The 57,443-nt window shown below is 70.6% G+C and carries 56 protein-coding genes (1 of these 56 running past the window's edge); 28 read left to right on the top strand and 28 right to left on the bottom strand.

Annotated features, from left to right (window positions below):
• Positions 1–362: MarR family winged helix-turn-helix transcriptional regulator (locus BLT23_RS36790; protein WP_090059579.1), on the bottom strand; the 362-nt coding region annotated here is incomplete at its 3' end.
• Between the two features lie 173 nt (positions 363–535).
• On the opposite strand from BLT23_RS36790, the gene BLT23_RS36795 reads away from it, so the two are divergent.
• The 4 genes from BLT23_RS36795 (at position 536) to ypfJ (ending at position 5,194) form a co-directional block, all read left to right on the top strand.
• Positions 536–2,251, top strand: coding sequence for a bifunctional metallophosphatase/5'-nucleotidase (locus tag BLT23_RS36795; protein WP_090059372.1), 1,716 nt, complete (start codon positions 536–538; stop codon positions 2,249–2,251).
• Positions 2,252–2,348: 97 nt separating this feature from the next.
• Positions 2,349–2,912 (top strand): hypothetical protein, encoded by a 564-nt coding sequence (locus tag BLT23_RS36800; RefSeq protein WP_090059374.1) that lies wholly within the window; start codon positions 2,349–2,351, stop codon positions 2,910–2,912.
• A 61-nt stretch (positions 2,913–2,973) separates the two neighbouring features.
• Positions 2,974–3,711: a hypothetical protein gene (locus BLT23_RS36805; RefSeq protein ID WP_090059377.1), complete on the top strand. Its 738-nt coding sequence runs from the start codon at positions 2,974–2,976 to the stop codon at positions 3,709–3,711.
• 586 nt (positions 3,712–4,297) lie between these two features.
• On the top strand, positions 4,298–5,194 hold the full coding sequence (gene ypfJ, locus BLT23_RS36810) for a KPN_02809 family neutral zinc metallopeptidase (RefSeq protein WP_090059380.1): 897 nt from the start codon (positions 4,298–4,300) through the stop codon (positions 5,192–5,194).
• Positions 5,195–5,515: 321 nt separating this feature from the next.
• Here the strand turns inward: ypfJ and BLT23_RS36815 are convergent, their stop codons facing one another.
• Both BLT23_RS36815 and BLT23_RS36820 read right to left on the bottom strand, forming a co-directional pair.
• A complete protein-coding gene (locus BLT23_RS36815; RefSeq protein ID WP_090059383.1) occupies positions 5,516–7,024 on the bottom strand; it encodes a M28 family metallopeptidase in 1,509 nt (502 codons plus the stop codon).
• Between the two features lie 79 nt (positions 7,025–7,103).
• A complete protein-coding gene (locus BLT23_RS36820; RefSeq protein WP_090059386.1) occupies positions 7,104–7,736 on the bottom strand; it encodes a GNAT family N-acetyltransferase in 633 nt (210 codons plus the stop codon).
• Positions 7,737–7,781: 45 nt separating this feature from the next.
• Between BLT23_RS36820 and BLT23_RS36825 the strand changes: the two genes are divergently transcribed.
• Complete coding sequence (locus BLT23_RS36825; RefSeq protein ID WP_090059582.1) at positions 7,782–8,747, top strand: NAD(P)H-quinone oxidoreductase; 966 nt, start codon at positions 7,782–7,784, stop codon at positions 8,745–8,747.
• Here the strand turns inward: BLT23_RS36825 and BLT23_RS36830 are convergent.
• Both BLT23_RS36830 and BLT23_RS36835 read right to left on the bottom strand, forming a co-directional pair.
• Positions 8,731–9,375, bottom strand: a complete 645-nt coding sequence (locus BLT23_RS36830; RefSeq protein WP_090059389.1) for a class I SAM-dependent methyltransferase — start codon at positions 9,373–9,375, stop codon at positions 8,731–8,733. The genes BLT23_RS36825 and BLT23_RS36830 overlap by 17 nt on opposite strands.
• A gap of 20 nt (positions 9,376–9,395) precedes the next feature.
• Positions 9,396–10,595, bottom strand: a complete 1,200-nt coding sequence (locus BLT23_RS36835; protein ID WP_090059391.1) for a cysteine desulfurase-like protein — start codon at positions 10,593–10,595, stop codon at positions 9,396–9,398.
• A 90-nt stretch (positions 10,596–10,685) separates the two neighbouring features.
• Between BLT23_RS36835 and BLT23_RS36840 the strand changes: the two genes are divergently transcribed.
• The 8 genes from BLT23_RS36840 (at position 10,686) to BLT23_RS36875 (ending at position 17,770) form a co-directional block, all read left to right on the top strand.
• Entirely contained in the window at positions 10,686–11,159 is a 474-nt protein-coding gene (locus BLT23_RS36840) for a bacterial proteasome activator family protein (protein WP_218133991.1), read from the top strand.
• A 57-nt stretch (positions 11,160–11,216) separates the two neighbouring features.
• Entirely contained in the window at positions 11,217–12,068 is an 852-nt protein-coding gene (locus tag BLT23_RS36845; RefSeq protein WP_090059395.1) for a class I SAM-dependent methyltransferase, read from the top strand.
• Between the two features lie 59 nt (positions 12,069–12,127).
• The gene (gene wzm / locus BLT23_RS36850; RefSeq protein WP_090059398.1) at positions 12,128–13,039 is read left to right on the top strand and encodes a galactan export ABC transporter permease subunit Wzm/RfbD; all 912 of its coding nucleotides are present in this window, start codon (positions 12,128–12,130) and stop codon (positions 13,037–13,039) included.
• Between the two features lie 16 nt (positions 13,040–13,055).
• Positions 13,056–13,874, top strand: coding sequence for a galactan export ABC transporter ATP-binding subunit Wzt/RfbE (gene wzt / locus BLT23_RS36855; protein WP_090059401.1), 819 nt, complete (start codon positions 13,056–13,058; stop codon positions 13,872–13,874).
• 3 nt (positions 13,875–13,877) lie between these two features.
• Entirely contained in the window at positions 13,878–14,780 is a 903-nt protein-coding gene (gene glfT1, locus BLT23_RS36860; RefSeq protein ID WP_090059404.1) for a galactofuranosyltransferase GlfT1, read from the top strand.
• A gap of 76 nt (positions 14,781–14,856) precedes the next feature.
• Entirely contained in the window at positions 14,857–16,086 is a 1,230-nt protein-coding gene (locus BLT23_RS36865) for an ABC transporter substrate-binding protein (protein WP_090059408.1), read from the top strand.
• Positions 16,083–16,961, top strand: a complete 879-nt coding sequence (locus tag BLT23_RS36870; protein ID WP_090059410.1) for a carbohydrate ABC transporter permease — start codon at positions 16,083–16,085, stop codon at positions 16,959–16,961. The genes BLT23_RS36865 and BLT23_RS36870 overlap by 4 nt, the downstream gene beginning before the upstream one ends.
• A 26-nt stretch (positions 16,962–16,987) precedes the next feature.
• Positions 16,988–17,770 carry a carbohydrate ABC transporter permease gene (locus BLT23_RS36875; RefSeq protein WP_090059585.1) on the top strand — a complete coding sequence of 261 codons (783 nt, stop codon included), beginning with the start codon at positions 16,988–16,990 and terminating at the stop codon, positions 17,768–17,770.
• 54 nt (positions 17,771–17,824) lie between these two features.
• Here the strand turns inward: BLT23_RS36875 and glf are convergent, their stop codons facing one another.
• The 3 genes from glf to BLT23_RS36890 form a co-directional block, all read right to left on the bottom strand.
• Complete coding sequence (gene glf / locus BLT23_RS36880; protein WP_090059413.1) at positions 17,825–19,015, bottom strand: UDP-galactopyranose mutase; 1,191 nt, start codon at positions 19,013–19,015, stop codon at positions 17,825–17,827.
• A gap of 67 nt (positions 19,016–19,082) precedes the next feature.
• Positions 19,083–19,982, bottom strand: a complete 900-nt coding sequence (locus BLT23_RS36885) for a glycosyltransferase family 2 protein (protein ID WP_090059416.1) — start codon at positions 19,980–19,982, stop codon at positions 19,083–19,085.
• Positions 19,979–21,613: a glycosyltransferase gene (locus BLT23_RS36890; RefSeq protein WP_245744556.1), complete on the bottom strand. Its 1,635-nt coding sequence runs from the start codon at positions 21,611–21,613 to the stop codon at positions 19,979–19,981. Before BLT23_RS36890 ends, BLT23_RS36885 begins: the two co-directional genes overlap by 4 nt.
• Before the next feature lie 303 nt (positions 21,614–21,916).
• On the opposite strand from BLT23_RS36890, the gene BLT23_RS36895 reads away from it, so the two are divergent.
• From BLT23_RS36895 to BLT23_RS36905, 3 genes are all read left to right on the top strand, one after another.
• The gene (locus tag BLT23_RS36895; RefSeq protein WP_090059419.1) at positions 21,917–23,038 is read left to right on the top strand and encodes an acyltransferase family protein; all 1,122 of its coding nucleotides are present in this window, start codon (positions 21,917–21,919) and stop codon (positions 23,036–23,038) included.
• 24 nt (positions 23,039–23,062) lie between these two features.
• A complete protein-coding gene (locus BLT23_RS36900) occupies positions 23,063–24,295 on the top strand; it encodes an acyltransferase family protein (protein WP_090059422.1) in 1,233 nt (410 codons plus the stop codon).
• Between the two features lie 65 nt (positions 24,296–24,360).
• Positions 24,361–26,289, top strand: a complete 1,929-nt coding sequence (locus tag BLT23_RS36905; RefSeq protein ID WP_143036174.1) for a DUF6541 family protein — start codon at positions 24,361–24,363, stop codon at positions 26,287–26,289.
• Positions 26,290–26,343: 54 nt separating this feature from the next.
• On the opposite strand, the gene BLT23_RS36910 is transcribed toward BLT23_RS36905, so the two are convergent.
• A complete protein-coding gene (locus BLT23_RS36910) occupies positions 26,344–27,114 on the bottom strand; it encodes a glycosyltransferase (RefSeq protein WP_176947100.1) in 771 nt (256 codons plus the stop codon).
• Positions 27,115–27,166: 52 nt separating this feature from the next.
• Between BLT23_RS36910 and BLT23_RS36915 the strand changes: the two genes are divergently transcribed.
• From BLT23_RS36915 to BLT23_RS36930, 4 genes are read left to right on the top strand one after another with little or no spacing between them, the layout of a single operon-like run.
• A complete protein-coding gene (locus tag BLT23_RS36915) occupies positions 27,167–28,441 on the top strand; it encodes an MATE family efflux transporter (RefSeq protein WP_090059429.1) in 1,275 nt (424 codons plus the stop codon).
• A gap of 22 nt (positions 28,442–28,463) precedes the next feature.
• Positions 28,464–29,600, top strand: coding sequence for a glycosyltransferase family 4 protein (locus BLT23_RS36920; RefSeq protein WP_090059432.1), 1,137 nt, complete (start codon positions 28,464–28,466; stop codon positions 29,598–29,600).
• A gap of 45 nt (positions 29,601–29,645) precedes the next feature.
• Positions 29,646–30,335: a glycosyltransferase family 2 protein gene (locus tag BLT23_RS36925; protein WP_090059434.1), complete on the top strand. Its 690-nt coding sequence runs from the start codon at positions 29,646–29,648 to the stop codon at positions 30,333–30,335.
• Positions 30,336–30,337: 2 nt separating this feature from the next.
• Positions 30,338–30,697: a DUF2304 domain-containing protein gene (locus BLT23_RS36930; RefSeq protein WP_090059437.1), complete on the top strand. Its 360-nt coding sequence runs from the start codon at positions 30,338–30,340 to the stop codon at positions 30,695–30,697.
• A 19-nt stretch (positions 30,698–30,716) separates the two neighbouring features.
• On the opposite strand, the gene BLT23_RS36935 is transcribed toward BLT23_RS36930, so the two are convergent.
• A complete protein-coding gene (locus BLT23_RS36935; protein ID WP_090059440.1) occupies positions 30,717–31,652 on the bottom strand; it encodes an NAD-dependent epimerase/dehydratase family protein in 936 nt (311 codons plus the stop codon).
• Between the two features lie 53 nt (positions 31,653–31,705).
• Positions 31,706–32,509: an HAD family hydrolase gene (locus tag BLT23_RS36940; protein ID WP_176947101.1), complete on the bottom strand. Its 804-nt coding sequence runs from the start codon at positions 32,507–32,509 to the stop codon at positions 31,706–31,708.
• A gap of 71 nt (positions 32,510–32,580) precedes the next feature.
• Here BLT23_RS36940 and BLT23_RS36945 point away from each other — a divergent pair, with 71 nt between their 5' ends.
• Together BLT23_RS36945 and lhgO are read left to right on the top strand one after the other, a co-directional pair.
• On the top strand, positions 32,581–33,462 hold the full coding sequence (locus tag BLT23_RS36945) for an LLM class flavin-dependent oxidoreductase (RefSeq protein ID WP_090059443.1): 882 nt from the start codon (positions 32,581–32,583) through the stop codon (positions 33,460–33,462).
• Between the two features lie 30 nt (positions 33,463–33,492).
• Positions 33,493–34,668 carry an L-2-hydroxyglutarate oxidase gene (lhgO, locus tag BLT23_RS36950; protein WP_090059446.1) on the top strand — a complete coding sequence of 392 codons (1,176 nt, stop codon included), beginning with the start codon at positions 33,493–33,495 and terminating at the stop codon, positions 34,666–34,668.
• Here the strand turns inward: lhgO and serS are convergent.
• The 4 genes from serS to BLT23_RS36970 form a co-directional block, all read right to left on the bottom strand.
• Positions 34,655–35,905 carry a serine--tRNA ligase gene (gene serS, locus BLT23_RS36955; RefSeq protein WP_090059449.1) on the bottom strand — a complete coding sequence of 417 codons (1,251 nt, stop codon included), beginning with the start codon at positions 35,903–35,905 and terminating at the stop codon, positions 34,655–34,657. The genes lhgO and serS overlap by 14 nt on opposite strands.
• Before the next feature lie 135 nt (positions 35,906–36,040).
• Positions 36,041–36,490: a DUF350 domain-containing protein gene (locus tag BLT23_RS36960; RefSeq protein WP_090059452.1), complete on the bottom strand. Its 450-nt coding sequence runs from the start codon at positions 36,488–36,490 to the stop codon at positions 36,041–36,043.
• Between the two features lie 21 nt (positions 36,491–36,511).
• Positions 36,512–37,675 (bottom strand): glutathionylspermidine synthase family protein, encoded by a 1,164-nt coding sequence (locus tag BLT23_RS36965; RefSeq protein ID WP_090059454.1) that lies wholly within the window; start codon positions 37,673–37,675, stop codon positions 36,512–36,514.
• A 6-nt stretch (positions 37,676–37,681) separates the two neighbouring features.
• The gene (locus tag BLT23_RS36970; protein WP_245744557.1) at positions 37,682–38,299 is read right to left on the bottom strand and encodes a hypothetical protein; all 618 of its coding nucleotides are present in this window, start codon (positions 38,297–38,299) and stop codon (positions 37,682–37,684) included.
• Positions 38,300–38,454: 155 nt separating this feature from the next.
• Here BLT23_RS36970 and BLT23_RS36975 point away from each other — a divergent pair, with 155 nt between their 5' ends.
• Both BLT23_RS36975 and BLT23_RS36980 read left to right on the top strand, forming a co-directional pair.
• Positions 38,455–39,510, top strand: a complete 1,056-nt coding sequence (locus BLT23_RS36975) for a septum formation family protein (protein ID WP_245744558.1) — start codon at positions 38,455–38,457, stop codon at positions 39,508–39,510.
• Complete coding sequence (locus BLT23_RS36980) at positions 39,507–39,857, top strand: metallopeptidase family protein (RefSeq protein ID WP_090059463.1); 351 nt, start codon at positions 39,507–39,509, stop codon at positions 39,855–39,857. The genes BLT23_RS36975 and BLT23_RS36980 overlap by 4 nt, the downstream gene beginning before the upstream one ends.
• A 7-nt stretch (positions 39,858–39,864) precedes the next feature.
• On the opposite strand, the gene BLT23_RS36985 is transcribed toward BLT23_RS36980, so the two are convergent.
• Complete coding sequence (locus BLT23_RS36985) at positions 39,865–40,467, bottom strand: histidine phosphatase family protein (protein WP_090059465.1); 603 nt, start codon at positions 40,465–40,467, stop codon at positions 39,865–39,867.
• Complete coding sequence (gene pheA, locus BLT23_RS36990) at positions 40,464–41,354, bottom strand: prephenate dehydratase (protein ID WP_090059468.1); 891 nt, start codon at positions 41,352–41,354, stop codon at positions 40,464–40,466. The genes BLT23_RS36985 and pheA overlap by 4 nt, the downstream gene beginning before the upstream one ends.
• Before the next feature lie 77 nt (positions 41,355–41,431).
• Here pheA and BLT23_RS36995 point away from each other — a divergent pair, with 77 nt between their 5' ends.
• On the top strand, positions 41,432–42,010 hold the full coding sequence (locus tag BLT23_RS36995) for a macro domain-containing protein (RefSeq protein ID WP_090059470.1): 579 nt from the start codon (positions 41,432–41,434) through the stop codon (positions 42,008–42,010).
• A gap of 44 nt (positions 42,011–42,054) precedes the next feature.
• Here the strand turns inward: BLT23_RS36995 and BLT23_RS37000 are convergent, their stop codons facing one another.
• Positions 42,055–42,492, bottom strand: a complete 438-nt coding sequence (locus tag BLT23_RS37000; RefSeq protein WP_245744559.1) for a GNAT family N-acetyltransferase — start codon at positions 42,490–42,492, stop codon at positions 42,055–42,057.
• A gap of 118 nt (positions 42,493–42,610) precedes the next feature.
• On the opposite strand from BLT23_RS37000, the gene BLT23_RS37005 reads away from it, so the two are divergent.
• Complete coding sequence (locus BLT23_RS37005) at positions 42,611–43,228, top strand: response regulator (protein ID WP_176947102.1); 618 nt, start codon at positions 42,611–42,613, stop codon at positions 43,226–43,228.
• On the opposite strand, the gene BLT23_RS37010 is transcribed toward BLT23_RS37005, so the two are convergent.
• Genes BLT23_RS37010 through BLT23_RS37025 form a run of 4 tightly spaced genes read right to left on the bottom strand, consistent with a single transcriptional unit; the run spans position 43,206 to position 49,787 of the window.
• Positions 43,206–44,312 carry a GAF domain-containing sensor histidine kinase gene (locus tag BLT23_RS37010; RefSeq protein WP_090059478.1) on the bottom strand — a complete coding sequence of 369 codons (1,107 nt, stop codon included), beginning with the start codon at positions 44,310–44,312 and terminating at the stop codon, positions 43,206–43,208. The genes BLT23_RS37005 and BLT23_RS37010 overlap by 23 nt on opposite strands.
• 5 nt (positions 44,313–44,317) lie before the next feature.
• Complete coding sequence (cydD, locus tag BLT23_RS37015) at positions 44,318–47,347, bottom strand: thiol reductant ABC exporter subunit CydD (protein ID WP_090059481.1); 3,030 nt, start codon at positions 47,345–47,347, stop codon at positions 44,318–44,320.
• Positions 47,347–48,318, bottom strand: coding sequence for a cytochrome d ubiquinol oxidase subunit II (gene cydB, locus BLT23_RS37020; protein ID WP_090059484.1), 972 nt, complete (start codon positions 48,316–48,318; stop codon positions 47,347–47,349). Before cydB ends, cydD begins: the two co-directional genes overlap by 1 nt.
• 14 nt (positions 48,319–48,332) lie before the next feature.
• On the bottom strand, positions 48,333–49,787 hold the full coding sequence (locus BLT23_RS37025) for a cytochrome ubiquinol oxidase subunit I (RefSeq protein WP_090059487.1): 1,455 nt from the start codon (positions 49,785–49,787) through the stop codon (positions 48,333–48,335).
• 329 nt (positions 49,788–50,116) lie between these two features.
• On the opposite strand from BLT23_RS37025, the gene BLT23_RS37030 reads away from it, so the two are divergent.
• Complete coding sequence (locus BLT23_RS37030; RefSeq protein WP_090059593.1) at positions 50,117–50,695, top strand: TMEM165/GDT1 family protein; 579 nt, start codon at positions 50,117–50,119, stop codon at positions 50,693–50,695.
• Between the two features lie 3 nt (positions 50,696–50,698).
• Here the strand turns inward: BLT23_RS37030 and BLT23_RS37035 are convergent, their stop codons facing one another.
• Complete coding sequence (locus BLT23_RS37035; protein ID WP_245744560.1) at positions 50,699–51,169, bottom strand: MarR family winged helix-turn-helix transcriptional regulator; 471 nt, start codon at positions 51,167–51,169, stop codon at positions 50,699–50,701.
• Between the two features lie 56 nt (positions 51,170–51,225).
• Between BLT23_RS37035 and BLT23_RS37040 the strand changes: the two genes are divergently transcribed.
• Entirely contained in the window at positions 51,226–51,576 is a 351-nt protein-coding gene (locus tag BLT23_RS37040; protein ID WP_090059493.1) for a cupin domain-containing protein, read from the top strand.
• On the opposite strand, the gene BLT23_RS41155 is transcribed toward BLT23_RS37040, so the two are convergent.
• The 5 genes in view from BLT23_RS41155 to BLT23_RS37060 are tightly spaced (at most 35 nt apart) and all read right to left on the bottom strand, a layout consistent with a single transcriptional unit that may run on beyond the window.
• Positions 51,577–51,735 carry a hypothetical protein gene (locus BLT23_RS41155; RefSeq protein ID WP_176947103.1) on the bottom strand — a complete coding sequence of 53 codons (159 nt, stop codon included), beginning with the start codon at positions 51,733–51,735 and terminating at the stop codon, positions 51,577–51,579.
• Between the two features lie 35 nt (positions 51,736–51,770).
• Positions 51,771–53,897, bottom strand: coding sequence for a DUF5682 family protein (locus tag BLT23_RS37045; protein WP_090059496.1), 2,127 nt, complete (start codon positions 53,895–53,897; stop codon positions 51,771–51,773).
• On the bottom strand, positions 53,890–54,975 hold the full coding sequence (locus BLT23_RS37050) for an ATP-binding protein (RefSeq protein WP_090059498.1): 1,086 nt from the start codon (positions 54,973–54,975) through the stop codon (positions 53,890–53,892). Before BLT23_RS37050 ends, BLT23_RS37045 begins: the two co-directional genes overlap by 8 nt.
• Positions 54,972–56,444 (bottom strand): DUF5691 domain-containing protein, encoded by a 1,473-nt coding sequence (locus BLT23_RS37055; protein ID WP_090059501.1) that lies wholly within the window; start codon positions 56,442–56,444, stop codon positions 54,972–54,974. Before BLT23_RS37055 ends, BLT23_RS37050 begins: the two co-directional genes overlap by 4 nt.
• Positions 56,441–57,443 carry the 3' portion of an SWIM zinc finger family protein gene (locus tag BLT23_RS37060; RefSeq protein ID WP_090059503.1) on the bottom strand. It continues 161 nt past the right edge of the window, so only the last 1,003 of its 1,164 coding nucleotides appear in the window; its start codon lies off the right edge, out of view; its stop codon occupies positions 56,441–56,443. Before BLT23_RS37060 ends, BLT23_RS37055 begins: the two co-directional genes overlap by 4 nt.

Raw genomic sequence — 57,443 nt, forward strand, 5'->3', positions numbered from 1 at the left:
GGGGACAGCAGGTCGACGATGTGGGCGCGGACTCCTCGCAGGTGGGTGGGGGCCGCCGCCTCCAGCTGGGCCATGCCCTTCTCGGTCAGTTCGGCGAGGACGCCGCGGCCGTCCTCGGTGCACTCGCGGCGGGTCACCAGGCCCGCCTTCTCCATGCGGGCCACCTGGTGGGAGACGCGGGACTTCGAGGAGGCCACGTCCTCGGCCAGCTGGGTCATGCGCATGCGGCGGTGCGGCTGTTCGGAGAGGCGGACCAGGATCTCGTAGTCCGCGAGGGACACGCCGTGGGTGTCCTGGAGCTCGCGGTGGAGGCGGTCCATGAGCATGGAGGACCCGCTCACGTAGGTGCGCCACGCGCGCATCTCGCCCGCGTTCAGCCAGCGCGGCTCCTTCTCGCTTGGTGTCACGGGAACAAGGCTAGACGGCCGGATGACGATCCAGTCATGCCTCTGGAAAACGGCGGCTCCGGGAGGCAGACTCCTCCGCCGTACACGCGCGTTAACCCACGACGACGCCTTCGAAAGGCTCTACACCCATGAGTTCGTTCAGACGGCTATCCGTTCTGGCGATCACCGCCGCCGCGGCCTCTGTCATCAGCGCCACCGGGCCTGCCCAGGCCGATGTCCAGTCACTGCGCGGTCAGGGCACGGTCGACGTGCGCCTGATCGGCATCAACGACCTGCACGGCAACATCGAGCCTCCCAGCGGGTCGTCGGGGCGCGTCATCCTGCCCGACGGCTCCACGGTCGACGCCGGTGGCGCCGCGTACAACGCCACGCACATCAAGAACCTCCGCAAGGAGGTCAAGAACTCCATCATCGTCGGGCAGGGCGACATGATCGGCGCTTCGCCGATCGTGTCGGCGTTGTTCCACGACGAGCCGACGATCGAGGTGCTCAACAAGGTCGGGATGGACGCGACCGCGGCGGGCAACCACGAGTTCGACGAGGGGTACCGGGAGCTGCTGCGCATGCAGCACGGTGGCTGCCACCCCGTCGACGGCTGCCAGTTCGGCAAGAAGTACAAGGGTGCCGACTTCCCGATTCTCGGGGCGAACGTCACGCACGCCAAGACGGGCCTGCCCGCTCTGCCGCCGTTCTGGGTGGAGATCCGCGACGGGATCCCGATCGGCTTCATCGGCATGCCGCTGAAGGACGTGCCGATCCTGGTCGACCCGAACGGCATCAAGGAGATCGCGTTCGGTGACGAGGTCAAGGCGGCCAACAAGTACGCCAACCTCCTCGACGCGCTCGGCGTGAAGTCGATCGTGCTGCTCGTGCACCAGGGGGACCAGGTCACCTCGACCGGTGGCGGCCCCAACGCGTGCAACATCGCCCCGGAGAACCCCGGCAGCTACATCGCGGCGAACGTCAGCCCGAAGATCGACGCGGTCTTCTCCGGCCACAGCCACCAGCACTACAACTGCGTGGTCAAGGACCCGGCCGGCAACCCGCGGCCGTTCATCGAGGGTCTCGCGTTCGGCCGTGAGCTCAGCGTCGTCGACCTGAAGATCGACCGTCGCACGCGCGACGTCATCCGCGGTGAGACGAAGGCCGAGAACAAGATCGTCACCCGCACGGTCACGCCCGACCCGGCCATCCAGGCCGTGATCGACACGGCGAAGACCAAGTCGGCCCCGATCGCCAACAAGCAGGTCGGCACGGTCAGCGCGGACATCCTGAAGCTGCAGAACGCCGCCGGCGAGTCGCAGCTCGGCAACCTGATCGCGGACTCGCAGCTCGCGGCCACCTCGGGCAACGGAGCGGTGCTCGCGCTGATGAACCCCGGCGGCGTCCGCGCGGACCTCACCTACGCCAGCTCGCCCGCGGGCGAGGGCGACGGTGTCGTCACCTACGGCGAGGCGTTCACCGTGCAGCCGTTCGGCAACATCCTGCAGACCGTGACGCTGACCGGCGCGAACATCAAGGCCGTGCTGGAGCAGCAGTTCACCGAGGCCAGGACGTTCGTGCTGCAGCCGTCCTCCGGCCTCAAGTACACGTGGTCGGCGTCCGCGCCGTTCGGTTCGCGGGTCTCGGACGTCGTGCTCAACGGCGCTCCGCTCGACCCGAACGCGAGCTACCGCGTGACGATCAACAGCTTCCTTCAGGGCGGCGGTGACGGCTTCACCGAGTTCACCAAGGGCACGGCCATCACCGGTGGCGGCATCGACCTGGACGCGTTCTCCGCCTACCTGGCGGCGCACCCGAACCAGGCTCCGCCGGCGCTGGACCGCATCACGATGACCCCCTGACCCGATCAGCTCGTGACAAGGCCATCTCGGCGGCTCCGGTCGCCGGGATGGCCTTGTCGCGTGTCCGGTTGCTCCGTTTGATCTAGGGTGAGGGCCGATGTCGTGGTTGCGTCGGCTCCTGCTGCTCGCCGGTCTGGTGACCGGCGCCTGGCTGCTGGGCGGCGCGGGCGTGGCGAACGCCGACGTCAAGGTCGAGATCGACCGGTTCGAGGTCGAGATCCCGTTGCCTGTGCTCGACGTCGGGGTGGCGGTCGAGACGGGTCTCGTGCCGCCGGAGCCGGACGTGACGGTCCCGCCGGAACCGGACCCGCGCACCGAGACGCCCGAACCACCTCCTCCTGCGCCGACACCTGCACCGCCTGTCGTCGAGGCGCCCGTGCACGTCGAGACACCGGCACCGCAGCAGGTCGCGCCACCACCGCCACCGGTCACGACGACTCACCCCGAGGAACCACAGCCACAACCGCAGGCGGAGCAGCCGATCACCGGCACGCTCCCGCAGAGCGGTGCCGGGGCGACCGCGAACAACGCCCCGCTGCCGGTGGGCACGCTGCCGCACGTCCTGCGGCCGCCCACCACCACGACGTCTCTCGTCGGCATCGATCAGCTCGACGCACCGCGCACCGTGCGCGCGGAGGAACCGACGTTCTCCCCCGACTGATCCCGTGCGCGCCGCAGCAGCACAGGGATCCGTCATCTTCACTTCCAGGGAGAACACAGTCATGCGCAAAACCCTCAACCGGACGATGTCCGCCGCCCTGCTGACCGGCGGTCTCATGGCCGCGACCGCGGGGTGGGCCCAGGCCGTGCCGGTCCCGCTCGACGTGGACGAGGAGATCCGCGTCGGCAACCTGCTGAGCGTCCCCGTCAAGGTCTGCGGGAACGCGGTCAACGTGCTCGGCACGAGCGACGCCACCTGCGAGGAGAAGCCCGCCGCACGCACTCAGGCGGACAACGTGCTGATCTCCGCGCCCGTCACGGTGTGCGGGAACTCGGTCGGCGTCGCCGGTGGCGGCACCGGCAGCTGCGGCCAGTCGAAGGCGGAGGAGCCCAACGGCACGGTCGGCGCGCCGGTGACGGTCTGCGGCACCACGGCGGCCGTGCTCGGCACCGCGAGCGGCGACTGCGGCACGACGGGCGACCCCCAGCCGGAAGAGCCGGAGCAGCCCGAGCAGCCGGAAGAGCCCGGGCAGCCGGAGGAGCCCGGGATGCCGCAGCCGGAGGTGCCCGGCGGCCAGAACCCCGGCGGCGACGGTTCCGGCGGCGGCAGCACCGGGGACGACTCGGGCGCGGGTGTCCCGCAGACCGGTGAGAAGGCGGACGAGTCGTCGCGGCAGGTGGTCGCGATCCCGGGTCTCTCGCGGACCGGCGCGGCGCCGCTCGAGTTCCTGCTGGTGGGTCTCGGCCTGATGACCGCGGGCGTGATGGCACGCCGCGGCGCCCGGCGCGCGAACAGCTGAGTCTCGTCTTCCGGACATTTCCGAATCATTTTCAAACAATTCGCCCGGTGAGCACCCGCTCACCGGGCGATTGCTGTCCGCACAGACGATCTCCGCAGGTCACCCGGTTGACTTCACCAATTCAGGTTTGCTGTCAGGTGTTGAGAAATGCGGCGATCAAGCGCATGCTCGATTACGAGCTGGCGACCGGAAGGTGAAGGAACCGGACCACCCGGGAGCCACGCCCAGAAGGGGTAGGTGGTGCTGTGCAGGTATCTCCTAGCTGTGGCGAAACGCGGTCTGCCGCATCCCCGCGAGTGGACTGGACGTGACCGGTCCGGTCGCGACTGCGTAGCGGCGGACACGGGGTTTCGGGTGCCCAGGCGCCGTCCGGCGTCGCTCGGCGCACTTCGACGCTGTTGAGCTCGGCATCGCTGACGTCTCATGGCGCCATCGGCCGAGCACCACGCCAACCTCCGTGGGCCGTAGTCGTCACTACCACATGGGAAAGCTTCGGTGCGGTGCCCAGACGTCGGGCGCCGCACCGAAGCACGTTTCGTGCTTTATCGTTTGCGGCACCCATGGGGTCCTTAACAGGAGGATTGCGGTGCAGTTCAACGAAGGCGCGGAACTCGATCTCTCTCAGGTTTCGGACCAGCGTGGCGTGGGAGGCCGCGCCGCCGGAGTCGGCGGCGGTCTCGGCGTGGTCGGCCTGATCATCTACTTCCTGGTGCAGCAGTTCACCGGGGTCAGCCTGCCCGCGGGCGGCCTGGAGGGCCTCGGCTCGAACACCCAGGTCGAGTCCGGCCAGCTGGCCGAGAAGTGCAAGACCGGAGCCGACGCGAACCGCGACAGCGACTGCCGCGTCGTGGCCACGATCAACTCGATCCAAGCCTTCTGGCAGGACCAGTTCGCCCGCTCCGGCAACACCTACCAGGTCACCAAGACCAACTTCTTCCGCAACAGCGTGAGCACCCGCTGCGGCAACGCGTCCTCCGCCGTGGGCCCGTTCTACTGCCCCGCGGACGCCCAGGTGTACATCGACCTCGACTTCTTCAACGAGCTGCGCACCAAGTTCGGCGCCACCGGCGGCCCGTTCGTGGAGGCGTACGTCCTGGCCCACGAGTACGGCCACCACGTCCAGAACCTGCTGGGCACGTCCGACCGGGTCAGCTCCCGCACCGGCCCCACCTCCGACTCGGTGCGCCTGGAGCTGCAGGCCGACTGCTACGCGGGCGCCTGGGCCAAGGCCGCGACGACGACCCCGTCGGCCAACGGCCAGCCGCTGATCACCGACATCACCCAGGAGGACGTCGCGGCGGCCCTGGACGCGGCGGCGCGCATCGGCGACGACTTCATCCAGCGCGAGCTCGGCGGCGGCCAGGTCGACACGACCAAGTTCAGCCACGGCAGCTCGGCGCAGCGGCAGAAGTGGTTCACGACTGGTCTCCAGACGGGCGACCCGGCCCGCTGCAACACCTTCGACACGAACAACCTGGGCTGAGGCCCACACCAGCCTGACCTGTGGCGAGAGGGCCGGTTCTCCGCACTGCGGAGGCCCGGCCCTTCCGCTGAGCGCCGAAAACTGTCAGACCTGCCTGGGAGAATAAAAGCAGGGGTCCCCTGGGAGGGGACCCCTGCGTCAGCTCGGGGCACGGGCGGCGGGATGGACCTGGCGGGGGACAGACGCGGGGCAAAGCGAACCCGGCCCACCGAACGTGCCGGGAGCCGGCCCCGATCGCTCGCGACGAAGTCGCGGAGCCAACCACCCGCGTCCGACGACGCGGGTGACGCGAACGCCACCCGCGTCCAGGCCACGAACGACCTACGAGACAGCCGCGTGCGAGTGAACGTGAGCGGCAGACTTCATCAGCGTCGCCGACTTGCGGACGTCGGCCCGCTTGGAGCGCGGCGGCACGCCGTTGACGTCCTCGGTGGAGACGCCGTACGAGGCGGTCACAAAGGCGATGGCCCCGGCGTTGCGGCCCAACGCGACCCGGTCGATGTTGCCGAGGTTGTCGCACGCGGAGTGGTAGCACGGGTCGTAGGCGATGCCCGCCGTGCCGCCCCACTTCGCCGCCTGGGCCTCGGTCTTCACACCTTCGGCGCCGGTGAAGAGGCCACCTGCCGGGATGCCCTGCTCGATGAACTCGCCGTAGTCCGAGCGGCCGGAGAAGTCGGTGCCCTCGGTCGGGACGCCCTTCGACGCGAAGTAGTCGGCGAACGCCTTTTCGATCTGGGCCGAGCCGTACGGGCCGGGGCCCGCTCCGACGCCGTCGGAGTTGTCGCCGTCGTAGATGAAGTACGCGGCGTTCGGGGAGCCGACCATGTCGAAGTTCAGGTACAGGGCGATGTCGAGCTGCTGTTCGAACGTCAGCGAGCGGACGTACTCGGTCGAGCCGATCAGGCCGCGCTCTTCGGCGCCCCACCACGCGAAGCGGATCGCGTTGTCGATCTTCGGCTGGGAGCCGAGCTGGAGCGCGGTCTCCAGGAGGGCGGCGGAGCCGGAGCCGTTGTCGTTGATGCCGGCGCCCAGTTCGACGCTGTCGAGGTGCGAGCCGGCCATGACGACGTTGTTCGTGCGGCCCGTGCGGGTCTGCGCGATGACGTTGCGCTGGGTGCGGGTCTCGGTGTGGAAGCGCATGTCGACGGTGATCGCGGAGCCCGCCTTGGTGGCGAGGGTGGTGCCGTCGGCCTGCGAGACGCCGCCGGTCGGGACGACGCCGGGGTTGGTCAGCGTCACGTTGGTCAGCGGGCCCGCGACGTTGTTCGAGATCAGCACGGCGACGGCGCCCGCGGCGGCCGCGTTGAGGTGCTTCTGCTCGAACGTGCAGGCGCCGCGGCGGATGAGGGCGATGGAGCCGGTGAAGTCCTGGCCCGCGAAGTCGCTGGCCTCGCAGCCGGGCGTGCCGTCCTCGGGGACGACGCGCAGCGTGCCGGTGATGCCGCCGACCGGGGTCTGCGGTGACTCGCTCATGATCAGCGCTTGGTAGTCGGCGCCGTCCACGCGGGCGAGCTCGGCGTCGGTGACGGCGACGTCGAAGTCGAACGTCGGTGTCGTGACGATGAAGCCCTGGTCGCGGAGCTTGCCGGCCACGTAGTCGACGCTCGCGTCGTAGCCGGGGGTCAGGGCGGCGCGGTTGCCGCCGTTGCGGTCGGCCAGGCGCTGGAACGCGATCAGGTGCCGGTTGACGCCCTCGACGGTCACCTTCTTGGCGAGGTTCTTGGCGAGAGCGGGACCGGCGGGTCCAGGTGCGGCGGACGCGGTGGCGGTGGGGGCAGCGACTAACGCCGTTACGGCGAGGACAGTCGCCAGCTTGTTTCTGCCGGACATTGAACGTTCCCCTTCGTTCGAGGTTGTTGCACCCAAACAAAGAGGAGACCCGTGCCACAATCCTTCGGTCGGCGGGATGTCAGCTGGTGAGCAGTCGAACACTCTCCGCGAGTCCCTCGACGGCCACGTTCCACTCCGGACGCGCGAAGTCCGCCGCGTCCAGGCGGAGTCGCACGTGCTCAAGGCGTTCGCCGCGGGGTGCGGCGGCGAGCGTTCCGTCGTGGACGTAGCCGAGCTTCTCGCTGACGCGGTTGGACGCGTGGTTGCCCTGCCAAGCCGCCGAACGAGCGATGGCCGCTCCCAGATGGTCGAACGCGAACTGCAGGACGGCGACCCGCATCTCGGTGCCGAAGCCCCTGCCCTGGTGCGCGAGGCCGATCCACGAGCCGGTGTTCACCTCTCGCAGCACGCCGAAGTCGCGTGCGCCGATCTCCTGCACGCCGATCGCGGTGCCCTCGTGCCGGGCGATGAGGCTGATGGCCCAGTCCTTGGCGGCCAGCTTGGCGCGCTGGCCCCAGAAGTGCTGGACCATGCCCATGCCGCCGTCGTCGGCCAGGGTGTCGGTCCACGGGACGTAGAACGGCATCTCCGCCGGGTCGTGCACGCCTGCCTTCGCCAGCTCGGCGAGCTCGAACAGGCCCTCGTCGTCGTCGGGACGCAGTTCGAGGCGCGGGGTGCGGAGGACGAGGTGACGGAGAGGCCAGGCGGTCATGCTCCGATGGTGCCGGGCCTGTCGAACGGTATTACGTTCGGTCTCATGCGTGCCATCACTGTTCGCGAACCCGGCGGCCCCGACGTGCTCGAGTGGACCGAGGTCCCCGACCCGGTCCCCGGTCCCGGCGAGGTGCTGATCGACGTGGCGGCGAGCGCGGTGAACCGCGCGGACCTGTTGCAGCGGCAGGGTTTCTACCCGCCGCCGAAGGGCGCCTCCGACATCATCGGGCTGGAGTGCTCCGGCACGGTCGCGCAGGTCGGCGAGGGCGTCACGGGCTGGAGCGCCGGCGACGAGGTGTGCGCGCTGCTCGCCGGTGGCGGGTACGCGGAGAAGGTCGTGGTCCCGGCGCCGCAGGTGCTGCCGCTGCCGGAGGGCGTGGACCTCGTCACGGCCGCCGCGCTGCCCGAGGTCGCGTGCACGGTGTGGTCGAACGTCGTGATGGACGGACGCCTCACGAGCGGCGAGACGTTCCTCGTGCACGGTGGCGCGGGTGGCATCGGCACGCACGCGATCCAGGTCGCGAAGGCGCTCGGCGCGACGGTCGCGGTCACGGCGGGGTCGGACGAACGGCTCGCGAAGTGCGCGGAGCTGGGCGCGGACATCACGGTCAACTACAAGACGCAGGACTTCGTGGCCGAGGTGAAGAGCGCCGACGTCGTGCTCGACAACATGGGCGCCTCCTACCTGGGCCGCAACGTCGACGTGCTCGCCCAGGACGGCCGGTTGATGATCATCGGCATGCAGGGCGGCGTGAAGGGCGAGCTGCCGATCGGCAAGCTGCTCGCCAAGCGGGCGATGGTGATGGCGACGGGGCTGCGCGGCCGGTCGGTCGAGAGCAAGGGCGCGATCGTCGCGCAGGTCCGCGAGCGGCTGTGGCCGCTGGTCGGCAGCGGTGCGGTGCGGCCGGTCGTCGGCGAGGTCGTGCCCATGTCCGACGCCGCGCGGGCGCACCGGCTGGTCGACGAGGGCTCCGTCTTCGGCAAGGTGCTGCTCAGGCGAGAGCCGTAGCCGTGGCCAGCGCGGTCCGGGGAGTCGTGCGGAACTCCAGCCCGAACTCCTCGGACCACCGCGTCAGCACGGCCTGCTCGTCGGGGCGGTCGGCGTCGTCGGCGAGCACCGTCGCGCCCGGTGCCAGCACGGCGCGCAGCACGGGCAGCGCCGGGTAGCGGGAGTCGCCGAACCCCGGCCCGTCCACCAGCAGCAGGTCCACCAGCCCGAACCGGTCGACGTAGCCGAGCACCTCGTCGTGCACGAGCTGCGGCGCGTACCACTGGCCGTGCCTGGACAAGGCCGCCGGATGCCGCGACAACGGCGCGTGCACCACGCGGGCGACGGCTGCCAGACCTTCGCGGCGTAGTTGTGAGGCGACGAACGCGGCCATGCGCTCGTCGTGCTCGATGGACAGCAGGTGCCCGAAGCCGCGCTGCCGCAACAGCCGGGCGAGCATGACGGACGTGGAGCCGCAGCCCAGTTCCACCAGCACCGTCCGCGCGCCCAGCACGACCTCGTCCATCACCGCGACGAGCGCCGACGGACGCAGGTCGCCGGAGAGGCAGGGCAGGTACTCGGTGTCGAGCGACCCGAGGCGTTGGCGGGCCGAGAGGTCGGCCAGCTCGCGGGCCAGCGCGTCGTCCAAGCACCTTCTCCTCGCATCGCTCAGCCGAGCTCGGCCACCGCCCTGACCAGGTCGTCCATCTCGACCGCGTTCGTGTAGTGCGCGAGCCCGATCCGGATGGCGCCGCCGATCTCGCCGACGCCCAGCACCGAGAACACGCCGTACTGGCCGGGGTCGGCGAACGCGCACACGCCGCGGGACGCGAGGTGCTCGACACCGTCCTCCGCCTTCACCCCGGCGATCGAGAACGCCAGCGCCGGGACACGCCGCATGGCGTCGCCGATCACCATCACGTGCCGCAGCGAACGCAGTTCGTTGATGAGGTTGGCGAGCAGCCCGGCCTGGTAGGCCTTCACGGATCCCAGCGACGTGAGCAGCCGCTCCCGCCGCGTTCCGGACGCCGCGTCGTCCAGGTCGGCCAGGTACTCGACGGATGCAACGAGCCCGGCGAGCATCGGGTACGCGTGCGGGCCGAGCTCGAGCCTCTCCGGGCCGCGGGCAGCCGGGTCCACCGAGACGGACGGCAGCCGTTCGAGCATCTCCGGGTCGCGGAACACCAGCGCGCCGACGGGCGGACCGCCCCACTGGCCGGCGGACAGCGCGATCACGTCGGCGCCCATGCCAACGATGTCGAGCGGCACGAACGGGGCCGCCGCCGACGCGTCGACCACCATCAGCGCGCCGTGCTCGCGGGCGACGGCGGAGATCTTGGCCAGGTCGGGGCGGGTGCCGACGACGCCGGACGCTGCGGTGATGGCAATGAGCTTGGTGCGGTCGGTGACGAGCTCGTCGTACTGCCAGCTGGGCAGCTCGCAGGTCTCGATGTCGATCTCGGCCCACTTGACGGCGCTGCCGGTGCGCTGGGTGGCGCGCAGCCACGGCGCGATGTTCGCCGGGTGGTCGAGCCGGGACACGAGCACCTCGTCGCCCATGAACCAGTCGTCCGTCATGGCGTCGGCGAGCCGTTGCAGCAGCACGGCGGAGGACGGGCCGAGCACGACACCCGCGGGGTCCGCTCCGACGAGGTCCGCGACGGCCCTGCGGGCGGCGTCCACGATGCCCTGGGCGCGTTGGGAGGCGGGGAAGATGCCACCGGGTCCGGAGACCGGGGCGCGCAGCGCGGTGGAGACGGCGGTGGCGACCTGCTCCGGCACCTGCATGCCGGCCGGTGCGTCGAGGTGGACCCAGCCGTCGCCGAGCGCGGGGAAGAGCCCTCGTACCCGTGCGACGTCGAACGCCATGGGTGACACCGTACGTACAAACGCAAACACGGTGTCGGCCAGCCCCCACCCGGCTGGCCGGGGTGTGACGCGAACAACGAGGATGGACACATGAAACAGGAGCAGCCAGTCGTAATCGTCGGCGGCCAGGACGGCGACATCACCGAGATGGTCGAGCAGCCGGCGAAGGTCATGCGGATCGGCACGATGATCAAGCAGCTGCTGGAGGAGGTGCGGGCGGCACCCCTGGACGAGGCGAGCCGCAACCGCCTCAAGGAGATCCACAAGCGGTCGATCGAGGAGCTGGAGGACGGGCTCGCGCCGGAGCTGCGCGACGAGCTGGAGCGGCTGTCGCTGCCGTTCACCGAGGACGGCACGCCGTCCGACGCGGAGCTGCGGATCGCGCAGGCCCAGCTGGTCGGCTGGCTGGAGGGCCTCTTCCACGGCATCCAGACCGCCCTGTTCGCGCAGCAGATGGCGGCACGCTCCCAGCTGGAGCACATGCGCGGTCGCGCGCTGCCCGCGGGCAGTGGCGAGGGCCAGGACGGCGGACCGGGAACCAAAGGAACCGGGCAGTACCTCTAACCCGATCGTGGGCCCTAGCATGCGGCCCACTACCGAAAGTGGTGTGAGGAGTCGAACGTGCTCGACAAAGTTCGCAGGAGTCTGGAACCCGGCTTCTTCCGCAAGGCCCTCCGCGACCGGCTGGTGCGAGCCGTGGAGGACGCGGTCCGCCCCTACCACCAGATCCAGCAGGGGCGCATCGACGACCTCCAGCACCAGCTCAACGAGGCGCTGCGCTACCAGGGTGACCGGATCGCGGAGCTGACGGCGAACTACGAGCACCGCGAGCGCAGGGACCTGCTGTTCGCGGCCGAACGGGACGCGGCTGCGGACAGCGCCCGGTTCGCGCTGGAGCACATGCCCACGGCGCCGAGCTTCCCCGACCCGCACGCCACGCTGCACCACGCGCTGAGCCTGGTGGACGGGGAGGGCATGGTGCTGGAGTTCGGCGTGTACACCGGCACCACGCTGAAGATCATCGCCAGTGCCTCCGAGGGCCGCGAGGTCTACGGGTTCGACTCCTTCACCGGGCTGCCGGAGGACTGGCGCACCGGGTTCTCGGCGGGCGCGTTCGGCGTCGAGCAGCTGCCGGACGTGCCGGGCGCCGAGCTGGTCGCGGGCTGGTTCGACGACACGCTGCCGGGCTTCGTCGCCGAGCACGCGGGCCCCGTCGCGTTCCTGCACGTCGACTGCGACCTCTACTCCTCCACCAAGACGGTGCTGGAGCACGTGGGGCCGCGGCTGCGCGCCGGTTCGGTGGTGCTGTTCGACGAGTACTTCAACTACCAGGGCTGGCGGGACCACGAGTACCGGGCCTGGATGGAGTACGTGGAAGAGACCGGAATCCGGTTCAGCTACGAAGGGTACTCGGCCGACCACGAGCAGGTGATCGTCAAGATCACCGGCGTTCCCGCCGATTCCGGACGTTGACCTCCCCGTGACCGACCGGGGGCGAGGTCTCCGTGAACTCGCCGGTACGCTCAGTCCTCGTGCAAGCCACCAGTACGCTCGACCATCCCGAGGCACCCCCTGCCGCGAACTCCAGGACGTTCGCCCGCGCCTTCGAGGACATCAAGACGGCCTGGCAGCACCGGGAGCTGTGGGGCCATCTGGGCTGGCAGGACATCAAGCAGCGCTACCGCCGGTCGGTCATCGGGCCGCTGTGGATCACCATCTCGATGGGGACCACGGCGCTCGCCCTCGGCCTGCTGTACTCGCAGCTGTTCGGTGAGAGCATCTCGACGTTCCTGCCCTACGTCACCGTCGGTTTCGTCATCTGGGGGTTCATCCTCGGCTGCGTGAACGAGGGCACCGAGGTCTTCATCGCCAACGAGGGCCTCATCAAGCACCTCCCGGCGCCGATCACGGTGCACGTGCTGCGACTGGTGTGGCGGCAGACGCTGTTCTTCCTGCACAACCTCGTCGTCTACTTCGCGGTGCTGGCGATCTTCTTCACGACGCTGAGCCAGCAGTACATGATGGGCAACGACCCGGAGCCCAAGCCCGGTGTCGGCTGGGAGATCCTGCTCGCGGTCCCCGGTTTCGCGCTGCTCGCGATCAACGGCGTCTGGATCGCCCTGCTCTTCGGCATCATCAGCACCAGGTTCCGCGACATCCCGCCGGTCGTGCACAGCTTCATCAACCTGGTGTTCTTCATGACGCCGATCGTCTGGCACGCCGGTGTGCTCAACAAGGTCAGCGGCGGCGACGGTGGCTGGCGCGTCCTCATCGCCGAGCTCAACCCGGTGTACCACTACCTCGAGGTCGTCAGGGCGCCCCTGCTCGGCCACGTCGTCGACTGGCACCACTGGGCGATCGTCGGCGGCCTCACCGTCGTCGGCTGGACGCTCGCGCTCATCGCACTGCGCAACTGGCGCGCTCGCGTCTCTTACTGGGTCTAGAGGAGGTCGGCACCCCATGGTCAGCATCAACGTCTGGAACGCGTCCGTCGACTTCCCGATCTTCGACGCGAAGTCGAGGTCGCTGAAGAAGCTCGCGCTCGGCAAGGTCGGCGGCAAGATCGGCTCCGAGGGCCGCGTCCCGATCATCGAGGCGCTGCACGACATCACGCTGTCGCTCAAGCACGGCGACCGCGTCGGCCTGATCGGGCACAACGGCGCCGGCAAGTCGACGCTGCTGCGCCTGCTCGCGGGCATCTACGAGCCGACCCGCGGCAGCCAGCGGATCGTCGGCAAGGTCGCGCCGGTCTTCGACCTCGGCGTCGGCATGGACCCGGAGATCTCCGGGTACGAGAACATCATGATCCGCGGCCTGTTCCTCGGGATGACCCGCAAGGAGATGGAGAAGCGGGTCGACGACATCGCCGAGTTCACCGAGCTGGGCGACTACCTGCAGATGCCGCTGCGCACGTACTCGACCGGTATGCGCGTGCGCCTGGCGCTGGGCGTCGTCACCTCCATCGACCCGGAGATCCTGCTGCTCGACGAGGGCATCGGCGCGGTCGACGCGGCGTTCATGGCGAAGGCCCGCGACCGCCTCAAGGACCTCGTGAAGCGGTCCGGCCTGCTCGTGTTCGCGAACCACTCCGACGAGACGCTGCTCGACTTCTGCGACAGCGCGATCTGGATGGACGAGGGCCGCGTCAAGATGCACGGCGGCCTGCGCGAGGTGCTCACCGAGTACAAGGGTCACGACCCGTTCGAGCGGATGAGCGCGGAACAGCTGGCCAGGCTCGGCTACTCCTCCCCCGTCCTCAGTGGAAATGGCGGCGAATAGACCGTGAACCTCCAGGCACTGCCCAAGGGCTCCGTCGTCGCGGTGGTGGTGACCCGCCACCGCAGGGAGCTGCTCGCCGAGTCGCTCAAGGCGCTGGCCACCCAGACACGGGTCCCCGACCACCTGGTCGTCGTCGACAACGGCCCCGACCAGCCCGTCGACGACCTCGTGGAGCAGTGCCCGCTTCCCACCACGTACCTGCCGTCGCACCGCAACCTCGGTGGCGCCGGCGGGTTCGCGCTGGGCATCCTGCACGCGCTCTCGCTGGGCGCGGACTGGGTGTGGCTCGCGGACGACGACGGCCGCCCGGCCGACGAGAACGTGCTGGCCGTGCTGATGGAGGAGGCGGAGCGGCGCAAGCTCGCCGAGATCTCCCCCGTCGTCACGAACATCGACAGCCCGGACAAGCTGGCGTTCCCGTTGCGCCGCGGCCTCACGTGGAAGCGTTCGGCCGCCGACCTCGGCACGGACTTCCTGCCGGGCATCGCGTCGCTGTTCAACGGCGCGCTGTTCCGCGCCTCGACGCTCGACGTGGTGGGCGTGCCGGACTACCGGCTGTTCTTCCGCGGCGACGAGGTGGAGATCCACCGCAGGATGGTCCGCTCCGGCCTGCCGTTCGGCACGTCGCTGCGGGTCGCCTACGTGCACCCGGACGGCTCGGACGAGTTCAAGCCGATGCTGGGCGGCAAGTTCCACGCGCAGGACCCGGAGAACCCGGTCAAGCGGTACTACACCTACCGCAACCGCGGCTACCTGCTGTCGCAGCCGGGCATGCGGAAGCTGGGCGCCCTGGAGGTGTTCCGCTTCGGCCTGTACTTCCTCGCGGTGAAGCGCGACCCGAAGGCGTTCGTCGAGTGGCTCAAGCTCGTGCGTCTCGGCCAGCGGGAACGCTTCTTCCGCAAGTGATCCGATAGGGCGACACCCGTCCCGCACTTCCCGTGATCGCTCGCGCACGCGGCGTGTCCGGAGTAAGACGGGACGGGTGATCTCCCGACGCAGACTTCTTTCGCTGGCCGGTGCGAGCGCGTTGCTCGCCGCGTGCGGGTCGAACACCGGCAGAGGTGGCGACGCCCAGGCCCTCAAGCAGTGGTACCACGCCTACGGCGAACCGGGCGTGCAGCAGGCCGTGGAGCGGTACGCGCAGGCGTACTCCAAGACTCCGGTCGACGTGCAGTGGAACCCCGGCGACTACGACTCCAAGCTCGCGACGAGCCTGCTGTCCGACGGCGGGCCGGACGTCTTCGAGTCCACCACGCAGGTCAGCTCGGTGCGCGCGGGCCAGCTCGTGCCGCTCGACGACGTCCTGGGTGACGCGCGGAGCGACTTCACGCGGTCGATCCTGGAGACGCACACGGTCGACGGGAAGGTCTACGGCATCCCGCAGGCCGTCGACATGCAGATGCTCTTCTACCGCAAGAGCATGCTCGCCGCCGCCGGCGTGCAGCCGCCGTCCACTGTGGACGAACTGGTCGACGCGGCGCGGCGGCTCACCCGCGACGGCGTGAAGGGGCTCTTCGCGGGCAACGACGGCGGTGGCGGTGTCCTGGGCGGGCCCGCGCTGTGGTCGGCGGGCCTCGACTACGTGCGCGACCACCAGGTCGGCTTCGACGACCCCCTCGCGGCACAGGCGATCGGCAAGCTCCGCGACCTCTACGCCGGCGGCGGCCTGCTGCTCGGGGCTGTGAAGGACTGGGCGGAGCCGGACGCGTTCACGCAGGGGCTCGTCGCCATGCAGTGGACCGGCCTGTGGGCTGTTCCGGCGGTGCGGGAGGCGCTCGGCGACGACTTCGGCGTGCTGCCGTTCCCGAAGCTCGGCGACGGCGGCGCACCCTCCGTGCCGGTCGGCGCGTTCGGGGCGATGGTCAACGCGAAGTCGAAGAAGGTCGACGAGGCCAAGGAGTTCGTGCGCTGGCTCTGGGTCGAGCGGACCGACTACCAGGAGGACTTCAACCTGGGCTACGGCTTCCACATCCCGCCGCGGGAGAGCCTCGCGCGGAAGACGGAGAAGCTGACCACCGGCCCGGCGGCCGACGCGGTGAAGTTCGTGCGGGACAACGCGAAGGCGTCCAACCCGCCCGACTGGACGTCGGTGATGCGCACCGCGTTCAACGACGCCGTGTCCCGGGTCGTGCGTGATGGCGCGCCTGCCGACCAGGAGCTGCGCGGCGCCGCGGAGAAGGTGCGGGACGAGCTGAAGCGCCTGTACGGATGAAGAACGGGCGGGCGTTCTGGCTGTTCGTCGGCCCGTTCGCGGCGGGGCTGCTCGTGTTCGTCTACGTGCCCATCGGGTGGAGCGTGCTGCTGTCGTTCTTCGAGGCACGCAACACGGTGACGCCCAGCGAGTTCGTGGGACTGCGCAACTACGCCGACATGCTCACGGACCGGCCGTTCCTCGCGAGCCTGGGCACGTTCAGCGTGTTCGCGGCGTTCATCGTGCCGCTGACGTTCGTGCTGGCGCTCGCGCTCGCGTTGCTGGTGAACCAGATCAGCTTCATGCAGGCGTTCTTCCGCTCGGTGTTCTTCCTGCCGACGGCGTGCTCCTACGTCGTGGCGTCGCTGGTGTGGAAGCTGTCGATCTTCAACGGCGTGCGGTTCGGCCTCGCGAACACGGTGCTGGGGTGGTTCGGCGCCGAACCGGTCGCGTGGACGGTCTCGACGTCGCCGCCCTGGTACTGGCTCGTGCTGGTGACGCTGCGGCTGTGGTTGCAGCTCGGGTTCTACATGATCCTGTTCATCGCGGGGCTGCAACGGATTCCGCGCCACCTCTACGAGGCCGCGTGGATCGACGGAGCTTCTCGCGGCTGGCAGACGTTGCGGTACATCACGATGCCGCAGCTGCGCACCACGTCGGTGGCCGTGCTGCTGTTGCTGCTCATCGCGGCGTACCAGGCGTTCGACGAGTTCTACAACGTGCTGGGCACCGACCGCGGCTACCCGCCGTTCGCGCGGCCACCGTTGATCTACCTCTACTACACGGCGCTGGGTTCGGGCGGGCAGGACTTCGGGCACGGCAGCGCGGGCGCGGTGCTCCTGACGCTGCTGATCGCGGGCGTGACCTTGGCGCAGGGCAGGGTGATCACGCGGTGAAGGCCCTCCGGTACCTCGCGCTGTCCGTGGCGGCCGTGCTGTTCCTCGTGCCGTTCTACCTCGTGCTGCGCAACGGCCTGGCGACCGAGCAGGAGATCACCGCGCCGTCCTGGACGTTCTGGCCGGAGGAGGTCCACTGGGAGAACTTCGCCGAGCTGCTCGCCAACCCTGCTGTGCCGCTCGTCCGCAGCATGGTCAACTCGCTGGTGGTCGCGGTGTTGCAGACGGCAGGACAGCTGCTGCTCTGCGGGCTCGCGGGCTACGGGCTCGCACGCATCCCCTACCGGTACGCCAACGTGGTGCTCTACCTCGTCGTCGCGACGCTGATGATCCCGGCGGCGGTCACGTTCGTGCCGACGTTCGTCGTCGTCTCCACGCTCGGCTGGGTGTCCGACCTGCGCGGGCTGGTGGTGCCGGGGCTGTTCAGCGGGTTCACCGCTTTCCTGTTCCGCCAGTACTTCCTGAACTTCCCGCGCGAGCTGGAAGAGGCGGCGCGGATCGACGGGCTCGGGCACTGGGGCACGTACTGGCGGATTGTCGTGCCGAACTCGAAGGGGTTCTTCGCGGCGCTCGGCGTCATCGCGTTCGTGACGAGCTGGAACCAGTTCCTGTGGCCGCTGGTGATCGCGCAGGACCAGGACTCGTGGACCGTCCAAGTGGCGCTTTCGACGTTCCTGACCTCGCAGTCGATCGACGTCGTGCAGCTCTACCTGGCCGCCGCGATCTCGATCTCACCACTCGTCGTCGTTTTCGTCGCAATGCAACGGCTGCTCGTCCGCGGAGTCGCGGAAACGGGCATCAAGGGATGAACGAAAGGGGCCCCGTCGCGAAAAACGACAGGGCCCCTCGTCCGCCGGAAAAGATCAGTCGTCGAGCGAGCCCGAAAGCGGCGTGCTCTCGGTGAAGAACGGCGCGATCTTGTTCTCGAACACGGTCAGCGCGGCGCCGATCGCCATGTGCATGTCGAGGTACTTGTAGGTGCCCAGCCGGCCACCGAAGATCACGTTGCGCTCGGCGGCCTCCGCCTTCGCCAGCTCGCGGTAGCGCTCCAGCTTGGTGCGGTCCTCGGGCGTGTTGATCGGGTAGTACGGCTCGTCGTCGTTCTCCGCCGCACGGGAGAACTCGCGGACGATGACCGTCTTGTCCTTCGGGTACTCCTCGCGCTCCGGGTGGAAGTGGCGGAACTCGTGGATGCGGGTGTACGGGACGTCCGCGTCGTTGTAGTTCATGACCGCCGTGCCCTGGAAGTCGCCGATCGGCAGGACTTCCCGCTCGAAGTCGAGCGTGCGCCAGCCGAGCCGGCCCTCGGAGTAGTCGAAGTAGCGGTCCAGCGCGCCCGTGTAGACGACCGGCACGCCCGCCGGGATCTGCTCACGCACGTCGAAGAAGTCCGTGGACAGCTGCACGTCGATGTTCGGGTGGTCCGCCATCTTCTCCAGCCACGCGGTGTAGCCGTCCTTCGGCAGACCCTCGTAGGTGTCGTTGAAGTAGCGGTTGTCGAAGGTGTAGCGCACCGGCAGGCGGGCGATGACCGCCGCGGGCAGCTCCTTCGGGTCGGTCTGCCACTGCTTGGCGGTGTAGTCCCTGATGAACGCCTCGTACAGGGGACGGCCGACCAGCGAGATCGCCTTCTCCTCGAGGTTCTTGGCATCCTTCGAGTCGATCTCGGAAGCCTGCTCGGCCACCCACGCCTTGGCGTCCTCCGGCGACATGTAGCGGCCGAGGAACTGCGACAGCAGGCCCAGGCCCATCGGGAACTGGTACGCCTGGCCGTCGTGCATGGCGAACACGCGGTGCTGGTAGCCGGTGAACTCGGTGAACTGGTTGACGTAGTCCCACACGCGCTTGTTGGACGTGTGGAACAGGTGCGCGCCGTAGCGGTGCACCTCGATGCCGGTCTCCGGCTCCATCTCGGAGTAGGCGTTCCCGCCGATGTGGTCACGTCGCTCGATCACCAGCACGCGCTTGTCGAGTGTGCTGGCGGCGCGTTCGGCGACGGTGAGGCCGTAGAAACCGGATCCGACGACAATCAGGTCATAACCCGCGAGATTCACGCCCGCAGATTACAAGGACCCCCCGGCGCGAATCCGCCGAGGGGCCCTGCGCGCAATTGATCTCGGATCAGAGAACCGAGCGCGGCATCTTGGGCTTCGGGTTGAACGCGATGCCCTCGACGACCTTGCGGAACAGCTTAGCCCGAATGGACCAGGGAACGTTGCCGTGGCGCAGGCCCTGCACGAGACGCGCGAGGAACTTGAGCCAGGACACCGGGTTCTCGTGGTGCAGCCGGAACGACGACTCGTTGCGGGCGCCGTACTCGAACTTCCACAGGTTGGAGGCGTTCACGTCGCCGAAGTTCACGCCGCGGTTCTGGCCGAGGTCGTGCACGACGACACTGCGCAGCACCTGCACGCCGGGACCGGCCTTGGTGATGCGCAGGGTGTACTCCTGGTCGTCGAACCAGATGAAGTACTCCGTGAGCGGCAGGCCGAACTTGGTGAGCGCCCAGCGCGGGAACAGCACCGAGACGAACGAGCAGTGCGTGACCAGGACGTTCTCCTGGCCCTTCGCGATCAGCTTGCCCCAGTCCCAGGTGGTGCCGGGGTTGTTCATCTCGCAGATGTTGCCGTCGACCCACTTGACCAGCGAGCAGGCGTACGGCAGCTGCATGCCCATCGCCTCTTCGGCCTTCGCGTGGCCGTTGAGCAGCTCCTCGAGGGCGTCCGAGTTGGCGTAGCAGTCGTCATCCATGATCCAGATGAAGTCCGCGCCGAGCTCGTAGCTCTTGTTCATGCCCGTCGCGAAGCCACCGGCGCCACCGGTGTTGTCCTTGAGCCGCACGACGACGACGCCGTCGATCTGCTCGTACTCCTTCAGCACCTCGTCGGTGCCGTCGGTGGAGGCGTTGTCGACGATGACGACCCACTCGGGACGGCGGGTCTGCGCGAGGACGTGGTCGAGGACCTTTGTGAGCTTGTCCTTGCGGTTGTAGGTGACGACAACGGCGGCGACAGTGCTCACTTGAGCCATCCTTGGTAGAGGTCGCGCGTCCAGTCCTCGGCCCGCGGCAGCTTCGCGAAGGCTTCGGCCTTGGCTGCCTGCTCGTCGAGCCAGGTCTTGCGCTGGTCGGGAGAGGTCATCATGGTGCGGATCCGGGCCGCGGCGGCCTGGACGAAGGAGTACGGGTGACGCGGGCACAGCAGGTCGTCGGCGATCAGCGACGACTGCGAGCCGACGTCCGCCGACACGACGGGCACGCCCGCGGCCGTCGCTTCGAAGGACGTGAGGGTGAGCCCTTCGTTGTCCGATGAGATGACGAGCACATCGGAGTCGCGGAAGGTGTCGCTCACCGGGCGGTCGGCGCCGCGCAGCTCGACCGCGTCGCCCAGGCGGGCGCGCAGGCTGTTCACCTCGGCGGCCAGCTCTCCGTGGCCGTGGACGATGAACCGCACCTCGCGCGGCGAGCTCTTCTTCAGCTCGGCGGCCAGCTGCAGGAACAGGTACGGGCGCTTCTGCTGCGTGAACCGGCCGACGAACGACACCGTGAACGGGTTGCTCTCGGCCTCGTCGGAGCCGCCGACGGCGATGCCGCCGGTGGTGAGGCCCGCGAGGGTCGCGAAGACGACCTTCTCGGCCGGCAGCCCGTGCTTGCCGACCAGGTAGTCGCGCAGCTGCGGCGAGATCACGTGGTGCCGGTCGATCATGTTCGACAGCCGCACGGAGATGTCGACGAACCCGCCGGTGCGCCACTCCAGGACGTGCAGCGAGTCGACGACCGGGATGTCCGGGCGGATCGACTTGATCCACGGCAGCTTGTCGTAGAGCCACGTGCAGTGGTGCAGGTGGATGCCGCGCACGTCGTACATCGACAGCAGGCCGTTGAGGAACGCGGACTCCTGCTTCGGGTCCAGCGGCAGCGTCAGCGGCACGACGAGCGCGCCGTCGAGCTCCGGCCGGGTGATCCACTCCTGCGCGGAGTCGCGGTCGGTGACCACGATCGGCGTGAAGCCCGCCTCCTTGGCGAGGCGGATCGTGTCGACCGCCCAGCGCTCGGCACCGCCCAGCTCCAGCCAGTGCAGGCCGAACAGGATCGCGGGCTGGTCGCCGTGCGGGGTGGCCTCCGCGCCGCGGGTGAGGCGCACGGGCGCCTTGCGCGGGATGTCGCGGCCCTTGCGCTCGACCATGTCCGTGCGGAACTGGCGCAGCGCGTCGAACTGGACGGGCGCGAGGAAGCGGACCGCCTTGCGGGCCTTGCCCAGCACACCGGTCAGCTGGTGGTAGGCGGTCACCGACTGGGGCGCCCCGCCGACGTCGACGGCGATGTCGACCAGGCCGTCCGCGGGCGAGTGGTCCGAGGTGGTGTGCACGAGGCTGCGCACGACCAGGGAGCCGACGACCTCGCGGTCGTCCTCCCACTCGATCGTCGTGCGGTCCTCGTCGGTGAGCGCGGGCATGGTGCCCGCCGGCCCGCGCAGGACCGTGAGGCGGAACGTCTGCCCCGGTCCTGCGAGCGCGTAGAAGTTGGCGGCACCCTCGACGAGGCGGCGTTCCCGGCCGTCGAGGAGAGCATCGCCGTCGCTCAGGCCGACACCGCTGTCGTCGAGGACCTCGAACACAGCGGTCGGCTTCTGGTTTCTTGGCTTGTCCGTCACGTCTCTCGGGTGGGGTTGATCCACGCTCACCGCGAATGGGGAGCCGAGCGAAGCCGATGGTACCGGCAGTGAGGCACTGCCCCCGCGCAAGCACCCGGCTAGCCCGTTCAGCTCAGCAACCGTGACTCCACGTCGCCGAAATCACCGCCGACCTCTCGGAATCACTCGTTCGCGGTGGCATTCTCCCTCAGTCCGCGACGCAACGCGGTCGTTCTGCGCTCTCCGCCGGGCCCCTGCCACGCCGTCCGGCGCGGTCGAGCCGCAGCTCTCCCACCAGGCCCTCCGAGGCAGCCGAGGTCTCCGATGTCACAGCTCACCCATGCCGGCTACCTGGCGCTGCGAAGATTCCCGGCCCTCGACGGGCTGCGGGCCGTCGCCGCGGTGCTGGTGGTGTTCGAGCACTTCGGCGGCAAGACCTGGCACCCCGTCGCGGGCTGGCTCGGCGTGCAGCTGTTCTTCGTCCTGTCCGGCTTCCTCATCACGACCCTCGCCCTGCGCGAAGAGAGCCGCCGGGGCCGCGCGTCCGTGCGCAACTTCTACCTCCGGCGGGTCTTCCGCCTGATGCCCGTCTACTACGTCGTCCTCGGCGCGACGGCGTTGCTCTACTACTGGCGCGACGAGTGGCAGCTGACCGCGATGGCGGAGGTGCTGCCCTACTACGCGACGTTCAACAACGAGTACATCGCCTACGGGCACGTCTTCGGCCACTCGTGGACGCTGGCCATCGAGCAGAAGTTCTACCTCGTGTGGCCGCTGCTCGCGTTCGCCGCCGGTGTCGTCCCGCTGCGCCGCCGCCTCGGCATCACGTTCGGCGTGATCGCCCTGCTCGTGGCCGCCATGACCGTGCCGTTCTACACCTACGGCACGTCGTCCTACATCGTGATCCTGATGGGCTGCGCGCTCGCGATCGTGCTGCACGACCCGCGGGGCTTCGCGCTGCTGCGCGGCCTGACCCGGCCGTGGCTGGGCTTCGTCTTCCTCCCGCTGCTCGTGGCCGTGCAGCTCTCCGCGCCGTGGCAGATCAGGCTCACCAACGCCGACACGTCCGCCGTCCTCTCGTACGCGCTGGTCATGTGCCTGCTGCTGCCGAGCCTGCTGGGCGGCGGCCCGCTCGTGCGGTTCTTCAGCACGCGGCCGATGAGGTTCGTCGGTGAACGGTCCTACTCGCTCTACCTCGTCCAGCAGTTCGCGGCGATCTTCGTCATGGCGACGTTCCCGATGTTCCGCGTCGAACGCACCCTCACCGCCCTGGTCGTCACGGTGGTGGCGCTGCTCATGGCCGACCTGCTCTTCCGCTGGGTCGAACAGCCGATGATCGAGGTGGGCCGCCGGGTGGTCGCACGGCTCGACCGGCGGGCGAAGGCCCAGGTCGGCGCGCCGCCCGCGGTCGAACAGGTACCCCTGCCCGTGCCGAATCCGGCGTAGGACGTGGCCAGTACCCTCAGCGCCATGCCTGCACCGGCCAACGGCGTCAGCCCGAAGTTCGTGTCCGCTCGCGGTGAGATCCTGCCCCTCACCGGCTTGCGCATCGTCGCGGCGCTGTGGGTCGTCGTCTTCCACCTGCGCGGCAACATCGCGAGCGAGTACCCCGGTGTGGCCAAGGTGCTGTGGCCGATCCTGCACAACGGCGACCTGGGCGTCGACCTGTTCTTCGGGCTCAGCGGGTTCGTGCTCACCCTCAACTACGTCGACAAGATGGGTCACAAGGTCGACCGGGCCAAGACCAGGATGTTCTTCTGGGCCCGGCTCTCCCGCGTGTGGCCGGTGTACTTCGTCACTTTGAACATCGCCGCGCTGTGGCACGGCGGGCTGCTCGCGCTCGGCAGCGAGGACCCGGTCGCACCCGACGAGTTCACGGTCCTCAGCTACCTGCGGCAGCTGTTCATGGTCGTGCTGTGGACCTCACCGGACGCCGACCGGCTCACCTGGAACGGCCCCGCCTGGTCGGTGAGCGCCGAGTGGTTCGTGTACTGCCTGTTCCCGTTCCTCGTGCTGCTGCTCGCCCGCGTCGGCCGGGTCGCCCGCAACCGCCAGCTCATGGTGCTCGCGATGGTGGCCGTGTTCCCCGTCGTGATCTTCACCGCGGCCGGTGGCGGCCTCTACGGCATCGACTACACGTGGATGATGCGCCTGCTCGGCGCGTTCGTCGCCGGCAGCCTGATGTGCCTGGTGCTGCGCCGCATCCCGCGCACCCGCAGGACCGACCGCGCGGGCACCGTCTGGTCGTACGTCCTGATCGCCGGCCTCGTCGCGATCATGTACGGCGCGCACGCCGTCGACCGGCCGAACGCCGCCGTGCTCGTCGTCTTCCTCTTCCCGCCGCTGCTGCTCGCCCTCGCGATGGCCAGCGGCGGCCCCGCCCGCCTGCTGTCGTACCAGCCGGTCGTGACCGGCGGCCACTACTCCTACAGCGTCTACCTCGTGCACATGCTGATCATCGAGGTGGTCTGGAAGGCCCAGTCGGTGTGGCCGGGCGTGCTCGGTGGCGGCCAGCTCGCGTTCCACGTCCTCGTTCCGCTGCTCCCGGTCGTCGTGTGCGTCGCCGGCTACCTGATGTGGCGGTTCGTCGAGGAGCCCGCGCGCAAGAAGATGCGCCGCATGGTCGACACGCCGCTCACCCCGGTCACCGTGTCGCCCCCGCCCGTGGAGCCCGCGGGCGACCGGGTGCCCGAAAAGGTCTGATCGGCTCCGCGAATACAGTGGGTGCCGTCCCGCGTGCTCAGCGGGTCTACTGAAAGGCAAACCCGATGAGTGCGCAGGTAAGCGTGTTGGGCGTCCTGCTGCCCCTGGTGCTGGTCCCCGGTCTGCTGATCGGCCTGGCGGCGGGCCTGCGCGGCTGGGCGCTGGCCGCCACCGCCCCGTTGCTCACCTACGGCGTCGTCGCCGTCTCCGCCCCGGTCGTCCCGGTGCTCCTCGGCCGGTGGTCGATCTGGGGCATGCTGCTCGCGACCGCCGTGATCGCGCTGATCGTGCTGGGCGCCCGGCTGCTCACCCGCCGCTGGGGTGGCGCCGAGACCAAGCTCGTGCCGTGGCAGCTGTGGCAGCACGCGGGCATCGCGGGCGCCGTGCTGGTCGCCGCCGCTCTCGGCGTGTTCATCACCGCACGCGCGACGCACGGCCTGACGGACGTCCACCAGTTCTGGGACGCGATGTTCCACGCCAACGCGGTGCGGTTCATCGAGGAAACCGGTCAGTCGAACCCGCCCGCGCTGCGCAACATCAACGACTTCGCCAACACGGGCTTCTTCTACCCCAACGGCTTCCACGTCGTCGCCGCCACCGCGCTCGGCGTCACCGGCGCCCCGATCACCGTCGTGCTGAACTCGATGGCCGCCCTGCTCGCCGGCCTGGTGTCGCTGAGCGTCGCCGCCGTCATCCGCGTCGCCGGGGGCCGCCCGCTGCTCGCCGGCTCCGCCGCGCTGGCCGCCGCCCTGTTCTCGGCCTTCCCGTACGACCTGGAGTTCTTCGGCCCGATCTGGCCGTTCGGCACGGGTCTCGCGCTGATGCCCGCGTTCCTCGCGCTGTTCATCACCATGCTCGACCGGCGCCGCTGGTCGCTGGTGCTGCCGGCCGCCCTCGGCTTCTGCGGGCTCGTCTCACTGCACCCGAGCGTGACGCTGACCGGCATCATCTTCGGCACGTGCTACCTGGTGCAGCGCTGGGTCGTGGCCCGCAAGGTGTCGCTGCCCGAGCTCGGCCTGCTCGTCGTCACCGGGGTCATCGCCGGCGTCAACGCCGTCCCGCAGCTGCTCGGCATGGCGGGCACCGCGTCGAGCGGCACGTTCGAGTGGCCGCTGTACGCCAACGCCGCCGACGCCCTCGGCCAGCTGTTCTTCCTCGGCCACGAGGCACAGCGCCCGCAGTGGTGGCTCGTCGCCCTGATGATCCTCGGCCTCGTCGGCATCAAGGGCCTGCGCCCGATGTACTGGTGGCTCGCGGGCGGCGTCGTCTTCTCCGGCCTGTTCGTCCTCACCACCTCCTACAAGGGCCAGCTCGTCGCCCTGCTCACCGGCTTCTGGTGGAACGACAGGTGGCGCTTCGCCGCGATCGTCGTCGTCGCCATGACCGTGCTCGCGGGCCACGGCGTCGTCGTCGCACGCGACGGCCTGGTGGCCCTGTTCCGCCGCTTCCCGATCGGCACCGCGCCGTGGCTCCGCCTCGCCGCCGCGGTCGTCGTCGTCGGCCTGCTGGCCGCGCTCACCGACGGCTTCTACCAGGGCCGCAACGTGCAGCGCATCGCCGGCGCCTACACCGGCCCGACCACCGTGACCGAGGCCGAACGCGACGCGATGGACCGCCTGCCGGAGCTGGTCGGCGAGGACGACCTCGTCATGAACGACGCGGCGGACGGGTCGGCGTGGATGTGGGCCCTCGAAGAGGTGCGCCCCGTCTTCGGGCACGCGCTGAACGGCGTGGCCGAACCGAAGGTCGTCGGAGAGGACCGGGCGGAGCTGTTCACGTCGTTCAACCGGCTCGACTCCGACCGGGAGGTCCGCGCGATCGTCGAGCGGCTGAAGGTGACCTACGTCTTCGAGGGCTGGGGCTTCGCCGCGCCGGGCATCGAACGGGCGCCGGGCATGCGCGGCCTCGACCAGGTGAAGTCGCTGGAGCTGGTGTTCAGCAACGAGCAGGCCAAGATCTACAAGGTGCGGCTGGACCAGGTCACCACGCCCTGAGGGCGGCCCGGCTGACGAGGCGGGGGCGGCTGCCGGCTCGGCTGCCCCGCGCGGTCACCAGCGGCGGTTCGCCACCTGCACGCCGAGCCACGCCGCGTGCCTGGCCGCCGTCGCGGCCGAGCTGACGCCGATCCGCTTCGCCACGGCCTGCTTGCTGCGGTACAGCAGCTTCGTGGCCGGACCGAGCAGGCCGCCGCGCGAGTACTGCGTGGGGTGCACGCGGTAGCCGAGCAGCTCCTCGCCGATCACGTCGCCGTCGGCCTTGGCGAGCAGCCGCAGCCACAGGTCGTAGTCCTCCAGCCGGACCAGGCGCGGGTCGAAGCCGCCGACGTCGGTGGCGAGCTGCTTGCGGACCACGATCGTCGACGTGATCAGCGGGTTGAACAGCAGCATCGTGCGGGCGAGCTCGGCGCGGCCGGTGACGGAGTGCAGCTCGCCGACCTCGGCGCCGTCCGGGTCGATCTTGTGCGCCCACGCGCCGACCAGGCCCAGGTCCGGCTGCTCGGTGAGCACCTGGACCTGCCGGGCGAGGCGGTCGGGGGTGCAGAGGTCGTCCGCGTCGAGGAACGCCACCAGGTCGTGCTTGGCCGACTCCAGGCCGATGTTGCGGCCGACGGCGGGACCGCTGCGCGGCGCGGGCGTCAGGTGCACCTGGACGCGGTCGCCGAGCACCTCGGCCGCGGCGCGGTTCTGCTCGCACTCGCCGTCGAGGACCAGCACGACCTCCCACTCCTCGTGGGTCTGCGCGGCCACCGAACGCAGCGTCTCCTCGAGGAACGAGTTCGCGGGCGCACTGGGAATCACCACGGAGACGGGCGAAGTCATGGTCGTACAGTAGGGGAGCCTCCCCATCCGTCCGAGAGGGCCTTCCACCACCGTGACCACGGCAGCTCCCACCCCGTCCGGACAGACGCGGCTCGGCGCGCTCAAGCGCGTGGTCGCGACGGGGGTCTCCCAGTCCGCGGTCGCACTCGACCAGCTCGTGTTCAGCGCGATCACCTTCGCCGTGCAGCTGGTCGCCGCGCCCGTGTCGACCGACGCCGAGTTCGGCGTGTTCTCGCTGATCGCGATCGTGCAGATCGGGCAGTGGTACCTCGGCCGCGCGATCGGCGCGGAGCCGTTGCTGGTCGCGAAGACGGTGGGCACGAACGACACGCGGGGCGTGCGCGGTGCCGCCGCGGCGTCGTTGCTGGTGGGTGTGGCGATCGGCGTGGGCTGCCTGGTCGTCGCGCTGTTCGTCGGCGGGCCCGCGCGCACGTTGCTGCTGATCCAGGCGTTCGCGTCGCCGTTCACGGCGGTGCTGGACCACTCGCGGTACGTCAACTACGCGAAGCAGAAGCCGATGCGCGCCCTGTTCACGGACGCGGCGTGGCTGGTGCTGTTCCTCGCGGCGGTGGGCACGGCGATCCTGGTCGGCGAGCTGAACGCGTCGGGCACCTACCTGCTGTGGGCGCTGGCCTGCGTGCCGCTGACGCTGGTCGCGGTGGCGCTGACGGGCACGCCGTTCTCGTTCGGCGCGGTGAAGGACTGGGTGCGGTCCCGGCGCGACCTGCTGCCCGGCTTCCTGATCGACGCCGTCTACCTGACGGCGGGCACCTGGGCGACGTTCGGCGTGACGGCCGTCGTCACCGGTCTCGACGGGCTGGGCCTGCTGCGCAAGGCGCTCGTGCCGGTCACCGCGCTGACCGTGCTGTTCATCGGCATCAGCAACTCGCTGCTCGCGCACCTCGCCGGCCGCACGCCGCGCGAGGTCGTCCGCGCCCCGATGCTGGTCTCCGGCGCCGCGGCGGCCGTGAGCGCGCTGGCCGCGCTGCTCACGCTGCTCGCACCGGCGGGCTTCATGACGACCGCGCTGGGCACGCCGTGGGAGGGCCTGCGGCCGGTCGTGCTGCTGCTGCTCGTGTACGCGTTCCTGCTGGCCACCGCCCAGACGGCGATGGTGGCGGCCAAGGCGAGCGGCCGGGCGTGGCTCGGGCCGCGGGTGCGCACCGTGCAGTTCGTGACGGAGCTGGTGCTGGTGGCCTCTCTCGGCCTCTGGCTGGGCGTCGCCGGTGTCGCGCTGGGCATGACGATCGCGTGGCTGGTGGCGGCGGCGCTGGCGTGGGGCGGCGTGCTGCGGCACGGCGACCAGGCCGCGGCCACGACCGGGTGACCGGGCGGCTAGGGTCTGCGCCGTGCACCTGGTCGACATGCCGGCCTTCTACCCGCCGCACAAGGGCGGCGTGGAGGCTTACGCCCACGAACTGCACCGCCGCCTCCTCGAGGCGAACCCGGACCTGAGGATCACGGTCTTCACCTCCGCCATCGGCGCGCCCGCGGGCACCGAGCACCTCGGTGACCGGTGGAAGGTCGTGCGCTGGCCGGGGTTCGAGATCATCTCGCACTACCCGCTGCCCAACCCCGGCTTCACGAAGCGGCTGCGCGCCGAGTGCGGCCCGGACACGGTCCTGATGACGCACACGCGGTTCTACTGGCCGCACGTGTGGGCGTCGCTGTTCGCCAAGCGCGCCAAGCTGCGGCGCCTGCACGTCGAGCACGGCTCCAGCCCGGTGCAGAGCGGCAACGCGTTCGTGCGCTTCGTGGCGTGGCTGGTGGACGCCCTGACCAGCCAGCCGGTGCTGCGCTGGGCCGACGCGATCGTGTCGGTCTCCGGGTCGGCGGGGAAGTTCGTGAAGGACCTCTCCGGCCGGGACGCGAAGGTGCTGCACCGGGGCATCGAGCTGCCGGACGACCTGGTCGCGCGGCCGGTCGAGGAGCCGCCGACGGCCGTCTTCGTCGGCAGGCTGATCAACGGCAAGGGCGTCGCGGACCTGCTCAACGCGACCGCCGAGGTGCACCGCCGGGGTCTTCCGCTGCGGCTGCGGCTGCTCGGTGACGGCCCGAACGCGGCGGAGCTGCGCGCGCTCGCGAAGTCGCTCGGCCTCGACGAGTTCGTCGAGTTCACCGGCGCCGTCGACCACGACACGGCGCTCGCCGAGATGGCGCGCGGCACGCTGTTCGTGAACCCGAGCTGGACCGAGGGCCTGCCGACCACGGTGCTGGAGGCGGCGGCGATCGGCTGCACCGTCGTGGCCACCGACGTCGGCGGCACCGCGGAGATCATCACCGACGGCGTCACGGGCAGGCTCGTGCCCGCGCGGGACGTCCCGGCGCTCGCGAACGCGCTCGAAGCCGCGGTGCGCGACCCGGAGCGGGCGGCGAAGGCCGCCAAGCTCGGCGAGATCACCAGGCAGAACTTCAGCTGGGACGCGGCCGTCGCCGAGTTCACCGGTTTGCTGGCTGGCGGCGGCGCCGCGAAGCGCTCGCGCTAGCCTTGTCCTCGTTCCCCCTCGACATTCACTTGCCTGGAGGCACCAGTGGCGGACCAGTCTGACGTCTGGCTGGTCGTACCGGTCTACAACGAGGCACAGGTGATCGCCGACGTCGTGCGCCACGCGCTGGAGACGTTCCCGAACATCGTGTGCGTCGACGACGGTAGCCGGGACGGTTCGGCCGACGCCATCCGCACGTCGGGTGCGCACCTGGTCCAGCACCCGGTGAACCTCGGCCAGGGTGCGGCGCTGCAGACCGGTGTCGAGTACGCGCGCAGCCAGCCGGGCGCCGAGTACTTCGTGACCTTCGACGCCGACGGCCAGCACCAGGTCCACGACGTGCTGAAGATGCTCGAACGCCTGCGCGCGGAGCCGTACGACATCATCGTCGGCACCCGGTTCAAGGGCGACGACTCGCACATCCCGCTGATCAAGCGCGTCGTGCTGAAGACGGTCGTCGCGATCAGCCCGCGGCTGCGCAAGCTGAAGCTGTCCGACGCGCACAACGGCCTGCGGGTGTTCAACAAGAAGGTGGCCGACGAGATGGCCATCACCCTCAACGGCATGGGCCACGCGTCCGAGATCGTCGAGATGATCGCCCGCAAGGACTGGCGGGTCACCGAGGAGCAGGTGGAGATCCTCTACACCGAGTACTCGATGTCGAAGGGCCAGTCGCTCATCAACGGCGTCAACATCCTGTTCGACTCCGCTCTCAAGACCAGTTCGAGGCGCTGACCATGCTGATCCAGTTCCTGCTCATCATCGCGGTCGTCCTGCTGCTCGTGCTGTTCCTGCGCCACCACGGCACGACGAAGACCGCGGCCGGAGTCAAGATCGGCTTCGTGCTCTTCATGGTCCTGGGCGCCGTCGCGGTGATCAGGCCGCAGTGGGTGTCGATGATCGCCGAGGTCGTCGGCGTCGGCCGCGGCACCGACCTCATGCTGTACGGGCTGATCGTCGCGTTCGGCTTCGCGACGATCAACACCTACCTGCGCTTCAAGGAGCTGGAGCTGCGGTACGCGCGGCTCGCCAGGGCGATCGCGATCCGCAGCGCCGAGACGCCGGCGGCGACGGACCCCGAGAAGTCCGCCGCCTGACCGTTCGTCACGCGGTCCGTCACGCGGTGCGGAAGTACTCCACGGTCCGCTCCGCACCGGTCTTGATGTCGACCTCGGGCACCCACCCGAGGTCGCGCGCCGCCTTCGAGGCGTCGAGCGCGGAAGCCCGCAGGTCGCCGAGGCGGGCCGGGGCGTACTCCGGGGTGTCCGGAGCGCCCGCCGCCGCGGCGACCAGGCTGTGCAGGTCCTTGTCGGACACCTGCTGACCGGTGCCGATGTTGTAGCGCTGGCCGCCGCCGTTCTCGCCGGAGGCCGCCACGAACGCGGCCACCACGTCCTCGACGAAGACGTAGTCGCGGGTGTTGCCGCCGTCGCCGAAGAGCTTCGTCGGCTTCCCCGCCAGCAGGGCGTTCGCGAAGATCGCCACCACGCCCGCCTCGCCGTGCGGGTCCTGCCGCGGGCCGTACACGTTCGCCAGCGCGAGGTGCGTGCACTCCAGGCCGTAGAGCTGGCGGTAGGTGTTCAGGTACACCTCGCCGGAGACCTTGCTGGCCGCGTACGGCGACTTCGGGTTGATCGGCACGGCCTCGGACACCGGCAGCTGCTCGGGGGTGCCGTAGATCGACCCGCCGGACGAGGCGAAGCAGACCTTGCGGACGCCCGCCTTGCGCGCCGCCTCCGCGACGTTGATCGTGCCGATGACGTTCTGCTGGGCGTCGAGGATCGGGTCCGCGACGCTGACGCGCACGTCGATCTGCGCGGCCAGGTGGTGGACAACCTCGGGCGCGAAGCCGGCGACGACGTCGGCCAGCTCCGGGCTCGCGATGTCGAGCCGGGTGAAGGAGTACCGGTCGGCGTGGGCCGGGTCGGCGGGCGCCGTGCGCGTGCCGCGCCGCAGGTCGTCGACGACGTGGACCTCGTGCCCGTCACGCAGCAGGCGGTCGACCAGGGTGGAGCCGATGAAACCGGCGCCGCCGGTCACGAGTGCACGCACGGAAACCTCTTCGAGTGGGGATCAGCCGGGTTTGCGCACAGGGTATCCAGGGCTCAGAACCACCGTTCCAGCACCATGGCGACGCCGTCCTCGGCGTTCGGGCCGGTGACCTCGTCCGCGGCGGCCTTGGCGGCCTCGTGGCCGTTGGCCATCGCCACGCCGTGCCCGGCCCACCGCAGCATCTCGACGTCGTTGGGCATGTCGCCGAACGCGATGACGTGCTCGGGCGCGACGCCGAACCGTTCCGCGACGTCCGCGAGGCCGGACGCCTTCGTGACGCCGTGCACGGACATCTCGATCAGGCCGCTGTTCGTGGAGAACGTGAGGTCCACCTCGCCGCGCAGCACCTCGTTGATCGCGGACGCCATCTCCGCGCTGGTCATGCCGCTGTGCCTGACCAGCAGCTTCGTGGCGGGACGGCCGAGCGTCTCGGCGCGGGTGAGGCCGCTGTGCGGGCCCTCCGGCCAGGGGTGGGTGTAGCTCAGCTCGGCGACGAACGTCAGCTCGTCCCGGGGCGTGCCGACCAGTTCGACGGCGTACGTGCAGTCGTCCAGGACGCTGTCGACGGCGGCCGCGATGTCGTTCAGCTGCACCGGGCTGAGGGTGCGGGCCCAGACGATCTCGTCGCGGCCGATGTCGTAGAGGACCGCGCCGTTCGCGCACACGGCGAGCCCGTCGAGTCCGGCCTCCGCGGCGATGCGCGGAATCCAGCGCGGCGGCCGTCCCGTGGCCAGCACGAACGGCACGTCCGCGGCGAGCACGCGGGAGACGACCTCCGCGGTGCGGGGGCTCACGGACTCCAGCGGGGTGAGCAGGGTTCCGTCGACGTCGGAGGCGACCAGGCGAGGTTGTTCCACACCGCCATCTTGCCTCGTCGGTAACCTGAGCCAAGTTCGTCGCGGGCTGAACCGCTGGCTACGGTACGTCGGTGCGCGCTGGAATCGTGATTCTCCCGGAACACCGATGGTGGATCGCCGAACCCAAGTGGCGCGCGGCCGAGGAGTACGGCTTCCACCACGCGTGGACCTACGACCACCTCGGCTGGCGCACGCTGGTGGACGGCCCCTGGTTCGGAGCGGTCCCGACGCTGACGGCGGCGGCGCTCGTCACCTCCCGCATCCGGCTCGGCACGTTCGTCGCGAGCCCGAACTTCCGCCACCCCGTGCCGTTCGCGCGGGACGTGCTGACGGTCGACGACGTCTCCGACGGGCGGTTCACGCTCGGCGTCGGCGCAGGTGGGGCGGGGTACGACACGGTGGTGACCGGCGCGAAGCCGTTGCTGCCGGGCGACAGGACCGCGCGGTTCGGCGAGTTCGTCGAGCTGCTCGACCAGTTGCTGGTCCGCGACCGCACGACGTGGGAGGGCCGGTTCTACTCGGCCGACGAGGCCCGCAGCGCGCCCGGCTGCGTGCAGCGGCCGCGGGTGCCGTTCGTGGTGGCGGCGAACGGCCCGAAGGCGATGGCGATCGCGGCGCGGTTCGGCCAGGGCTGGATCACCACGGGACCGGAGACCGAGGACCACGAGACGTGGTGGCGCGGCGTGGCGGAGATCTCCGAGCGGTTCACCGAGACGCTCGACACCCAGGGCCGCACGACGCGCGTGAACCGGTACCTCAACCTCGACTCGGCGCCGGTCTACTCGCTGTCCAGCGTGGAGTGCTTCGTCGACGCCGTGGGCAGGGCGGCCGAGCTGGGCTTCACCGACGTGGTGGCGCACTGGCCGCGGCACGACGGCGTGTACGCGGGCAGCGAGCAGGTCGTGGAGAACGTCGCGGCGGACGTTCTGCCGACCCTCGACCGGCAGCTGTAACGGCCGGGCGCTGAACTAGATTCCGTCATCGTGCGCTCTGTTGTGGTGATCGGTGGCGGAATCGTCGGGCTGGCCGTGGCCGCGGAACTGGCCGCGCGCGGCCTGCGCGTGACGGTGCTGGAGAAGGAGGGGCGCTGGGGCGCCCACCAGACCGGCCACAACTCGAACGTCGTGCACGCGGGCCTCTACTACAAGCCGGGCTCGTTGAAGGCGCGGATGTCCGTGGCGGGCAACGCGTCGATGGTGGCCTTCGCGCGGGAGCACGGCGTCCCGGTCGAGGTGTGCGGCAAGCTCGTCGTGGCGACGTCCGAGGAGGAGGTGCCGCGGCTGAAGGCGCTGGCCGAGCGCGCGGAGGCGAACGGCGTCCCGGCGAAGATGGTCTCCGCCGCCGAGGCGCTCGACCACGAGCCCGAGGTGGCGTGCGTGGCCGCGTTGCACGTCGAAAGCACCGGCATCATCGACTACCCGGCCGTCTGCGCCGCTCTCGTGCGGCTGCTCGACGGCCACGACCTGCGGCTGCGCTCCCCCGCCCTGGCGATCAGGACCTCCGGCGGCGCCGTCGAGGTCGCCACGCCGCAGGGGGTCGTGCGGGCCGACGCGCTGGTGAACTGCGCGGGCCTGCAGAGCGACCGGGTCGCCCGGCTCGCCGGGCTCTCGCCGCGGGCGAAGATCGTGCCGTTCCGCGGCGAGTACTACGAGCTCAAGCGCACCGAGCTGGTGCGCGGGCTGATCTACCCGGTGCCCGACCCGACGCTGCCGTTCCTCGGCGTGCACCTCACCCGGATGCTCGACGGCTCGGTGCACTGCGGCCCGAACGCGGTGCTCGCGCTGCGCCGCGAGGGCTACCGGTGGCGGGACGTGTCGCCGTCCGACGTCGCCGACATCGCCCGGTTCCCCGGCGCGTGGCGGCTGGCCCGCAAGTACGCGCGGACCGGCGTCGAGGAGGTGCTGCGCTCGCTCTCGCGCAAGCGCTTCGCCGCCTCGCTCGCCCGGCTCGTGCCCGCCGTGCGCGAGGACGACCTGGTGCGCGCGGAGAGCGGCGTGCGGGCCCAGGCGATGCTGCCGGACGGGTCGCTCGTCGACGACTTCCTGGTCGAGACCGCACCACGCCAGGTGCACGTGCTCAACGCGCCGTCACCGGCGGCGACGGGCTCGCTGGAGATCGCGAAGCACGTCGCCGGCCAGGTGATCGCTAGCGGGGCGTGAGGACGTCCGTGCCCATGAACGGCCGCAGCGCCTGCGGGACGGTGACCGACCCGTCGGCGTTCTGGTGGTTCTCCAGGATCGCGACGATCCACCTGGTCGTCGCGAGCGTGCCGTTCAGCGTGGCCGCGATCTGCGTCTTGCCGTTGTCGTCCCGGTAGCGGACGTTCAGGCGGCGGGCCTGGAACGTCGTGCAGTTGGACGTCGACGTCAGCTCGCGGTACTTCTGCTGGGTCGGCACCCACGCCTCGCAGTCGAACTTGCGGTGCGCCGACGTACCGAGGTCGCCCGTCGCCGTGTCGATGACCCGGTAGGGCACCTCGATCTTGGCGAGCATCTCCTCTTCCCAGCCGAGCAGCCGGGCGTGCTCCGCCTCGGCGTCCTCCGGCTTGACGTAGGAGAACATCTCGACCTTGTTGAACTGGTGCACGCGGATGATGCCGCGGGTGTCCTTGCCGTACGACCCGGCCTCGCGGCGGTAGCACGACGACCAGCCCGCGTACCGGCGTTCGCCGTCGAGGATCTCGTCCGCGTGGTAGCCCGCGAGCGGCACCTCCGACGTGCCGACCAGGTACAGGTCGTCGGCGGGCAGGTGGTAGATCTCGCTGGAGTGCGCGCCCAGGAAGCCGGTGCCCGCCATGATCTCCGGACGCACCAGCGTCGGCGTGATCATCAGCTCGAACCCGTTGGCCGTGGCCTGCGCCGCCGCCATGTTCAGCAGCGCGAGCTCCAGCTGCGCGCCGACGCCCTTGAGGAAGTAGAACCGCGAGCCGCCGACCTTGGCGCCGCGCTCCATGTCGATCGCGCCGAGCTTCGTGCCCAGGTCGAGGTGGTCCTGCGGCTCGAAGTCGAACCGACGCGGCTCACCGACGGTCTTGATGACGCGGTAGTCGTCCTCGCCGCCGACCGGGGCGTCCGGGTGCACCAGGTTCGGGATCTTCGCGAGGAGCGCGTTGACCTCCTCGGCGGTGGCGTTCTGCTCGGCCTCGGCGGCCTTGACCTCGGCGGCCAGGTCCTTCGCCTTGACGAGCAGGGCGGCGCGCTCGTCGCCCTTGGCCTTGCCGACCTCCTTGCCGAGCACCTTCTGCTCGGCCCGCAGGGTGTCCGCGCGGGAGATGGCGCTGCGCCTGCGCTCGTCAGCGGACAGCAGGGAGTCGACGACACCCTCGTCCTCGCCGCGGGCACGCTGCGAAGCGCGCACGATCTCCGGGTTCTCGCGCAACACCTTGAGGTCAATCACCTGCAGAAGGGTAGTCCCCACCCCAACCGACCTTCACGCGGATATCCCGGTTCCCGCGGACACGCGGGGGCCCCGCGTTCCCTGGCAGGAAACGCGGGGCCCCCGCGTGACTTCCACGAAGCGGAAAGCGCGGGTTTACCAGATCGCGAACGCCACCACGAGGCCGAGGGAGAAGTGCGCGGCGGCGACGACGACGGAGGCCGGCGCGAACTCGTCCGACTCGATGATCGAACCGATGTCCAGGCGCGTCACCCACTCCAGCAGACGGACGGCCGCCACCTGCACGATGATGCCGACGATGCCGTAGATCAACGAGGTGAGCAGGCCCTCGTCCAGCTTGCCGACGGCGCTGAGGATGGCGACGACCACGATGAACGCCATCGACACGAGGCCGGAGGCGGTCACGATCACGGCGTTCGGGGCCCCGTTGCGGACCAGGAGCGACAGCTTGCCCGGCGTCGTCCAGTCGATCGCGTAGAAGCCGAACACCATGAGGACCAGACCGACGACGGCGTACAGCGCGATCGCGCCGATGCCCCGGCCGATCGCCGAGCCGAAGCCGGGGTCCAACGCGAGCTCGTACATGTGCTGTTCCCTTTCGGAGTCTTACTCAACAATTCGATGCGGCACGAACGCCGCGCCATCGTCGGTCACGAGACCGACCGTTTCCCGGATGCCGAGGCCCGCCGACGTGTCGCCGACGACCCAGGCGCCCAACGCGGGGCGGTAGCCGTCGAAGTCCGGAAGCGGATCGAACAGCTGGTAGACGAATCCCTCTTTGCCGTAGACGCCGCCGGTCTGCGTCTCGTAGCCGGGGGCGACGATCTGGATGTTCGCCCCCTCGCGGCCGAGCAGCGGCTTGCGCACGTACTCGGTCAGCATCCCGGGGTCGTTGAGGTAGGCGGGGAGCAGGTTGGGGTGGCCTGGGTACATCTCCCACAGGACCGCGAGCAGCGCCTTGTTGGAGAGCAGCATCTTCCACAGCGGTTCGAGCCAGAGCGTGCCGGGCAGCGACTCGACGGCGTGGCGGCCGAACTCCTCCTCGACCACCCACTCCCACGGGTAGAGCTTGAACACCGTGCCCATCGGCGCCTCTTCGAGGTCGACGAACCGGTTGAGCAGCGTGTCCCAGCCGATGTCCTCCATCGCGATGCCGACGGTGTTGAGCCCGGCCTCGGCGGCCGTCTCCTGCAGGCACGCGGTGGTGAGGTGGTCCTCGCCGGACGGGTCCGCGCTCGACCAGCTGAAGTGCAGCTCGCTCGACGGGAGCTTGGCACCGATCTCGGCCCAGCGCTCGACCAGGCGCTCGTGCAGCGAGTTCCACTGGTCGTCGTCGGGGAAGACCTCCTCCTTCCAGTACCACTGGATGTAGGCGGCCTCCAGCAGGGAGGTGGGGGTGTCCGCGTTGTACTCGAGCAGCTTCGCGGGACCGGACCCGTCGTAGCGCAGGTCGAAGCGGCCGTACACGTGCGGGTCGCGGCGGCGCCACGACTCGGCGATGTGCGGCCAGACCCACTCGGGGATGCCGAAGTCCCGGTACCGCTCGGTGAGGATCACGTTGTCCACTGCGTCGAGGCACATGGAGTGGAGCAGCTCGACGTCGGCTTCGAGCGAGAGGACCTCGCTCATGTCGAACACGTAGTGCACGGACTCGTCCCAGTACGGGCGGTCGGAGCCGTTCGCGTACTTCGCGGGCAGCCCGAACACCAGGCCCTGGTCGGAGACCGTCCGCTGCCAGTTCGGCCGCGGATGTGAGGCTTCACGACGCAACTGTGCTCAGCCTCCGCTGCTCTTCGAGCCGCCGCTGATGCCGAAGCCGCCGCGCTGCACGGTCGTGCCCGACTTCGTGCTGACCGACGCACCCTTCGGGATCGTGTAACTGCCGCCGCTGACCTTCTGGCCGACCGTGCCGCTGCCGCCGTAGTTGTAGCGGTACGAGCTGCCGCCGATGTAGATGAAGCCACCCGACGAGTACCCACCGTGACTGCGGTAGTACGATTCGTCGCAATAGTCGTCATCGACGATCACGTTGTTCGCGTCGGTGCACTGCGCCGTCACGTTCTTCGGACTGGCGGCCGCGTACCAGATCGCGACGAGCGCGACGACGCCGACGGTGACGCCACCGGCGACGAGCAGGCGTTTCCGGGTCTTCCGCTTCTTCTCGAAGGCGGCCGACTCGGCGGCGAACCGCTCCTGCTGCGCCTTCAACGCGGCGGCACGGGCGCGTTGCTCGGCCACCGTCGCCTGGCGCGGCTTGGTCACACCGGCCTGCTGCTGCCGCACCTGCCCCTTCACGGGCTTCTGCGGCGCAGGCTGGTACTGCGGAGGTTGCTGTCCGGGCGGTCCCGACTGCGGCGTCGGCTGGCCAGGCTCTGGCAAGTTGTTGTCAGTCATCACCACTCCCGCGGGCAAGGTACCTAGCGAGACGGCTCCAACACGGCCATTTGGGCGACGAGTGTCCTAAAAGCAACACTCGACCCCAACCCCGGCGCACAGTCGCCTCACACGGCACGGGCATCATGGATGAGATGTCTCCGAGCGCCGGTTGGTTGAGTCGATCTGGTCACATCCGCGACACGCGGCTTGTGATGGTCGGCGCGTTCGTCGGTGCCTTCGCCCTGTTGATGCTGTCCGCGTTCACCTCCGTGCTCGCGGGCGGACCGGTCGGGACGAAGCGCGAGCTCGTCAACGCCGCGTACGAGGCGGCCGCCGGCGAGTGCCTGAACTGGGAAAAGCCCGATCTGTCCGACGCGCAGAAGGTCGACTGCTCGGCCGCGCACAAGTTCGAGGTGACCGGCACGGCGGACATCACCTCCGCCTATCCGGCCGAGGCTCCGTTCCCGAACGCGGAAGCCTGGGAGAAGATCGCGCAGGAGAACTGCACGCAGGCGGCGACCACGTACATGTCCGGCAAGCTCGACCCGCAGGGCAAGTACGGCATCAGCACGCTCAACCCGGACGAGACCAGATGGGCGAGCGGGTACCGCCAGTTGCGCTGCGGCCTCCAGGTCACCGCGCCGTCCGGCGCCGCTCTGCCGTCGTACGGCAGCGCGAAGACGCAAGATCAGTCGAACGTGTACGACCCCGGCGTGTGCGTGGCGCTCGGTGAGAACAACACGGTCGGCGACCCGATCGAGTGCGCCAAGCCACACGCGTTCGAGATCATCGGGGTCGTGCAGCACCCCGAGGGCGCGTACCTGCCGATCGAACAGCAGGACGCCGTGATGTCGGAGAAGTGCGCGGAGGTCGCCAACGAGTACACCGGCGGCGCCGACCTGAAGGCCAAGAACCTGCTGGTCACGTGGGACACGCGGGCCGAGGAGAGCTGGGCCGTCGGCTCCCGCAAGGCCAACTGCAAGATCGGCGCGGTGCCCCAGGGCGAGAACCTGGTCGCCTGGGAGGGCAGCGTCCGCAACCCCGACGGCGCCCCGCTGACCACGTCGAACCCGCCGCAGACCACCTCGGTCCGCCCGCAGGACGAGCCGACCGGCGCGCCGCTGCACTCCGAGTCCGGCAAGCCGTCGGAGTCGGGCAGCCCGTCCGAGTCGAGCAAGCCGGACAAGCCGTCCTCGTCCTCGCCCACGACGACCACTGAGAACCGATGACCGTCGAGATGACGCGGGCCCGCTTCGAGGAGCTGGTCGAGGAGGCGCTGGACCTCGTCCCGCCGGAGTTCACGCACGCGATGAACAACGTCGTGGTGCTGGTCGAGGACCGCAACCCCGAGGACCCGTCACTGCTCGGCCTCTACCAGGGCATCGCGCTGACCGAGCGGTCCACCGACTACGGCGGCGCGCTGCCGGACCACATCTTCATCTACCGCGAGGCGATCCTCGACATCTGCGACACCGAGGACGACGTGGTGGAGGAGGTCACCATCACCGTGGTGCACGAGATCGCGCACCACTTCGGGGTGGACGACGCGCGCCTGCACGAGCTGGGCTGGGGCTGAGCCGGCTCTAGCCGGTGATCTCCACGCCGGCCCAGGAGCGGCACGCCCAGGTGTCGCCGTCGTGCTCCAGCGCCACGACGGCGGTGTTCGGCAGCAGGTTCTCCGCCAGCTCCACCGGGACGTTCGACGCGAGCGCCAGCGCGCCCATGCGCCCGGCGCCGCCGTGCGTCACGACGACGGCCGTGCTGCCGGGCCGGTGGATCGACTCGATGGCGGCCAGGAACCGGTCGAGGACCTGCTGCCCGGTCTCGCCGCCGCCGGGGAACGGCACGTGCAGCGCGCCCTCCGCCCACTGGACGACGGTCTCCAGGTACGTGCGGTACGCCTCGGTGTCGTTGCGGCCCTCCAGGGAGCCGACCTGGATCTCGTGGACGCCCTCCAAGACCTGGACGGGCAGGCCGAAGCGCTCGGCGGTCGGGGCGGCGGTCTGCTGGGCGCGCAGGCCGGTGCTCGCGTAGACGGCGCTGATCGGCTCCCCCGCCAGCGCGTCGGCCAGCTCGCGGGCCTGCTTGTGGCCGAGCTCCGTGAGCGGTGGACCCGGCATGGCCGTGTCCAGCCTGCGCTCGGTGTTCGACGCCGTCTCGCCGTGCCTGACCAGCAGCAACCTCACCCGCGTTTGCCCTCCCTGACAGCATCGACCCAGGAGGCGGCTGCGGCGAACTCCTCGTTGTGAGCCTCGACGGGCTCCCGATCGGCCTTCGGGTAGGACCCGAGGAACCTGATCTCGTCCGAGTGCCGGTGCAGCGCGGCCAGCGCGTCACCGATCCTCGGCTCTGCGATGTGCCCCTCGACGTCGATGTAGAAGCGGTACGTGCCCAGTTTGCCCTTCATGGGGCGCGATTCCAGGCCGGTGAGATTGATCCCACGCAGCGCGAGCTCGGTCAGCAGCTCCGAGAGCACGCCCACCCGGTTCGGGGTCGTCACGACGACGCTGGTGCGGTCGGCCCCGGTCGGCTCGGGCAGCGCTCCCGGCAGGCGCAGCAGCAGGAACCTCGTGCGCGCGTCGGGCACGTCGAGGACGTCCGTGGCGTACTCGTCCAGCTTGTAGTGGTGCACGGCCACGGGCGCGGTCACGGCGGCGTCGAACTCACCGCGCTCGACGGCGGCAGCGGCACCCGCGGTCGACGAGGTCGCGATGGAGGTCACGCCGGGCAACTGGGCCGCGATCCACTCGCGGACCTGGGCGAGCGCGTGCGGGTGCGACGCGATCGTCTTGATCTCGGTGGTGCCGGGACGCACCAGGACGCTGAACCGGACGTCCAGGACGGTCTCGGCCACGGCGACGACCGGTTCGTCGCGCACGAGGGCGTCGAGGGTGGCGGGCACGGCGCCCTCGACGGAGTTCTCGATGGGCACGCACGCGAACTCGGTGTCCCCCGTGCGCAGCGCGGCGATGGCGAGCGGGATGGTCTCGAACGGCACGAGATCACCGTCGAACCGCATCGCGGCCTGCTCGGTGAAGGTTCCCTGTGGTCCGAAGTACGCAATGCGAGGCACGCCGCAAAGAGTAGAGGCGTGGATCACGCCGGTGTCAGCGGCCGAACCTGGGTTCCGCCGGGGCCGTTCGAACTGGAATGCTGTGGGCCGTGCCCGCCCTAGCGCCTGAAATCGTGTTGTGCGCGGTCGACGGACCCATGGCCGACGCCTGGCTCGCCGTCGCGGACGGACGCGCCGGAGTCCGGGTGCACCGGGGGTCCGTGCTCGACATCCACGCGCAGGCCGTCGTGAGCCCCGCGAACTCGCAGGGCTGGATGCGCGGCGGCATCGACGCCGTCTACGCCACGGCGTTCCCGCAGGTCGAGAACAACGTCCGCAGCGCGGTGCTCGCGTTGCACGGCGGTGAGCTGCCGGTGGGCGAGGCGCAGATCGTGCCGACGGGCGAGACCGAGCCCGCGTGGCTGATCAGCGCGCCGACCATGCGCCTGCCCGGTGAGCGCCTCCCGGTCGACACCGTCCACCCGTACCTGGCGGCCCGCGCCGTGCTGCGGCTGTGGCTCGACGGGCGCCTGGAGGACGGCACGCCGGTCCGCGACGCCGTCCACACCATCGCGATGCCCGGTCTCGGCACCGGCGTGGGTGGCGTGACGCCGTCCACGTGCGCCCACCAGGTCGCGGCCGCGTGGGACGAGTCGTTCAACTCGTTGCACGTGTGAGCATCTGTGCACAACCTGTGGACAGATGTGTGGACAGCTGTGGACTACTGCCGTGGAGCCACCCATCGTTCCAGGTCGAGCTCGTCCGTGATGGGGATGCCGAAGTCCCCCACCGCCGGTATCTCGGGTTTGAGCTTGCGCGCCTCCCTGACCGCGTCCGGGCGCAGCGCCGCCAGCTTGAACCCGCGGCGCTGGTAGAACCGGATCGCGTCGAGGTTGTCGTTCGTCGTCGTCAGCCGCACCCGCGAGCACCCGATCGTGCGGGCCTGGCGGACCGCGGCGTCGACGAGCGCGGTGCCGACTCCCCTGCCCCGCCGCAACGCGTCGATCGTGACGATTTCGAGCTGGTGGTTCGTCACCGCGTAGGTCAGCAGTCCGAGCACGTGACCCTGCTTTTCCACGAGGAAGCCCGGCAGACTCGCGGGGAAGAACACCTCGCCGTGCGCGACGCTTGTGTGCGCGCCCCACAGCTCCAGGACCAAACGAGCGACAACTATGCGATCTGCTTCCTCGATCGGCCTTACCGAGCCTTCTGCCATGACATGAACTGTCTCAATCCGAGTGTCACTCAGGAACAGCCATTCGACGTACGGTGGATTCGTGCCAGTGCGCGTTTTGTTGGTTGACGATCACGAAGTGGTGCGCAGAGGACTGCGCGAGATGCTCGACGACGAGGAGGACATCTCGGTCATCGCCGAGGCGGGCTCGGTCGGCGAGGCGATTGCGAGGGCCGCGAACACGCCGCCGGATGTGGCGGTTGTGGACGTTCAGCTGCCCGACGGCAGTGGCGTCGACCTGTGCCGATCCCTGCGCGACCGGGGAATCCGCTGCCTCGTGCTGACCGCGTTCGACGACGAGGAGGCACTGGTCGGGGCCATCATGGCCGGTGCTTCCGGATATCTGCTCAAACAGGTCCGCGGTCAGGACGTCGTGACGGCGGTGCGCGAAGTCGCGGCAGGACGGTCGCTTCTGGACCCCGCCACCACAAGCCGGGTACTCGAACGGATGCGCAATCCGGCCCCGGTTGGCCTCACCGATCAGGAACAGCGCGTGTTGGAGCTCATCGGTGAGGGCCTGACAAACCGCCAAATCGGTGAACGGTTGTTCCTCGCGGAGAAGACCGTGAAGAACTACGTCACGTCCGTGCTCGCCAAACTCGGCATGGAACGGCGAACGCAAGCCGCCGCCTGGGTGGCTAAACGGGGACGCACCAGGTGAGCGTCGTCCCGTTCGGGGAACTCGCGACGCGGAAATCACCGCTCGCGCCCTTCGCCCGTTCCGCGAGGTGCCGCAAACCTCGCTGGGTGACCCCGGACGGGATGCCGCACCCGTTGTCCGCGACTCTCAGCAGCAGGTGCTTCTCGTCGCGCCGCACGTCGATCTGGACGTGGGTGGCCCCGGAGTGCCGCACGACGTTCGACAGCGCCTCGCGCAGCGCGGCCCGTGCGTCGTCGGCGTGCCCGCGCGGCACGTTGGCCAGGTCGCCGGACACGTGCAGGCGCGGCGCGAACCCGAGCAGCTCGCCGGCCGTGCGGACCTCGGCCTTGATCGAGTCGTGCAGGTCGGCGGAGTCGGCCGGGTCGGTGTTGCGCAGCCTGCGGACGGTGGCGCGGACCTCGGCGATCGTCTGGTCGACGAGGTCGACGGCCTCGTCGATCCTGGCGCGCGACCCGGAGTCGAGCTTCTTGCCGAGCCGCCGTTCCAGCAGGCTGAGCTGCACGCCCGCGCCGTAGAGCCGCTGGATGATCACGTCGTGCAGGTCGCGGGCGATGCGTTCGCGCTCCTCGTAGACGGCGACGCGCTGCCGTGCGGTGAAGCCCTCCGCCAGCACCACGGCGAGACCGGCCTGGGCCGCGAACGCCGTCAGCACGTCGACCGTCTCCTGCGTGAACGGCGGCTTGTCGCGGCGGCGGTAGACGGTCAGCGCGCCGATCTTGCGGTCCGAGGTGCCGAACGGCGCGACGGCGAACGGCCCGTACCCGCGCAGCGGCTGCGGCACGTACGGGGCGGTGCGCGGGTCGCTCGTGACGTCGTCGGCCATCACCGGCACGCCGGTGCGCGCGGCCTTGGCGGCGGCGCTGCGCGGGCTGAGCACGGCGGTGACCGGTTCGCCGCTGGACGCCTCGACGGTGAGCGTGCCGTCGTCGTCGTCCGTGGTGAGCATGGCCAGGCCGAGATCGGCGTCCGCGATCTCCGCGGCCGCCTCCACCACGAGCCTGAGCACGTTCTCCGGGTCTTCCAGCGCCGCCGACGTGATCTCGGTCGACGCGACCAGCACGCGCCGGGCCAGGGAGGGGTCCATGGTCCTCAACGGTAGGCCGGTGCGCCGAGGTCCAGCACGAGGTCCGCCTTCGCGGCCTCGTCGGGCCGGTGGGTGATGTGCAGCACGGTCCTGCCGTCGCGGCGCAGCCGGTCGAGCAGCTCGCGGGCGGTCGGCTCGTCGAGGTGCGCGGTGGGCTCGTCGAGCAGCACCACGTCGGCGTCGTGCAGCAACGCCCTGGCGAGCGCGAGCCGTTGCGCCTCGCCGCCGGAGACCTGGTCGGGCCGGATCACGGTGTCGAGCCGGTCGGTCCACTCCGGCAGGCACGCCTGGCGCAGCGCGTCCTTCAGCGCGTCGTCGTCGTGCGCGCCCGACATCCGCAGGTTCTCCCGCACGGTCGTGCTGACCAGCATCGGCTCCTGCGGGCACCAGGTGGCGCGGGGCAGCTCGACGATGCCGCGCTCGGGCGGCAGGAAGCCCAGGAGCAGCGCGAACAGCGTCGACTTGCCGCTGCCGGACGGTCCGACGACCGCGACGTGCGTGCCGGGTTCGACGTTGAGGTGCAGGTCGCGCAACGTCGGCTCGGTGGCGCCGGGCCAGCGGACGTCGACGTTCTCCAGCCGGATGCGCTTGCCGCGGGCGGGCTCGGGGCGTTCCGGTGCGTCGAACCGCAGGCGCGCGGTGGCCTCCCGCAACGCCCTGCGCTGCTGGGCGGCGAGCGGCAGCGCGGCCAGCGGCTCGGCGAGGGCGAGCGGGACCAGGCCGAGCACCGGGTTGCCGGTCGTGGCGCAGGCCAGGGCGGCGAACCCGGTGGCGAGCAGGACGACCGCCGTGGCGGCACCGGTGCCAAACGCTTGCCTGCGGGTCTGGGCCGCCAGGTCGACGTCGGCGGCGTGCAGGCGGTCCAGCACGCGGTGGTGGGCGTCGTGCGCGATCAGGTCCGGGGCGGCGGCGAGCGCGTTGATCGTGTCGCGGGCGACCTCGCGCCGGCCCCTGGCGAGCTTCGTGCTGGCCCTGCGTTCGGTCCAGACGGCGACGGCCGGGGCGACGAGGCCCGCCGCGAGCAGCAGTCCGCCCAGCACCACCGCGGCGGCCGGGTCGATGAACGCGAACAGGACCGTGGTCCCGATGCCCGCGCCGATCGCGACGACCGGCGGCACGAGGACCCGCGGCACGAGGTCGCGCACGGTGTCGGTGTCCTCGACGAGTCGTTGGAGGCCGTCGCGCCGTTGGGTGCGCACGAGCCGAAGCCACAGCTCGGCGCGCAGGTCCGTGGCGAGCTTGAACGCCTCGTGGTGCGTGACCAGGCGTTCGACGTACCGGAGGACGCCCTTGCTCAGCGCGAACGTCCGCACGCCCACGACCAGCACCGACAGCGTGAGGATCGGCGGCATCTCGGCGGCACGGGCGATCAGGTGCGCGGCCAGCGCGGTCAGCGCGATGCCTGCCAGCGCCGCCAGGATTCCCAGCCCGGCGCCCTTCCACGGGATCGGCAACCGCTGCGGCCGTTCCTCCGGAGTCTCCTCCGTGACGACCCTGGCGACGGTCTCGTCCTCGGTCGCCTCCTTGTCGCGGTGCGAGGCGAGGACGACCGCCGCGGTCTCACTGGCGCGCTTGATCGCTTTGTCGACTTTTCGACTTGTCACCGGGTCGAGGTGCGCGGTCGGCTCGTCGAGCAACAGCACCGTCGCGCCGTGCCGCACCCTCAACAGGGCGCGCGCGACCGCGACGCGTTGGCGTTCGCCGGTCGAGAGGTCCGTGATCCGCCGGTCGAGCAGGTGCTCCGCGGCGACCTCGCGGGCGACGTCCTCGACGTCCTCGGCGTCCGGGACGGTCAGCTCCAGCTCCGCACGCGGCGTGGCGGCGGCGAACGCGGGCTTCTGCGGCACGTATGCGATGTCGCCGACGACCTGGACGACGCCGTCCGTCGGCTCCACGAACCCGAGCAGCACCCCGAACGTGGTCGACTTCCCCGCCCCGCTCGCCCCTTCGAGCCGGTGAACCTCCCCCTGCCGCACGTCGAAGCTGACCCCGTCCGGCGCGAACCCACCCCGCCGCAAAACCCGCAAATCAGACACCAGCACGCGCCCGCCAATAGTACGCGGGGCCCCCGCGTACTTTCTGACCGCACGCGGGGGCCCCGCGTGCGGGTCAGTGGTGACGGCTTCGGCTACGCGGCGGACGGCTTCCAGGCCGTCCTCGCTGGCGTGGTGGGCGGCGCCCGCCGCGCGGAGGGGGAGGTAGCACTCCGGGGCGAGGATCAGCACGACCAGTGCGGTCATCAGGGTCATGTCGCCGTCGACCAGCCGGATGCCGATGCCGACGGCGATGAGCGCGACCGACAGGGAGGCCGCGATCTCCAGCACCAGAGCGCTCAGGAACGCGATCTTCAGCGTGCCCATCGTGGCCTTGCGGTGCTGCTCGCCGAGCTGCCGCACGGCATCGGCCTGCTGCTTCGCCCGGCCGAACACCGTGAGCACCGGAAGTGCCCGCAGGAGTTCGAGCAGCTGCGCCGAGAGCAGCTCGGTGACGTCGGCGGCCTTCTGCACGCGCTTCTCGGTGTACCAGCCGACCAGCGCGGCGAAGATCGGGATCAACGGCACGGTCACCGCGATCAGCACGGCCGACGGCCAGTCCGTGAACAGGATCCACGCCCCCACCAGCGGCGGCACGACCACGGCCGTGACCAGCGCGGGCAGGTAGCGGGTGAAGTACGCGTCGAGCGCGTCGAGGCCCTTGGTCGCGAGCACCGACAGCTCGGCCGTGCCGCGGCCCGCGATCCAGCCGGGGCCGCGTTCGAACGACTTGGCGAGCAGCTGGGTCCGCAGCTCCTCCTTGGCGCCCGCGGCGGCACGGGCGGCCACCGACTCGGTGGCCCACGACAGGCCCGCCCGCGCGAGGATCGCCACGGCCAGCAGCGGAAGACCCTCGCGGGTCGTGATCACCGACGCGAGCGCGACGGCCTGGGCGACGAGCGCCAGGGCGTTGAGGAACGCCAGGGCGCCCACCCCGACGAGGGCGCGCCTGGCGTTCCGGGAGAGCTGGGGCAGTGCGCCCAGCGGGCCTCGCTTCATCATCAGTGCGCTGCCGGGATGTGGTGCACGCCGATGCGCTTGCGGAACACCCAGTAGGTCCAGCCCTGGTAGACGAGCACCGCGGGCGTGCCGAACGCGGCGACCCACGTCATCACCTGCAACGTGTACGGGCTCGAAGCCGTGTTGGCGATCGTGAGCGACCACGCGTCGTTCAGCGTCGACGGCAGGACGTACGGGTAGAGCGAGCCGAACAGGATCACGACGCTCGCCGCGATCGCGAGCCCCATCAGCGCGAACGACTGGCCGTCGCGGTCCGCCGCCAGCCGCCACATCGCCGCGACGAGGACGACGACCACGAGACCGGCCCAGAGCCCGGCGACGATGGCGAGCAGGGCGACGAGCGGCAGCAACGCCACCGGCGCCGCCATGAGCGCCACCCGGCGGGCCCGCTCGCGGATCTCGCCCTCGGTCTTCAGCGCGGTGAACACGGCTCCGTGCACCAGCGCGTAGCCGGCGAACGCGAGCGCGCCGATGATCGTGTCCAGCCGGAAGGCCGCGAAGACCGAGCCCACGCGGTCGCCGTTCGCGTCGATCGGCAGGCCGAGCACCGTCGTCGAGATCAGCAGGCCGACGCAGAGCGTGGCGACCCACGAGCCGGCGACGATGGTCACGTCCCACGCCTTGCGCCAGCGGGGGTTGTCGACCTTGCCGCGGTAGTCGAACGCGACGCCGCGGCCGATCAACGCGACCAGGAACAGGGTCAGCGGCAGGTACGCGGCGCTCAGCAGCGCCGCGTACCAGCCGGGGAAGGCCGCGAACGTGGCACCGATCGCGACGATGAGCCACACCTCGTTGCCGTCCCAGACCGGCCCGATGGTGTTGATCATGACCCGGCGTTCGGCGTTGCTGCGGCCGAGCACCGGCAGCAGCATCCCGACACCGAAGTCGAACCCTTCGAGGAACAGGTAGCCGAGCCACAGCACGGCGATGAGCACGAACCAGAGCGTTTCCACGTCGTCCCTCTCCCCTAGTACGCGAACGCCAGGGCGCCGTCGTCGGACTTCTGGGGCAGCACGCCGGGGATACCGCCTCTGACGTACTTGCGGATCAGGTAGAACTCCACGACCGCCAGCACGCTGTAGACCGCGGTGAGCGCGATGAGCGAGGTCAGGACCTCACCGGCGGTGCTGTTCGACACCGCCTGCGCGGTGAACATCCAGACACCGTCCACACCGGACGGGTTGGGCACCACAACGAACGGCTGCCTGCCCATCTCGGTGAAGATCCAGCCGAAGCTGTTGGCCAGGAACGGGGTCGCGATGCCGGCGAGGCCGAGAGCCGGGAACCACCAGCCGGTGGGCGTCCGGTTCTTCCGCGTCAGCCAGAGCATGAAGACGCCCAGACCGGCCGAGACGGCACCGAACCCGATCATGAACCGGAAACCCCAGTAGGTCACCGGCAGCGAGGGCACGTAGTCGATCGGCTGACCGCTGAGCTCACCCAGCCGTTCGTCGACGGGGTAGAACTCACCGTAGCGCTCCTGGTACAGCGGGACCAGCTCCTCGATGCCCTTGACCTCCGTGTCGAAGTCGTTGTGCGCCAAGAAGCTCAGCAACGCGGGCACCGTGATGCTCTTGACGTTCTCGCAGTCGGGCCTGCGCACGTCGCCGACGGCGAACACGCTGAAGCTCGCGGGCTGCTCGGTGTGGCACAGGGCTTCCGCGGCGGCCATCTTCATCGGCTGCTGCTCGAACATGAGCTTGCCCTGGAGGTCACCGCTGATGCTCAGCGCGGCGAACGCGACGACACCGACCCACGTGCCGAGCTTGAGCGAGCCGCGCCAGACCCGCTCCTCCTCCGACTTGCGGTGCAGGTGCCAGGCGGCGATGCCCACGAGGAAGGCGGCGGCGACCGCGAACGCGCCCGCGATGGTGTGCGGGAACGCGGCGAGCACCGTGTTGTTGGTCAGCACGGCCCAGATCGAGGTGAGCCGGGGGCGGCCCTCGTCCATCACGATGCCGACCGGGTGCTGCATCCACGAGTTGGCGGCGAGGATGAAGTACGCGCTCGCCATCGTGGCGAGGCTGAACGCCCAGGCGCAGGCGAGGTGGACCTTCTTCGGCAGCTTGTCCCAGCCGAAGATCCACAGGCCGAGGAACGTCGACTCGACGAAGAAGGCGACGATGCCCTCCATCGCGAGCGGCGCGCCGAACACGTCACCGACGAACCGCGAGTAGGCGCTCCAGGCCATGCCGAACTGGAACTCCTGCACGATGCCCGTCACGACGCCCATCGCGAAGTTGATCAGGAGGAGCTTCCCCCAGAACTTCGTCATCTTGTAGTAGCGCTCGTCACCCGTGCGCACCCACGCGGTCTGCATCCCCGCGACCAGCAGGGACAGGCCGATAGTCAACGGCACCATCAGAAAGTGGTAGACGGTGGTGATGCCGAACTGCCACCGCGCGAGTTCGAGTACTTCCACGTCACCGAGCCTAAGAACGGAACACGGCCGCTATCAGGTACGACGGTCCTGTTCCCGGTCGGGACCAAGGTCCCGTGCGCAGCGTCACGCCGGTCCCGTGGCACCGGTCCGATAGGATGGACGTGCCAGAGGGGAGTAGTTCCCACCGGAGCTGTCAGCCGGTGGCGTGGTGGTCGACATACTGACCCGCCTTCGAGCGGATCCGGCGCCACACCCGTCTTGTACGGGCGAACGAGACCTCCGGCCGGGTTGTGCAACATGCCCGGTCGGGGTCTGTTGCGCCTCCGTCCGGGAACGTATCGGACGTGGAGGACCTCGTGGCCACTTCATTGCTCGCGTTCATCACCGCCTTCGCGGTGGTGTTCCTCGTCGAGCTCCCCGACAAGACGATGGTCGCCACCTTGGTGCTGACCACGCGCTACCGCGCGTGGCCGGTGTTCACGGGTGTCGTCGCGGCCTTCGCCGCGCAGAGCGTGATCGCCGCCGCGTTCGGCTCGGTCATCACCCTGCTGCCGGACCGAGTGGTCGCCATCGTCGTCGCGCTGTTGTTCGGCATCGGCGCGTTCCTGCTGCTCAAGGAGGGGTTCTCGAAGGAGGAGGACACCGACGCCGAGGTCGGCGAACGCGCGGTGGTGCCGTTCTGGCGTGCGGCGCTGACGTCGTTCGGCGTGCTGTTCGCGGCCGAGTGGGGTGACGCCTCGCAGCTCGCGACGGCCGGCATCACCGCCCGCTACGGGACGCCGATCGCGGTCGGGCTCGGGGCGTGGCTGGCGCTGGTCGCCGTGGCCGGGATCGCGGTCCTGGTGGGGCGCAAGCTCGCCGGGCGGCTGCCGACGCACTGGATCCAGCGGGTGGCCGGCGTGGTCTTCGCCGTGTTCGCCGTCGTCGCGGTGACCCGGATCTTCTGACCGCTACCAGACCGGCCGGAGCCCCGGCTGGTCGTCGCCGTGGACGTGCCGGAGGTACGCGGTGAGGCCCTGCTTGACCGTGTCGAGCGTGGCGGCCCCGATCGCCTCGGCCATCTCGCCCTCCAGGTCGGCCCACAGGTTGTCGGCGAGCTTGAGGTAGTCGCGGCCCTTGGTCGTGAGCGCGACGTACTGGGCCCGCCGGTCCGTCGGGTGGGGCTCGCGCAGGACGTAGCCCCACTCGTCGAGCTCGGCGACGATCTTCGCCGCCGCCTGCTTGGTGACGCCGAGGTGCGCGCCGATGTCGACGGTGGTGGCGCGGCGCTCCTTGAGGAACCGGAAGACGTAGCCGTGGGCGGGGCGCAGCGGTTCGAGGCCGATCTGCCTCAGCCGGTCGTGGAACTGGTCGCCGAGGGCGCGGTAGGTCATCGCCAGCAGGGCGGGCACCGGGTCCACGTGCGCCTCCAGGGTAGACAACCAGGTTGACCACATCCTAAGGTTGGTCAACCCAGTTGACTACTTTGGAGGTAGGCGTGCTCATCACGGGGGATTCCGCCGTCACGCACTCGTTCGGCGGGTTCGAGTTCAGGTCGCTGGCCGTGCCGTCGCGCGGCAGCGCGGAGATCGCGCTGTGGACGGTCGACGTGCCGGAGGGAGGCGACGGAGCGCCTCACGTCGTCACGAAGGAAGAGGTGTTCTACGTGCTGTCCGGGACCGTGACGATCCAGGGGCACACCGCGTCGGCCGGTGACGCGGTCGTCGTCGCGCCCGGCACCGAGCTGTCGCTGACCGGAGGACCCGCGCGGGTCCTGGTCGCGACGTCGGTCGGCATCCGGGCCGTGATCGCCGACGGCACGACGATCACGCCGCCCTGGTCGCTCTAGTCAGTTCGCCGGGGACTCCTCCGGCGGCTCCGCCCTGGTGTCCGGGACCTCTTCGCGCAGGTCGTGGGCGATCTTCTTAGCCTCGTCGATCAACTGCCGCGTCTCGTCGAGGCGGCCCTCGTCCGGCGCGGTGAGCTGGTGTTCTTCCGGTGCGGTCACGACAGGAGGATCGCCGGATCGACCGGAGGCCAAACTCAGGCCAGCAGGCTCCGCACGTGGGCCGCGAGCCGTTCCGCGACGGCCAGGTCCCACTCGTCGTCCGCTTCGGGCTGCGGGGTCCGGCCGGCCACGACGCGTTCGCCGAGCAGGCGCCGCTCGGCGGGCGTGAAGTCGGTGACGGCCCTGCGCAGCAACGGCAGCGCGTCGTCGAACGCGTCGCCGCGCAGACCCGTGAGCCATTCGTCGATCAGGCCGAACAGCCGCGGGTCGGCCGCCAGCAGCGTGGCCGAGCCGCGCAGGAAGCCCGCCACGAACGCCGTCGCCACCGAGCGGTGCAGCCGCGCGGCCACGTCGTCGCTGGTCAGCTCCCCCGCCTCCCACAGCAGGCGGGTCGCGCGGCCGGTCGGCAGGCCGTGCGCCTCCGCCTTCACCAGCGCGTGCAGGGCACGCCACCACGTCTTCTGGTGGTCGTCGTCGGCGGCCAGCCGGGTGGCCTCGTGGGCGCCGTCGAGCGTGGCGAGCGCGCTCTCCGCCGTCTCGTCGTCGATGTTCCGGCACGCCAGCGGCAGGCCGACCGCACCACGCGTGAGCAGGCCGTGCAGGGCGACGCGGAGCAGTTCCGGGTCGGTGCCGCGGACCGAGCCGTAGCGGACGGTGCGGGCCAGGTCCGGGAGGGCGCCGAGGAGCTCGAGGGCGTCGGTGGCCAGCGCGGCGCAGCGGTCGAGCGCGTCGCGGGCGGCCGTGACTGCCTTGGGCAGCTCGCACCCGACCGACCTCGTCAGGATCGCGGCCGCGTCCGCCACCCTCGTGGCGTCCTTCGCGGCCTGGACCAGGACGTTCTCCGCCGCCGTGTGGACCGTCGTGCCGTGCCGAGCGGCCACCGCCACCGACACCGCGAAGACCGGGTCCCAGCGCAGCTGCCAGACCTCGGCGAACGTGCCCAGCGACGTCGACCTGTCCTGCTTGCCCCACGGCACGCCGAGAACGCCCAGCCGCTGCAACAGCTTCGAGCGTTCGCGGTCGGTGTCCTTGCGCAGGTCGAGCTTGAGCTGCTTGGGCGCCGGGTCCGCGGGCAGACGCAGCCTGCGTTGCAGGCGTTGGAGATCCGCCGCCAGCGGCGAACGCGGAACCGCCTCGCCGACCTCGCCGAGGCGTTCGCCGACGACGAGCTTGCGGTGCACCAGCCGGAGGTGGATCTCCTCGCCGCCGCACAACACGGCCAGCGCCGCCTCGTTGACCTCGCTCAGCCCCGCGCTCGGCCGTTCCCGCAACGCCGCCAGCGTCTCCGCGAGCCGCACCGCCTCCACGGCGCTCGCCGTCGACGCGGGCAGGTCCTCCTCCCGCAGCACGGCGGCGGCCTTCGCGAACCAGCGCGGCACCACGTCCTCCTGGTGCTGCCACAGGTGCGCGTACCAGCCCGGCGAGTCGACACCCGCGCCGTAACCGGAGGCCGCGGCGAGCTGGCCGTGGCTCCACGGCACCCACGTGCCGGAGATCTTGCGGCGCCGCAAGCCCTTCAGCAGCGCCGTGTCCGAGGCGACCGTCGGTTTCGTCAGCAGCGCCGGCACGTGCCACGCGCCGCACACGACGACGATCGGGCCGTCGGTCTCCTTGCGCGCCTTGCGGATCGTCTGCCGCATGAACGCCTCACGGCGCAGCGTGCGTTCACCGACCTCGTCCTCGAACTCCGCGCGCACGGCCACCATCGCCTCGGCGATGGCGTTCGCGAGGTCGAGCGGGTCGGACGCGCTGTGCTCGACGACGTCCTCCCACCAGCGTTCCGGGTCGTCGAACCCGGCCGCCTCGGCGAGCAGGCCGATCGGGTCGACCACGCCGCTCGGGCCGTCGTCACCGATCGAGGCCGCCGCCGGGAGGTCGAAGAACCGCGCGGGAACGCCGTTGTCCGCCGCGTACCGCAACGCCCGCCACTCCGGCGAGAACTCCGCGAACGGCCAGAACGCGGCGTTCTCCGGGTCGGTCTCGTCGTGCAGCAGGATCGCGACCGGCGGGGTGAGGGCGTGGACGTGCTCCAGCAGCCCGTCCGCCTCGGGCGGCCCCTCGATCAGGATCAGCGCGGGCTCGGTCTTCGCCAGCGCCCGCTCCACCATGCGGGCGGAGCCGGGACCGTGGTGGCGGATGCCGAGCAGGACGGGTTCAGTCACCGCTCACGTCCAGGCAGGCCCGGTAGAGGTCGCGCCACTCGGCGCGCTCCTTCAGCACCGTCTCCAGGTACTCCTGCCACACCGTCGTGTCCGACACCCGGTCCTTCACCACCGACCCGATGAGCCCGCTCGCCAGCTCGTCCGCGCCCAGCGTGCCGTCGCCGAAGTGCCCGGCGAGCGCCATGCCGTTCGCGATGACCGAGATGGCCTCCGCCGTGGACAGGCTGCCGCTCGGCTTCTTCAGCTGCGTGCGACCGTCCACTGTGGAACCGTTGCGCAGCTCGCGGAAGATCCGCACGACGCGGCGCACCTCGTCGAGCGCGGGCGGTTCGGCGGGCAGCCGCAACGCCCGGCCGAGCTGCTGCGCGCGCGTCACGACGATCTCGACCTCGGCGTCCTCGGTCGCGGGCGGCGGCAGCACCACGGTGTTGAAGCGCCGCGCGAGCGCCGACGACATCTGGTTGACGCCCCGGTCGCGGTCGTTGGCCGTCGCGATGACCGTGAAGCCCGGCACGGCCTGCACCTGCGAGCTCAGCTCCGGCACCGGCAGCGACTTCTCGCTCAGGATCGTGATGAACGAGTCCTGCACCTCCGACGGCATCCGGGTCAGCTCCTCGACCCGCACCACGGCCCCGTTCCGCATGCCCTTCATGACCGGGCTCGGCACCAGCGCGTTCTCGCTCGGCCCCTCGGCGATCAGGCGGGCGTAGTTCCAGCCGTAGCGGACCTGGTCCTCGCTCGTGCCCGCGGTGCCCTGCACCACCAGCGTCGAGTCGCCGCTGATCGCCGCCGCGAGGTGCTCGGACAGCCACGACTTGGCGGTGCCCGGCACACCCACGAGCAGCAACGCCCTGTCCGTCACCAGCGTGCCCACCGCGACCTCGACCAGCCGGCGCGACCCCACGTACTTCGGCGTGACCACCGTGCCGTCGGGCAGCGTGCCGCCCAGCACGTACGTCACGACGGCCCGCGGCGACAGGCGCCAGTTCGGCGGCCGCTCCCGGTCGTCGTGCGCCGCGACGGCCTCGAGCTCGGCGGCGTACTGCTGTTCGGCCGTCGGCCTGAGCACGGCGGTCACGGGACCTCCTGGGTCTGCGGTGCGGTCTGCGGTTCGGTGGACGGTTCGGCAGGTGGTTCGGTCTGGGGTGCGAACGACTCGCGCAGGCGGATGCGGAGGCCGAGGACCTCCAGCTCCAGGGAGCTCTCCGGCCAGCGCCGGGTCAGAGCCTCCCAGCTGGCGCCGAGCAGGTCGGCGTCGCCCCGCGCCAGCAGCACGTTGGGCGGCCGCCCCGACCGCCAGCGCGGGTCGGGCAGCGCGGCGTACCGGTGCATCAACGCGCGGGTGGTCTCCGGCGACCAGGGCGCGGGCAGCTGCGAGCAGGCGTGGTCGAGCAGGTCGTAGTGCCAGTTCACGGACACGGCCACGACCGCGGCCTCCGCGACCGGCGACGGCAGCCCGGCCAGCATCTCCAGCTGCTCCATGCCGGTCAGCGTCTCGGCCGCCGCCATCGCCCACGGCCGCGGGTCGCGCGCCGCGGCGAGCTGGTGCGCGACGCCCCTGAGCAGCGCACCGGCCCACGGCCCTCGCCGCAGGACCCCGGCGGCCCCGGCGTCGTCTGCCTTGAGCGTCGACGTCCAGTACGACGTCGGCACGCTCGCCGCCGCGGCCCTGATCCGACCGGCCACCCCGTTCTCGGACCCGTCGCGCATGAGATCGCGCTGCTCGGCCGCGTCCGGCGGCCGGGTGTAGAGGTCGTCCGGCCGCACGTCGAGCCCGTCCGAGGTGAGCCGCAGGCCGTGCCGCAGCCGGTGGGCGGCACGAGCGGCCAGCCGCGTGCGCCCCAGCGTGCGCAGCAGCCGCAACGCCTCGTCGTGCACGGCCGCCGCCCTGTCGTCCAGCGCCGCTTCGAGCAGCTTCTCGTCCCGCGCCCCCAGCCCGGTTTCGAGCGCGCTGACCAGCACCTGCCGATCCGCCGACCGGCGGGACGCCGCGAACTCGCGCGCGATGAACTCCCCCACCCGGTCCGGATCGGTCTTCCGCTTGCGCCGCAACGCCCGTACCCGCTGGGCGCTCGGCAGGTCGAGGACCTCCTCCAGCGGCACCTCGTCGACCAGCGGCGCCGCGCCACTCGCCCACGACCAGCCCGGCCGGGTGCCCGCGAGCCAGCGCCCCCTGGCCCCCAGCACCTCCACCACGGCGGCGCGCAGCCCGGGACGGGCCGTGCCGAGGGACAGCAGGGCGGGCAGCATCCGGTGCTCGGCCACGACGCCGCCCGCCTTGGCGAGGGCGCACCACTCGGTCAGCAGGACCTCGTCGTCGAGGCTCATGATCGCGTCGAGGACGGCTCTGGCGGCCGGGCGCGGGAAGTTCGCGGTCTCCGGCGGCGCCGGCGGCAGCGGGTCGGCCTCGACCCGCGGCGGCAGCGTGGCACCGAACGCCGCCACGCCGAGCGCGGCGCAGTCGTCGAGGAGCTTCGCCGGGTCGCCGCCGCCCCTGGTGGTGCCGATGAGGAGGGTCTGGACGGCCTGGGACCAGTCGGCCTTCACCCCACCACCTCCAGCCGCCCGTCCACCACGACCGCCCCGAGCCGGAGCGCGTGGCCGTCCCACAGCCCCCACGCGTCGAACGGCACCCCGCCGGTCAACGCCAAGGCCATGTCGAGCCCTCCATCGTCGCGGACCGGCAATCCGTGACCTGTCCCGTCCACCAGCGACCCGGCGCACAGCCGCACGGAGGCGCAGCCGAGCGGGAAGAGGCGCTGCCAGGGGTCGGCGACCAGCCGCGGCTCCAGGGCGGCCAGGGCGGTGCGCCACGACTCGGGCGCGGGCACCGGGGCGGGGTCGTGCGAGCCCTCCAGCTCGCCCAGGGCGACGCGGTCGGAGTCCGGGTAGGGGTGGACCACGGCCGTGGACTCCAGGCCGTGCGGCAGCAGCGGCACGGGGGCGCCCACGGCGGAGTGGCGGATCGCGACGACCCACCGGCCCGTCCGGCGGCCCCGGCACCACTGGCGGACGGTGCGGACGCGGCCGTCGTCGGTCTCCAGGCGCAGCAGGGCCACCCAGCTGTCGGAGACGCCGGGTGCGGCCTTGACAGTCTCCTCGGGGACGGTGACGCCGAGGCGCGAGCGCGGCTGCACGGCGCACAGCAGGTGCAGGCCGCCGAGGCGGTCGGCCACGTCGGAGGTCCAGCGGGGGCCCGCGCGGGCCACGATCTCCTGGATCTCGCCCACGGCGGCGGCCACGCCGGGGACCTGGGCGTCGATCATGCGCGCGGTGAACGCCTGCCACCACGACGCGGGGCGGCCCGGCAGGGACGCGATGCCCGCGGACGCCACGTCGAGCAGCCAGTCGCGCAGGCCGTCGATGCCGGACGACATCGCCAGCGCGCGGTTCGCCGCCGTCTTCTCGCGCGAGCGCTGCCGCCGCGCCACGGCCTCCGGCGAGGAGTCGAGCTCGCGGGCCGCTCTCCTGGTCGTCCACTCCTGCACCCACTCGGGCGGGGTGGCGTCCGGGAGGTCGAGCTCCTGCAGGCTCACGGCGTGCTTG

This window comes from Lentzea fradiae (assembly GCF_900100955.1).
Taxonomy (GTDB): Bacteria; Actinomycetota; Actinomycetes; order Mycobacteriales; family Pseudonocardiaceae; genus Lentzea; species Lentzea fradiae.

Bases quoted from the DNA above. Each gene is read 5' to 3' on its own strand.
- BLT23_RS36795 (WP_090059372.1), top strand. From the start codon at position 536: ATGAGTTCGTTCAGACGGCTATCCGTTCTGGCGATCACCGCCGCCGCG.
- BLT23_RS36800 (WP_090059374.1), top strand. From the start codon at position 2,349: ATGTCGTGGTTGCGTCGGCTCCTGCTGCTCGCCGGTCTGGTGACCGGC.
- BLT23_RS36805 (WP_090059377.1), top strand. From the start codon at position 2,974: ATGCGCAAAACCCTCAACCGGACGATGTCCGCCGCCCTGCTGACCGGC.
- BLT23_RS36815 (WP_090059383.1), bottom strand. From the start codon at position 7,024: ATGTCCGGCAGAAACAAGCTGGCGACTGTCCTCGCCGTAACGGCGTTA.
- BLT23_RS36820 (WP_090059386.1), bottom strand. From the start codon at position 7,736: ATGACCGCCTGGCCTCTCCGTCACCTCGTCCTCCGCACCCCGCGCCTC.
- BLT23_RS36825 (WP_090059582.1), top strand. From the start codon at position 7,782: ATGCGTGCCATCACTGTTCGCGAACCCGGCGGCCCCGACGTGCTCGAG.
- BLT23_RS36835 (WP_090059391.1), bottom strand. From the start codon at position 10,595: ATGGCGTTCGACGTCGCACGGGTACGAGGGCTCTTCCCCGCGCTCGGC.
- BLT23_RS36840 (WP_218133991.1), top strand. From the start codon at position 10,686: ATGAAACAGGAGCAGCCAGTCGTAATCGTCGGCGGCCAGGACGGCGAC.
- wzt (WP_090059401.1), top strand. From the start codon at position 13,056: ATGGTCAGCATCAACGTCTGGAACGCGTCCGTCGACTTCCCGATCTTC.
- BLT23_RS36870 (WP_090059410.1), top strand. From the start codon at position 16,083: ATGAAGAACGGGCGGGCGTTCTGGCTGTTCGTCGGCCCGTTCGCGGCG.
- BLT23_RS36895 (WP_090059419.1), top strand. From the start codon at position 21,917: ATGTCACAGCTCACCCATGCCGGCTACCTGGCGCTGCGAAGATTCCCG.
- BLT23_RS36900 (WP_090059422.1), top strand. From the start codon at position 23,063: ATGCCTGCACCGGCCAACGGCGTCAGCCCGAAGTTCGTGTCCGCTCGC.
- BLT23_RS36905 (WP_143036174.1), top strand. From the start codon at position 24,361: ATGAGTGCGCAGGTAAGCGTGTTGGGCGTCCTGCTGCCCCTGGTGCTG.
- BLT23_RS36910 (WP_176947100.1), bottom strand. From the start codon at position 27,114: ATGACTTCGCCCGTCTCCGTGGTGATTCCCAGTGCGCCCGCGAACTCG.
- BLT23_RS36930 (WP_090059437.1), top strand. From the start codon at position 30,338: ATGCTGATCCAGTTCCTGCTCATCATCGCGGTCGTCCTGCTGCTCGTG.
- BLT23_RS36960 (WP_090059452.1), bottom strand. From the start codon at position 36,490: ATGTACGAGCTCGCGTTGGACCCCGGCTTCGGCTCGGCGATCGGCCGG.
- BLT23_RS36970 (WP_245744557.1), bottom strand. From the start codon at position 38,299: ATGACTGACAACAACTTGCCAGAGCCTGGCCAGCCGACGCCGCAGTCG.
- BLT23_RS36980 (WP_090059463.1), top strand. From the start codon at position 39,507: ATGACCGTCGAGATGACGCGGGCCCGCTTCGAGGAGCTGGTCGAGGAG.
- BLT23_RS36995 (WP_090059470.1), top strand. From the start codon at position 41,432: ATGCTGTGGGCCGTGCCCGCCCTAGCGCCTGAAATCGTGTTGTGCGCG.
- BLT23_RS37010 (WP_090059478.1), bottom strand. From the start codon at position 44,312: ATGGACCCCTCCCTGGCCCGGCGCGTGCTGGTCGCGTCGACCGAGATC.
- cydD (WP_090059481.1), bottom strand. From the start codon at position 47,347: ATGATGAAGCGAGGCCCGCTGGGCGCACTGCCCCAGCTCTCCCGGAAC.